The sequence below is a fragment of the Agathobaculum ammoniilyticum genome, assembly GCF_025567315.1.
GTDB lineage: Bacteria > Bacillota > Clostridia > Oscillospirales > Butyricicoccaceae > Agathobaculum > Agathobaculum ammoniilyticum.
This window is the reverse complement of record NZ_JAOQJE010000002.1, coordinates 243221-293597: the sequence shown is the minus strand read 5'-3', so window position 1 is coordinate 293597 and position 50377 is coordinate 243221. Positions and strand designations below refer to the sequence as shown.

At 60.4% G+C, this 50377-nt stretch carries 54 protein-coding genes and 1 other RNA gene; 21 read left to right on the top strand and 34 right to left on the bottom strand.

Annotated elements, in window-relative coordinates; translation table 11 throughout:
* Positions 1–292: 292 nt before the first annotated feature.
* The 4 genes from OCV66_RS03965 (at position 293) to OCV66_RS03950 (ending at position 3584) form a co-directional block, all read left to right on the top strand.
* Positions 293–1003: a helix-turn-helix transcriptional regulator gene (locus OCV66_RS03965; protein WP_054327470.1), complete on the top strand. Its 711-nt coding sequence runs from the start codon at positions 293–295 to the stop codon at positions 1001–1003.
* Between the two features lie 70 nt (positions 1004–1073).
* Positions 1074–1844: a GNAT family N-acetyltransferase gene (locus OCV66_RS03960; RefSeq protein ID WP_054327469.1), complete on the top strand. Its 771-nt coding sequence runs from the start codon at positions 1074–1076 to the stop codon at positions 1842–1844.
* Between the two features lie 47 nt (positions 1845–1891).
* On the top strand, positions 1892–2929 hold the full coding sequence (locus tag OCV66_RS03955; RefSeq protein WP_054327468.1) for a threonine aldolase family protein: 1038 nt from the start codon (positions 1892–1894) through the stop codon (positions 2927–2929).
* Between the two features lies 1 nt (position 2930).
* Positions 2931–3584: a YczE/YyaS/YitT family protein gene (locus tag OCV66_RS03950; protein WP_107631539.1), complete on the top strand. Its 654-nt coding sequence runs from the start codon at positions 2931–2933 to the stop codon at positions 3582–3584.
* Between the two features lie 33 nt (positions 3585–3617).
* Here the strand turns inward: OCV66_RS03950 and OCV66_RS03945 are convergent, their stop codons facing one another.
* From OCV66_RS03945 to OCV66_RS03925, 5 genes are all read right to left on the bottom strand, one after another.
* Positions 3618–4418, bottom strand: a complete 801-nt coding sequence (locus OCV66_RS03945) for a zinc ribbon domain-containing protein (protein ID WP_054327466.1) — start codon at positions 4416–4418, stop codon at positions 3618–3620.
* Between the two features lie 59 nt (positions 4419–4477).
* Positions 4478–5119, bottom strand: coding sequence for a putative ABC transporter permease (locus OCV66_RS03940; protein WP_147573815.1), 642 nt, complete (start codon positions 5117–5119; stop codon positions 4478–4480).
* Between the two features lie 152 nt (positions 5120–5271).
* Entirely contained in the window at positions 5272–6078 is an 807-nt protein-coding gene (locus OCV66_RS03935; protein WP_054327464.1) for a hypothetical protein, read from the bottom strand.
* Entirely contained in the window at positions 6072–6779 is a 708-nt protein-coding gene (locus OCV66_RS03930) for an ABC transporter ATP-binding protein (protein WP_054327463.1), read from the bottom strand. Before OCV66_RS03930 ends, OCV66_RS03935 begins: the two co-directional genes overlap by 7 nt.
* Entirely contained in the window at positions 6763–7149 is a 387-nt protein-coding gene (locus OCV66_RS03925) for a GntR family transcriptional regulator (RefSeq protein WP_054327462.1), read from the bottom strand. Before OCV66_RS03925 ends, OCV66_RS03930 begins: the two co-directional genes overlap by 17 nt.
* Positions 7150–7314: 165 nt before the next feature.
* On the opposite strand from OCV66_RS03925, the gene OCV66_RS03920 reads away from it, so the two are divergent.
* Positions 7315–7887 carry a hypothetical protein gene (locus OCV66_RS03920; RefSeq protein WP_147573814.1) on the top strand — a complete coding sequence of 191 codons (573 nt, stop codon included), beginning with the start codon at positions 7315–7317 and terminating at the stop codon, positions 7885–7887.
* A 50-nt stretch (positions 7888–7937) separates the two neighbouring features.
* Here OCV66_RS03920 and OCV66_RS03915 read toward each other — a convergent pair whose 3' ends face one another.
* The 6 genes from OCV66_RS03915 to OCV66_RS03890 all read right to left on the bottom strand — a co-directional run bounded on the left by OCV66_RS03915 (position 7938) and on the right by OCV66_RS03890 (position 15506).
* A complete protein-coding gene (locus OCV66_RS03915; RefSeq protein ID WP_054327460.1) occupies positions 7938–9533 on the bottom strand; it encodes a peptide chain release factor 3 in 1596 nt (531 codons plus the stop codon).
* Between the two features lie 281 nt (positions 9534–9814).
* On the bottom strand, positions 9815–10414 hold the full coding sequence (recR, locus tag OCV66_RS03910; protein ID WP_054327459.1) for a recombination mediator RecR: 600 nt from the start codon (positions 10412–10414) through the stop codon (positions 9815–9817).
* A complete protein-coding gene (locus OCV66_RS03905; protein ID WP_054327458.1) occupies positions 10414–10764 on the bottom strand; it encodes a YbaB/EbfC family nucleoid-associated protein in 351 nt (116 codons plus the stop codon). Before OCV66_RS03905 ends, recR begins: the two co-directional genes overlap by 1 nt.
* Positions 10765–10778: 14 nt before the next feature.
* Positions 10779–12404, bottom strand: a complete 1626-nt coding sequence (gene dnaX, locus OCV66_RS03900; protein WP_147573813.1) for a DNA polymerase III subunit gamma/tau — start codon at positions 12402–12404, stop codon at positions 10779–10781.
* A 308-nt stretch (positions 12405–12712) separates the two neighbouring features.
* An RNA gene (gene ffs / locus OCV66_RS03895) (signal recognition particle sRNA large type) lies at positions 12713–12978 on the bottom strand.
* Positions 12979–13037: 59 nt separating this feature from the next.
* Positions 13038–15506, bottom strand: coding sequence for a transglycosylase domain-containing protein (locus tag OCV66_RS03890; RefSeq protein ID WP_054327456.1), 2469 nt, complete (start codon positions 15504–15506; stop codon positions 13038–13040).
* Positions 15507–15713: 207 nt separating this feature from the next.
* Between OCV66_RS03890 and OCV66_RS03885 the strand changes: the two genes are divergently transcribed.
* Positions 15714–16046 carry a hypothetical protein gene (locus tag OCV66_RS03885; protein ID WP_147573812.1) on the top strand — a complete coding sequence of 111 codons (333 nt, stop codon included), beginning with the start codon at positions 15714–15716 and terminating at the stop codon, positions 16044–16046.
* Positions 16047–16084: 38 nt separating this feature from the next.
* Here the strand turns inward: OCV66_RS03885 and OCV66_RS03880 are convergent, their stop codons facing one another.
* Positions 16085–17914 (bottom strand): copper amine oxidase N-terminal domain-containing protein, encoded by a 1830-nt coding sequence (locus OCV66_RS03880; RefSeq protein ID WP_186949555.1) that lies wholly within the window; start codon positions 17912–17914, stop codon positions 16085–16087.
* 106 nt (positions 17915–18020) lie between these two features.
* On the opposite strand from OCV66_RS03880, the gene OCV66_RS03875 reads away from it, so the two are divergent.
* From OCV66_RS03875 to OCV66_RS03865, 3 genes are all read left to right on the top strand, one after another.
* On the top strand, positions 18021–18920 hold the full coding sequence (locus tag OCV66_RS03875; protein ID WP_159068154.1) for a DMT family transporter: 900 nt from the start codon (positions 18021–18023) through the stop codon (positions 18918–18920).
* Positions 18921–18964: 44 nt separating this feature from the next.
* A complete protein-coding gene (gene pdaA, locus OCV66_RS03870; protein ID WP_054327452.1) occupies positions 18965–19798 on the top strand; it encodes a delta-lactam-biosynthetic de-N-acetylase in 834 nt (277 codons plus the stop codon).
* A gap of 383 nt (positions 19799–20181) precedes the next feature.
* The gene (locus tag OCV66_RS03865) at positions 20182–21303 is read left to right on the top strand and encodes a DUF362 domain-containing protein (protein ID WP_147573810.1); all 1122 of its coding nucleotides are present in this window, start codon (positions 20182–20184) and stop codon (positions 21301–21303) included.
* Positions 21304–21346: 43 nt separating this feature from the next.
* On the opposite strand, the gene OCV66_RS03860 is transcribed toward OCV66_RS03865, so the two are convergent.
* The 3 genes from OCV66_RS03860 to OCV66_RS03850 all read right to left on the bottom strand — a co-directional run bounded on the left by OCV66_RS03860 (position 21347) and on the right by OCV66_RS03850 (position 23523).
* On the bottom strand, positions 21347–21685 hold the full coding sequence (locus tag OCV66_RS03860; protein WP_054327451.1) for a hypothetical protein: 339 nt from the start codon (positions 21683–21685) through the stop codon (positions 21347–21349).
* Positions 21682–22701, bottom strand: a complete 1020-nt coding sequence (aroF, locus tag OCV66_RS03855) for a 3-deoxy-7-phosphoheptulonate synthase (protein WP_054327450.1) — start codon at positions 22699–22701, stop codon at positions 21682–21684. The genes OCV66_RS03860 and aroF overlap by 4 nt, the downstream gene beginning before the upstream one ends.
* Before the next feature lie 138 nt (positions 22702–22839).
* Positions 22840–23523 carry a peptidoglycan recognition protein family protein gene (locus OCV66_RS03850; protein WP_186949553.1) on the bottom strand — a complete coding sequence of 228 codons (684 nt, stop codon included), beginning with the start codon at positions 23521–23523 and terminating at the stop codon, positions 22840–22842.
* Between the two features lie 526 nt (positions 23524–24049).
* On the opposite strand from OCV66_RS03850, the gene speD reads away from it, so the two are divergent.
* The 5 genes from speD to nspC are packed head-to-tail and all read left to right on the top strand — an operon-like array spanning position 24050 to position 29610.
* Positions 24050–24814, top strand: a complete 765-nt coding sequence (speD, locus tag OCV66_RS03845; RefSeq protein ID WP_054327448.1) for an adenosylmethionine decarboxylase — start codon at positions 24050–24052, stop codon at positions 24812–24814.
* A 47-nt stretch (positions 24815–24861) separates the two neighbouring features.
* Positions 24862–26325 carry an aminotransferase class I/II-fold pyridoxal phosphate-dependent enzyme gene (locus OCV66_RS03840; RefSeq protein ID WP_107631517.1) on the top strand — a complete coding sequence of 488 codons (1464 nt, stop codon included), beginning with the start codon at positions 24862–24864 and terminating at the stop codon, positions 26323–26325.
* Between the two features lie 12 nt (positions 26326–26337).
* The gene (gene speE / locus OCV66_RS03835; RefSeq protein ID WP_147573808.1) at positions 26338–27195 is read left to right on the top strand and encodes a polyamine aminopropyltransferase; all 858 of its coding nucleotides are present in this window, start codon (positions 26338–26340) and stop codon (positions 27193–27195) included.
* A gap of 23 nt (positions 27196–27218) precedes the next feature.
* Positions 27219–28478: a saccharopine dehydrogenase family protein gene (locus OCV66_RS03830; protein ID WP_054327446.1), complete on the top strand. Its 1260-nt coding sequence runs from the start codon at positions 27219–27221 to the stop codon at positions 28476–28478.
* A 1-nt stretch (position 28479) separates the two neighbouring features.
* A complete protein-coding gene (nspC, locus tag OCV66_RS03825) occupies positions 28480–29610 on the top strand; it encodes a carboxynorspermidine decarboxylase (RefSeq protein ID WP_054327445.1) in 1131 nt (376 codons plus the stop codon).
* Here nspC and OCV66_RS03820 read toward each other — a convergent pair.
* A complete protein-coding gene (locus OCV66_RS03820) occupies positions 29605–29799 on the bottom strand; it encodes a hypothetical protein (RefSeq protein WP_054327444.1) in 195 nt (64 codons plus the stop codon). The genes nspC and OCV66_RS03820 overlap by 6 nt on opposite strands.
* A gap of 107 nt (positions 29800–29906) precedes the next feature.
* Here OCV66_RS03820 and OCV66_RS03815 point away from each other — a divergent pair, with 107 nt between their 5' ends.
* On the top strand, positions 29907–30128 hold the full coding sequence (locus tag OCV66_RS03815) for a helix-turn-helix domain-containing protein (RefSeq protein ID WP_082397158.1): 222 nt from the start codon (positions 29907–29909) through the stop codon (positions 30126–30128).
* Positions 30129–30162: 34 nt separating this feature from the next.
* Here the strand turns inward: OCV66_RS03815 and OCV66_RS03810 are convergent, their stop codons facing one another.
* The 14 genes from OCV66_RS03810 to OCV66_RS03745 all read right to left on the bottom strand — a co-directional run bounded on the left by OCV66_RS03810 (position 30163) and on the right by OCV66_RS03745 (position 43385).
* Complete coding sequence (locus OCV66_RS03810; protein ID WP_054327443.1) at positions 30163–31818, bottom strand: sensor histidine kinase; 1656 nt, start codon at positions 31816–31818, stop codon at positions 30163–30165.
* Entirely contained in the window at positions 31815–32501 is a 687-nt protein-coding gene (locus OCV66_RS03805) for a response regulator transcription factor (RefSeq protein WP_054327442.1), read from the bottom strand. The genes OCV66_RS03810 and OCV66_RS03805 overlap by 4 nt, the downstream gene beginning before the upstream one ends.
* Before the next feature lie 64 nt (positions 32502–32565).
* Positions 32566–33213 carry a phosphate signaling complex protein PhoU gene (gene phoU / locus OCV66_RS03800; RefSeq protein ID WP_054327441.1) on the bottom strand — a complete coding sequence of 216 codons (648 nt, stop codon included), beginning with the start codon at positions 33211–33213 and terminating at the stop codon, positions 32566–32568.
* On the bottom strand, positions 33213–33968 hold the full coding sequence (gene pstB, locus OCV66_RS03795) for a phosphate ABC transporter ATP-binding protein PstB (RefSeq protein WP_107631515.1): 756 nt from the start codon (positions 33966–33968) through the stop codon (positions 33213–33215). The genes phoU and pstB overlap by 1 nt, the downstream gene beginning before the upstream one ends.
* A gap of 12 nt (positions 33969–33980) precedes the next feature.
* Complete coding sequence (gene pstA / locus OCV66_RS03790; protein ID WP_054327440.1) at positions 33981–34859, bottom strand: phosphate ABC transporter permease PstA; 879 nt, start codon at positions 34857–34859, stop codon at positions 33981–33983.
* Positions 34856–35755, bottom strand: a complete 900-nt coding sequence (gene pstC, locus OCV66_RS03785) for a phosphate ABC transporter permease subunit PstC (RefSeq protein WP_054327439.1) — start codon at positions 35753–35755, stop codon at positions 34856–34858. Before pstC ends, pstA begins: the two co-directional genes overlap by 4 nt.
* Positions 35756–35825: 70 nt before the next feature.
* Positions 35826–36743, bottom strand: a complete 918-nt coding sequence (locus OCV66_RS03780) for a substrate-binding domain-containing protein (RefSeq protein ID WP_054327438.1) — start codon at positions 36741–36743, stop codon at positions 35826–35828.
* A gap of 266 nt (positions 36744–37009) precedes the next feature.
* Positions 37010–38614, bottom strand: a complete 1605-nt coding sequence (locus tag OCV66_RS03775) for an O-antigen ligase family protein (RefSeq protein WP_054327437.1) — start codon at positions 38612–38614, stop codon at positions 37010–37012.
* Positions 38615–38618: 4 nt separating this feature from the next.
* On the bottom strand, positions 38619–39131 hold the full coding sequence (locus OCV66_RS03770; RefSeq protein WP_054327436.1) for a DUF4330 domain-containing protein: 513 nt from the start codon (positions 39129–39131) through the stop codon (positions 38619–38621).
* Positions 39132–39208: 77 nt separating this feature from the next.
* Positions 39209–39427 carry a hypothetical protein gene (locus tag OCV66_RS03765; protein ID WP_054327435.1) on the bottom strand — a complete coding sequence of 73 codons (219 nt, stop codon included), beginning with the start codon at positions 39425–39427 and terminating at the stop codon, positions 39209–39211.
* A 55-nt stretch (positions 39428–39482) separates the two neighbouring features.
* Positions 39483–40382, bottom strand: a complete 900-nt coding sequence (gene ispE / locus OCV66_RS03760; protein WP_147573807.1) for a 4-(cytidine 5'-diphospho)-2-C-methyl-D-erythritol kinase — start codon at positions 40380–40382, stop codon at positions 39483–39485.
* Between the two features lie 23 nt (positions 40383–40405).
* Positions 40406–41203 (bottom strand): histidinol-phosphatase HisJ family protein, encoded by a 798-nt coding sequence (locus tag OCV66_RS03755; protein ID WP_054327433.1) that lies wholly within the window; start codon positions 41201–41203, stop codon positions 40406–40408.
* 10 nt (positions 41204–41213) lie between these two features.
* Positions 41214–42113, bottom strand: a complete 900-nt coding sequence (locus OCV66_RS03750) for a type II CAAX endopeptidase family protein (RefSeq protein ID WP_147573806.1) — start codon at positions 42111–42113, stop codon at positions 41214–41216.
* Positions 42114–42176: 63 nt separating this feature from the next.
* A complete protein-coding gene (locus OCV66_RS03745) occupies positions 42177–43385 on the bottom strand; it encodes an acetate/propionate family kinase (protein ID WP_054327431.1) in 1209 nt (402 codons plus the stop codon).
* 156 nt (positions 43386–43541) lie between these two features.
* On the opposite strand from OCV66_RS03745, the gene OCV66_RS03740 reads away from it, so the two are divergent.
* From OCV66_RS03740 to OCV66_RS03715, 6 genes are all read left to right on the top strand, one after another.
* The gene (locus OCV66_RS03740; RefSeq protein ID WP_186949541.1) at positions 43542–44738 is read left to right on the top strand and encodes a tRNA(Met) cytidine acetate ligase; all 1197 of its coding nucleotides are present in this window, start codon (positions 43542–43544) and stop codon (positions 44736–44738) included.
* A 57-nt stretch (positions 44739–44795) separates the two neighbouring features.
* Positions 44796–45542: a DUF554 domain-containing protein gene (locus OCV66_RS03735; RefSeq protein WP_054327429.1), complete on the top strand. Its 747-nt coding sequence runs from the start codon at positions 44796–44798 to the stop codon at positions 45540–45542.
* A 104-nt stretch (positions 45543–45646) separates the two neighbouring features.
* Complete coding sequence (locus OCV66_RS03730; RefSeq protein WP_054327428.1) at positions 45647–46135, top strand: sigma-70 family RNA polymerase sigma factor; 489 nt, start codon at positions 45647–45649, stop codon at positions 46133–46135.
* Positions 46119–46505 carry a hypothetical protein gene (locus OCV66_RS03725; protein WP_054327427.1) on the top strand — a complete coding sequence of 129 codons (387 nt, stop codon included), beginning with the start codon at positions 46119–46121 and terminating at the stop codon, positions 46503–46505. Before OCV66_RS03730 ends, OCV66_RS03725 begins: the two co-directional genes overlap by 17 nt.
* Positions 46506–46614: 109 nt before the next feature.
* Positions 46615–47100 (top strand): RNA polymerase sigma factor, encoded by a 486-nt coding sequence (locus OCV66_RS03720; RefSeq protein WP_147573804.1) that lies wholly within the window; start codon positions 46615–46617, stop codon positions 47098–47100.
* A complete protein-coding gene (locus OCV66_RS03715) occupies positions 47097–47678 on the top strand; it encodes a hypothetical protein (protein ID WP_147573803.1) in 582 nt (193 codons plus the stop codon). The genes OCV66_RS03720 and OCV66_RS03715 overlap by 4 nt, the downstream gene beginning before the upstream one ends.
* A 38-nt stretch (positions 47679–47716) precedes the next feature.
* Here the strand turns inward: OCV66_RS03715 and obgE are convergent, their stop codons facing one another.
* The 4 genes from obgE to rplU all read right to left on the bottom strand — a co-directional run bounded on the left by obgE (position 47717) and on the right by rplU (position 50258).
* The gene (gene obgE / locus OCV66_RS03710; protein WP_147573802.1) at positions 47717–48991 is read right to left on the bottom strand and encodes a GTPase ObgE; all 1275 of its coding nucleotides are present in this window, start codon (positions 48989–48991) and stop codon (positions 47717–47719) included.
* A 347-nt stretch (positions 48992–49338) separates the two neighbouring features.
* Positions 49339–49617 carry a 50S ribosomal protein L27 gene (gene rpmA / locus OCV66_RS03705; RefSeq protein ID WP_031476960.1) on the bottom strand — a complete coding sequence of 93 codons (279 nt, stop codon included), beginning with the start codon at positions 49615–49617 and terminating at the stop codon, positions 49339–49341.
* Complete coding sequence (locus OCV66_RS03700) at positions 49604–49942, bottom strand: ribosomal-processing cysteine protease Prp (RefSeq protein ID WP_147573801.1); 339 nt, start codon at positions 49940–49942, stop codon at positions 49604–49606. Before OCV66_RS03700 ends, rpmA begins: the two co-directional genes overlap by 14 nt.
* A 4-nt stretch (positions 49943–49946) precedes the next feature.
* Positions 49947–50258: a 50S ribosomal protein L21 gene (gene rplU, locus OCV66_RS03695; RefSeq protein ID WP_054327423.1), complete on the bottom strand. Its 312-nt coding sequence runs from the start codon at positions 50256–50258 to the stop codon at positions 49947–49949.
* Between the last annotated feature and the right edge of the window lie 119 nt (positions 50259–50377).

The window sequence follows — 50377 nt, the reverse complement described above, 5'->3', positions numbered from 1 at the left end:
TATTTATCTCCTTTTTCATCTTTCACCCTCCTCCTTCGTTTTTTCTGAGATTATTTTATTATGAGGAGAATTATTTGTCAAGGTGTTTTTGTCTATTTTGTATATTTGTATACATTCCTTCCCACTTATTTGTTTCTATTTTACATAATCATTGGCAAACATTTATAATAAATTTTTATTTTTATTGTGATTATTTCTTTAGATCTTCTTTGACAATCCGCGTGAAAATACGGTATAATAAAAATAATAACACTGCATTCCTGTCTTTCATTATCAGAAACGAGGTGAGCGTATGGCGAATCCCTTATTGCAGCATTACATCAAACTGACCGAGTTTCTTGGGCAAGCTCTCGGCCCTGACTATGAGGTTGCACTGCATGACCTGACCGACAAAAACCGTTCGATCATCGCGATTGCCAACAACCATGTGAGCGGTCGGGAGATCGGCGCACCGCTGACCAATGTTGCGCTCAAGATCCTGATGGACAGAAGCTATGAAACGCAGGATTACCGGCTGCATTATCCAGGCGTTTCCGCCGCCGGCAAAACACTGCGCTCCTCCACGCTGTTTATCAAGCAGCACGGCAAGCTGATCGGGATGCTCTGCATCAACTTTGACGACAGCCGCTACCAGTCCGTCAGCGAGGATATTCTGCGACTCTGCCATCCCGACAATTTTATCGAAACCAACTTCCAGACCGAGGAAACGCCGGCGAACGCCGTGCGCAGCATCCCCCCCACCACAGAAAGCTTCCACAACTCGATCGGCGCCGTGGCGGGCGACGCTGTCGGTCGCGAGCTGCTCCGCCTCGGCGTAACGGCTGACCGGCTGACGCCCGACGAGCGCGTGCAGATCATTGGTGCGCTGGAAGCGGGCGGCATTTTCCTGCTCAAGGGCGCGGTCAAGGATGTTGCCGACGCCCTGCACTGCTCGCAGGCAAGCGTTTACCGTTACCTGTCGCAGATCAAAAAAGAGGATCCCACGCAAGAAGTGGAAGAGTAAAAAAAAGCAAGTGAAAAAATGAGCGCGGGGCGCTCATTTTTTCACTATTTGAACGGAGGTTTCTCTTATTATGCTGATCCAATTGACCGCGGCCGACGTGCCTGATTTTACCCTTGCCTGCTCCTATGAGCATGTGTTCGGTTCCCGAGCGCTGACCGCGCTCCGCGCCTACGGGTTAGGCGACGCAAACGCACGGTTTTTCCTGTGCCGGAAGGGGCGGGAGCCTGCGGCCGCCCTGTACTTAGCCAACGGCGTGCTCAGCATCTCGTCCGACGAGCGCGCCGACCCGCTTCCCATCGCCGAGCTGGCAAAACGGGAAAACGTGCGGGAAATCGATACGAACTGGCCCCAGTGCGCGGCGCTGCAAAAGCTGCTCGGCGGCGCGACCGAAAGCTCCTATTATATGGTGTACCGCGGCCTTCCGCTGGAGCAAAGCACGGAGGGTTTTGTCCGCGGGGATTTCCATACCGTGTTCAATATCCTGCAGCGCAGCCACGAATACTACCAGACCCATCTGTCGTTTGATACCTGGTCGGCGGACCTGCAGCGCAGGATCACCTGCGGCCTGGCCGAGCTTTACCAGTTTGAGCTTGACGGAGAGGCGGTCGGCACGGGCTGCATCATATCCGAGGACGACGAATGCGGCGTGCTGGGCGCGATCGCCGTGGTACCCGAACACCGCCACAAGGGGCTGGGCGGCCGCATCAGCCGTTTTCTGGTGCAGCGCATTCAGCAGAAAGGCAAAACGCCGCGCCTGATCGCCGGCTACGACCAGGTCGCGGAGCTGTATTGCGAGATCGGCTTCGCGCCGTGCGGACGGTGGGGCGAGCTTTACCCTTAACCCGACACAGCGCACCTGATAATTCTTTTGAGAAAGGTCTTGATTTTATGCAGTTTATTGATTTGCGCAGCGATACGGTCACACAGCCCACCCAGGCCATGCGGGATGCGATGTGCCGCGCGGTCGTGGGCGACGATGTCTTCGAGGATGACCCGACCGCAAAGGAGCTGGAAGCCTATGCCGCCCAGCGGCTCGGCAAGGAGGCGGCTCTGTTCGTCACTTCCGGCATGCAGGGCAACACCTGCGCGCTGCTCGCGCACACCCGCCGCGGCGACTGCGTCGTAATCGCACCGACCGCGCATATCGCTGCGCATGAGGCCGGCTCTTACGGCCAGCTCGCCGGAGTCTCCCTCCGTTTTCCAGAAAGCGTGAACGGTGTGATGGACCCTGCATCCGTGCGCGCCTGCCTGACGGATGACAGCGATGTGCAGGTCGCACCCGCCGGCCTGGTCGTCATGGAAAACGCCCATTCCACCGGCTCGGTGCTACCGCTCGACAACATGCGCGCCGTGTTCGAGATCGCGCATACGCAGGGCGTCCCCGTCCATCTGGACGGCGCACGCCTGTTCAACGCAGCGGCCGCGCTCGGCATCGCGGACGTTCGGGAGCTGACGCAGTACTGCGATACCGTCATGTGCTGTCTGTCCAAGGGCCTGTGCGCACCAGTCGGCTCGATACTCGCCGGCCCAAAGGATGTGATCTGGCGCGCCCGCCGCGCCCGCCGCATCCTGGGCGGCGGCCTGCGCCAGGTCGGTTTCCTTGCGGCGGCCGGCATGGTCGCCCTGCGCGATATGACCGGACGCCTGTCAGAGGACCACGAAAACGCCAAATATCTGGGCGAATTGCTGAGCGCGGTGGACGGCGTCCATGTGTTCGCTGAGCGCACCCAGATCGATATGGTCTTTTTCACCACGGACTGGGACGCGGAAAAGGCCTCGCGGTATCCTGCCTGGATGCTCGGCCGCGGCATCAAGGTGACCGGCTGCATGGACGGCGAATACCGTATGGTCTGCCACCATGACATTACGCGCGCCGCCTGCCAGACCGCCGCCGAAGCCATACGCGCTTTTGCCGCGGAGGGATGATATGATCCGGAATTACGTCCGCCGCCTGCTCTGGCTTGCGCTCGGCATGCTGGTCAGCGCAATCGGCATCGTGATGATGCTGCAGGCAAACATCGGTCTCGAGCCATGGAGCGTGCTGCAGCAGGGCATGGCGCAGAGCTTTGGCATCACCTACGGCACAGCTTCGGTCATCGTGGGCGCGGCCGCAATCGGCGTTGCCATCCTGTTCGGCGAGAGCTTCGGGTTCGGCACGGTCATCAATATTGTTTTGTGCGCCGTGTTTATCGACGCGCTGCTGTGGCTCGGCTGGGTCCCGCAGATGTCCGGCACGCTCTCCGGCGTCCTGATGCTGCTCGCCGGCCTGGAGCTGCTGGTGCTCGGCACCTGGATGTACATGAAAAGCGCGCTCGGCGCCGGCCCGCGCGATGCCCTGATGGTCGCGCTGGCGCGCCGGACCGGCCGCTCGGTCGGCCTGTGCCGCATATCCGTCGAGATCCTCGTCATCCTGACTGGTTATTTCCTCGGCGGACAGGTGGGCATCGGCACGGTCATTTCCGCGCTCGGCCTTGGCTCGCTGTTCAACCTGAATTTCCACCTGCTCGGCTTCCGCGCCGCGGAGCTGCATCAGGAAAACATCGCGGAGACCCTCCGATTCATCCGGCAGCAAAAAAAATAAAAAGGAAGCCGTAGGGCTTCCTTTTTTCACTCTTCATGCAGTCTCCACCGCTTTGACCGGCAGGAACTGCTCCTCGCCGAACAGGAACGCGGCGTCGCCGAACCAGTCGTCCAGCACGATCTCGCTCCCATCGCGGCTAATATGCGCCAGCAGCCACATATCGCCCATCTCCTGATGGTAGGAAATATCCACCGCCGGCTCCTCCCACTCCAGCGAATCGTACGTCAGGCAGATGGTAAAGCTGTCGTATTCCTCCGGCGGGTATTGCGCAATGTCGGGATACAGCTCGTCGTCCGGCGCATTGTACATGATCCATACGTCGCCGCTTTCCGAATACCGCCCCTCGATATACAGCGAATAGTGTTCGTCACCCTCCGCGTACAGCTCCAGTAGACTGCCGTCCGGCAACTCCACGACCGACCGCAGACCCAGCAGATCCGCAAGGGATATGACGTTGTACGCGCCCCCGTCGTCCTCATACCAGTCGTCCGCCTCCGAATACGGGGGTTCCGGCTCCACATACGGCTCCCCGAAGCGGATATCACCCACAAAATCACCGATCAGGCCGAATACGGCCGGCACCAACTGCAAAAGCACCACCGCCGCGGAAACCAGCGCGATGACGCGCCCTTTCTTTTTCTGGGCCGCGCGGTCCTTTTTCACCTTGCCGTTCAGGATGGTCGGCTCCGTTGTTTTGGGCGCGGCGCTTCCGTGCGGCCGGAACGACGCGCCGCGCCGCACCGACAGCCGCCCCCGGCTGCCCGCCCTGGCGCCGCAGATCGGACACTCTCGGTCGCCGTCGTCAAAATTGATCCCACAATGCTGGCATTTCATAAAAACGCCTCCCCTCTCTCCTGCTTTTATCATACCAGAGCGAGGGGGCACGCGCAAGATTATTTTGCCATGCTGCACAAAAGCAAATGAACCTGGGCGGGATCGATCACGGTCAGCCCTTCCGCCGCCTGGGCGGACGGCAGGCTGGTGGTGACGCCCGCGCCGGTATTGGGATGCAACGCAGACCATCCAAAGTCCAGCAGGAACACCACCGCCAGCAACGCGCAGCACTGCCGCGCCTGCGGCCTAGGCAACCGCCGCATCCATCCCGCGGCCTTGGGACCCGCCCAATATACCGCAGCGCAGCAGCCTGCGCCGAACACCAGCGAGGTCAGCGGGCTGACCAATCCGTCGATATTGAGCGGGAGCATGGAATAGTCCCACCAGCGCAGGCCGTACAGGCTATCCAGATACCTGCCCGTGACGTATTCGATCACCGTGCAGAGCGCGACACCCAACGCAAACACCCGCAGCGGTTTGTCCGCGAAGCGGCGCAGCAGCAAAACAGCCAACACGCCGCCCGCGCCGTAGATCGGCAGCCACGGCCCCAACATCGTGCCGCGCTTGACCAGCTCACCGTTGAATACGAGGTGGAGCGCAACCTCCCATAGCCAGCCCGCCGCGGAAAAAGCGAAGAACAGCCCTGCCAGCTCAGCCGGCGCATACTGCCGGCCGATGGACTGCCGTATTTTTCCCGTCATGACGTCCGCCTCCTTTGCATAATTCCATTGTAGCCGAAATTTCTTTTCATTTTATACGCAAACTTCTTAAGGCTTTGCAATTTTCCCGTCTTTGGGGTGCAAAAAGGGACGCGCGGCGCCGCGCGTCCCCCGTGGTGAAAAACAGATGTGGTTTATTCCAGATTGAGCCGGTTCTTCAGAATATGGCGGACCGCCAGGAAGAACGCCGCGCCCGGCACCGCCGTTGCAACGCACAGCGTTATCATGCCAATATGGATGGTCGCAGTCGGCCCGATGCCGCGGAAGAAGTTTGCCAGTGCCATCCATACGCTGTCAAAGGGCAGGTTACCCACACCCATGATAAAGAACATGAAAAGGAACTGGAACACAGTGGACAATACAAAGTACCAAACCACCGCCATCAGCACGCGGTGCTTTTTCGCCAGATGTCCCAGCGCGATACACAGGTAGATGAACAGCATACCGACAACCGCACAGAGCAGCAGCCAAGCGAACGTCTCCAGAGTATAGAACAGCGTATTAGGGTCGCTCGTAAAAGATTTCCATATGGCGGCCAGCACATCGCCCAGCCCCACAAGCAGGCCCGAACCTGAACCGATGATGCCTATGCTCAGCACTGCCGCAACTGTAGCAATAATACTCATAACGGTCGCAACAATGACCTTACTCCAGATATGCTGAGAAACCGTCACCGGCAGAGTGAACATCAGGTACCCCTCGTCCCCCAGCAGGTTTTTGTAAAACCGTTGGATCAGGATAACCGCGGTTACAACGAACACCGCTACCATCACAGCGAAATACAACATTGCCATTAGCACCGTAGGGATGCCGTACAGCAGGTTCTGCACCTGGTCAGTCATGGTCAGGCGGTTGACCACGGCCAACAGCAGCACCGCCGCGTACATCGGAAGGCAGATGCGCGCGCACGCCTTCCACTCATATTTCAGCAGCTTCAGCATGCAAACACCTCCCTGAACAGCATATCGACCGATTTCCCATGCTCCTCGCGGATGGTATCCACGCTCTCGTGCAGGGTCATCACGCCGTTTTTCAAAAAGATGACCTCGTCCAGCACGCGCTCAATATCCGCGATCAGGTGGGTGGAGAGCAGCACGGTGGCGTCCTCGCTGTAATTGGACAGGATGGTGTTGAGGATGTAGTCGCGCGCCGCGGGATCCACGCCGCCGATCGGCTCGTCAAGCAGGAAGAGCTGGGCCTTGCGGCTCATGGTCAGGATGAGCTGCACCTTTTCTTTCGTCCCCTTGGACAGCGTTTTGAGACGCGCCAACGGGCTGATATCCAGCGTTTTCAGCATATCGTTCGCCTTGATCTTGTCAAAATCCGCATAGAAGTCCGCGAAAAAGTCAAACAGGTCGCACACGCGCATCCAGTCGTTCAGGTAAGCACGGTCGGGCAGATAGCTGACCACGCTGTGCGTATGCACGCCCGGCTTTTCCCCGTCGATCAGCACCGTGCCGCTGGTCGGCTGCAGCAGGCCGTTAAGCAGCTTGATCGCTGTCGTTTTGCCCGATCCGTTCGGCCCCAGCAGGCCAATAAAGCGGCCGCGCTCGAGCGTTAGGCTCAGGCTGTCAAGCGCCCTGATACTGCCGTAAATCTTGGTCAGCCCTTCGCATACAACCAGATCATTCCTCTGTTCCATTCTTCTTCTCCTCCCCCCTGCGCTTTTCCAAAAGCGCCACGATCTCCTTCTCGGTAAAGCCAAGCTGACTCATGCCGGCTAAAAATTCTGAAATACGGTCGCTTGCGATCTGCTCCCGAATTTTTGCTATCATCTCTTTATCCTCCGTAACATATCGTCCACTGGTGCGGTTGGTGTACATCAGCCCTTCGCGCTCCAAATCCGCCAGCGCGCGCTGCATTGTGTTCGGGTTCACGCCCGCCTCCGCCGCCAGCTCCCGCACGGGCGGCACCTTATCGCCCGCGCCGAGCTGCCCGCTTACGATCTGCTCGGTCAGCTGCTCCATGAGCTGCTGGTAGATCGGGCGGTCGCCCCGCAGTTGCCATTGCATAGGCTCGCTCCTCTCCGTTTCTTTGTACTATGATAATAGTACAGTAATGCATAATTGTCAATACCTTTTTCAAAAATTTTTTATCCAGCCCCGCGACCGCTAAATTATTGCTGAAAAATCCCGCGTGATATGCTATAATTACAGGTACACTGGAGGGTAATTTTTATGAAGATCTATCCCAGCCTGCGTCTGCTCTGGGCCGCGCTTGTGGTATCCGCGGTCACGGGCCTCGGCAGCCTCTTTCCTGAAAACGGAGTTAGCCTGGCCGCCAGCATCCTTAACCTTGCGGCATACGGCGTGGTGCTGTATATTCTGCACCGTCTTTCGGAGGAATCGGCAAGGTTCGGCCGCGCCTTTTCCTGCCAACTCATCTCGCTGGTCCTCTCCATCCTGGCTCTGGCCTGCACGTTTATGGGTACGTCGGATATGATGGTGCATTTCATGGTGCTGCTGATGGTGACCGGCTCGCTGTTCAGCCTGATCAGCCAGTATCATATGTACTGGGCGCTGGATGAGCGTGTCATCCCCTGCGGCTACGCCTACCCCGCCCGCCGCATCCGCTGGTGCTTTTACACGCCGCTGATCGGCGCGGTGGCCGCCTCTTTCATACAAACCCTGTTTTATCAAAACCCGGCCGCGCTGGTCGTGCAGCTCGTCTGCCAGCTTGCACCGCTTGTTCTGCTCTGGCAATACCTGCGGGCAGTCAAAAACCGCGAGGACGATCCGCTTCATATGTAGTGGCACACCAAAAAACGCGCGCCGGAACGCTTTGTTCCGACGCGCGTTTTTTATGCGTTTTCCGAAAACTCCGCCAGGCGGAGGTCTTCGTTATGGTCGAGCGCATAGGTGATATTCCACGGCGAGGTGAAAAGCAGCAGGCTGTTGCCCTTGAGATCCTCGACGATTTTGGTGTCGCTCGTAAGCTGTAGGCGCTTGATGTCGAAATCCTCCTCGTCGTTCTCCACCCAGCGCACATGCTCATAGGGCAGGTTCTCGCGGATGATCTCCACGTTATACTCGTTTTTCAAGCGGTATTCGAGCACCTCGAACTGTAGCACGCCAACCACGCCCACAATGACCGCCTCCATGCCCGAGCCCGGCTCGCGGAATATTTGAATCGCACCCTCCTGCGCAATCTGCTCCACGCCCTTGACGAACTGCTTGCGCTTTAAGGTATCCTTCTGCCGCACCGTTGCGAACAGCTCGGGCGCAAAGGTCGGTATGCCGGAAAAGACGCATTTGCGCTTGGGGTCGCATACCGTGTCCCCAATCGCGAACACGCCCGGGTCAAAGATGCCGATGATATCGCCCGCATAGGCCTCGTCCACGATCGAACGGTCCTGCGCCATGAGTTGCTGCGGCGCGGCGAGCGCCATCTTTTTGCCGGTCCGCACATGCAGCACCTCCTGCCCGCGCTCAAACTTGCCCGAGCAGATGCGCATGAATGCCACGCGGTCGCGGTGCGCCTTGTTCATGTTCGCCTGAATCTTGAACACGAACGCGGAAAAATGATCCTCAAATGGGTCGATCACGCCGATATCCGCAGTGCGCGCAGTCGGCGGCGGGGTCATCTGCAAAAACTTCTTGAGGAAAGGCTCCACGCCGAAGTTGGTCAGCGCCGAGCCAAAGAACACCGGCGACAGCTTTCCCTCATGCACGGCTTTCAGGTCGAATTCATCCCCCGCGCCGGAGAGCAGCTCCACGTCGTCGATCAGGGTCTGGTACTGGTCCTCGGGCAGCATTCCCTCCAGGATCGGGTCGTCGATCGACAGGCGCTGCGCCTTGACCTCGTGGCGGAAGTCCGCACCCTCGAACGCGATGACCTGGTCGTCCATGCGGTCGTACACGCCTTTGAAGCGCTTGCCCGAGCCGATTGGCCAGTTGACCGCGTAGGTGCCGATGCCCAGCTCGTTTTCAATATCCTCAAGCAGCTCGTAGGGGTCGCGCGCCTCACGGTCCATCTTGTTGATGAACGTGAAGATCGGCACGCCGCGCATGGCGCACACCTTGAACAGCTTGCGCGTCTGCGCCTCCACGCCTTTGGACGCGTCGATAACCATGACCGCCGAATCCGCCGCCATCAGCGTGCGGTAGGTATCCTCGGAAAAGTCCTGGTGGCCCGGGGTATCCAGGATGTTGATGCACTTGCCCTCGTACCGGAACTGTAGCACCGACGAGGTGACCGAAATACCGCGCTGCTTTTCGATCTCCATCCAGTCGGAAACCGCGTGGCGGCTGTTTTTCTTGCCCTTGACCATGCCGGCCTCCTGAATGGCGCCGCCGTAGAGCAAAAATTTCTCGGTTATGGTGGTTTTGCCAGCGTCAGGGTGCGATATGATCGCAAATGTGCGCCGGTTTTCGATTTCTTTCTTCAGGTCTGCCACAGGCTTATTTCCTCCCGATCATGCAAAACTTATAAATTTTTGCGAAATGTACACAGAATCTTCACAATTGCCGGATATAGTATAAATGTGGAAAGCGTAAGATCCCCCCACATGTTCTTGCTTTCTACTCTCTATCCTACCTTTTATTGCGGGAACGGCCGGACGAAAGTCCGGCCGTTCCTGTTTTTTCGCGCTGTGCGCATCACAGGACGCGCCTATACCCCTTTTCACGCGGGCAGGCAGGAACACAGTGTAGAACAGCGGCCGCGTCAGGCGGCGGGTTACAGCTCCCGCCTACCCTCCAGCGCGCGGAGCAGCGTAACCTCGTCCACCATTTCCAGATGGCCGCCGACCGGCATCCCGTAGCCCAGGCGGGTGATTTTGATACCGAACGGCTGCAGCAGGCGGGAAATGTACATTGCGGTCGCTTCCCCCTCGGTATCCGGATTGGTGGCGAGGATGACCTCCTCGGTTTCCTCGTCCGCCACACGCTGCACCAGTTCGCGAATGCGAATATCGTCCGGCCCGATGTGGTTCATCGGCGACAGCGTGCCGTGCAGCACATGGTACAGCCCTTTATATTCCCTGGTCCGTTCAAACGCGATCACATCGCGCGGGTCGGTCACCACGCAGATGGTCTTCTGGTCTCGCGCCTGGTCGGCGCAGATCGGGCAGGTTTCGGTGTCCGTCAGGTTCTGGCAGCGTTTGCAGGTGAACGTTTTTGCCTTGGCATCCCGTATCGCATCCGCGAAGCGCTCCGCATCCTCTTTGGGCAGGTCGAGCACATAGAACGCCAGGCGCTGCGCGGTCTTTTGTCCAATGCCGGGGAGCCGCGCGAATTCCTCGATCAGCTTTTCGACCGGCGGCGCGAAAAAGTCCATCAGAACAGGCCGCCGCCCAGACCGCCCATGCCGCCCGTCACTGCGGACATCTGGCTCTGGGATTTTTCGGTTGCCGCCTTGAGCGCTTCGTTCACCGCCGCCACCACCAGGTCCTGTAGCATTTCGATATCGTCCGGATCAACCACGTCGGGCTTGATCTCAATGCTTTTCAGCGCCGACGTGCCGGTCACGGTCACGGTCACCATGCCGCCGCCCGCCGTGCCGATGGTCTCCATCTGGGCGATTTCCTCTTGCGCCTTAAGCATGTTTTCCTGCATTTTCTGCGCCTGCTTCATCATGGCCTGCATATTCATGCCGCCGCCAAAACCGCCAAATTTACCCTTTGCCATCTGTTATGTCCTCCTTAAAGCTCTTTCACTTGTATATCAAACGCTTTCGCGCGGCCAATCAGCTCATCGACCGCAGTATTTTTTTTGTGGACCGGCTCGTCCCCTGCCTCCCGCACCTTAACCTTAACTGGCGCGCCGGCAAGCGCCGCCGCCTGCGCGCGGATGACCTTCATGGTCGGCTCCGCCTTGGCGAGCATGGCCGTAATCCCATCCTCGCAGAGGATAACGAGCGCGCCGTCCTCCTCGATGCCGCGCGCGGACAGCTTGAGATTGGTATGCGCGCCCGTGTTGATCTTGCCGGTCAACGCTTCGAGCAGCGCGGGCCAGTGCGGCCAGTCAGCTGCTGCCGGAGCCGCCGCCTCGTTTTTTCCCGGCGCGCGGATATCCTCCTGCCCGCCGGCCCAATCCGGCGCGTCGCTGTCGTCCGGCGGGGGCGGCTCATCGCCGATGCCTGCGGCCGTTCCGGACGCAGGCATCGGCTGCGCGGCCTGTACCGGCACGCCGTTTTTCAGCTTTTCCTCCAGCGCTTCCACGCGGCCGCCCAAGGTATCATAGCTGTCCGCGTCCAGGCTGCACAGCCGCACCGCGCACAGCTCGGCCTCCACACGGCGGTTTGCCGCGCTGCGCATCCGGTCGAGCGCGTCGCCGATCACACGGCTCCACGCGATCAGGGTCGAAGCCGCCAGTCCGTCGCACAGCTTCTGCAGGGTCTGCACGCTGTAGGCGGGGGAAATCAGCGCGGAAACATCAGTTTTGCTGGTTTTCACCAGAAGCGCGTCCCGTATCAGGCCGAGCATTTGGTCGTAAACCGAGGCCAAATCGCGGCCCGCGTTATAATATTCATCCAACAGGCCGACTGCCGCGGCCAGATCGCCCGCTTTCAGGCTGCCGGCCAGCCGCAGGCTGTCATCCTGCCCCATCACGCCCAGTGCTGCGGTGACCGTTTGTTCATCCACCGCGCCCGCCGCGGCCGCGCGGTCCAGCATGGACAGCGCATCGCGCATCGCACCGTCGGCCAGGCGCGCAATCAGGCGCGCGGCCCCCTCGGTCAGCCCGATGCCCTCGCCCCCCGCCACATCGAGCAGGCGGCGCGCAATATCCTCCGCACCGATGCGTCGGAAATCAAACCGCTGGCAGCGCGACAGGATGGTTGCGGGTACCTTATGCAGCTCTGTGGTCGCCAGAATGAACAGCACATGCTCGGGCGGTTCCTCCAGGGTTTTGAGCAGCGCGTTGAACGCGCCGATCGAGAGCATATGCACCTCGTCGATGATGAACACCCGCTTTTTTACCTGCGCGGGCGTGTAGCGCGTCTCGTCACGCAGGTCGCGGATATTGTCCACGCCGTTGTTGGAGGCCGCGTCGATCTCGGTCACATCCAGTACGGACCCGTCCAATATCCCCCGGCAGGCCGCGCATTCGTTGCACGGGTCGCCGTTGACCGGATTTTCGCAGTTGACCGCCCGGGCAAGGATTTTTGCGCAGGTCGTCTTGCCCGTGCCTCGCGTACCGGTAAACAGGTAGGCATGGCTCAGCCGTCCGGACTGGAGCTGCGCGCGGAGCGTATCCGTGATATGCTGCTGCCCAATTACGTCCGCGAATGTCTGCGGCCGCCACTTGCGGTATAATGCCTGATACACGTCCTATCGCAACCCCTTTCCTCAATTTCTGCTGCGCCTGTGGGCAAACGCCCCGCACACACACCACAAAGAGGCGGGCGCAAGCCCGCCTCCAAGCGTCTCTCCTGCGCGCCATGCGCGCCATTTGCACAGAAAACCGCCACGCGGTTTTCATCAAAAGTCAGGACATGCGCCTGACTTTTGATACCCCGACTCAGCCGCCTTGGGCGGCGTCGTTCGGGTATCGAAAGCAGGTTTCTGCTGGAACCTGCTTTCGTATATAGGGGACTTTTGAAGTCCCATACACTCTCGTTCAGCGCCCCACAAGACCGCACGCGGACAATTCGAAAGCGAACGCCCGGCCGTTCTTCGCACTTTAAGCTCAAGATCGGCAGCTCTGCGGCACACGATGGTTTCTGCTTAATGCTGCTCGGTTCCCCGCCTGACATGGTTCACAGTCCTCCGTTGCGCAGTACCGGTCTCTCATCGCTCTGTGGGCGACCACCTTGCCGAAAGCCCGTCCCTCCTTGCCCGCATCATCCCCGCTGTAGCGGATTGCGGGTACAGAGCACCGCTAACGCCCCGATGTGTGCGGCCTTGTGCGGCGCTGAACAAAAGGTATTCGATTGTTAGTTTACACCGGCCGGCCGCGTTTTATGCCTCCGGATCGTCCGGCGGCGGCGTTTCCGGATCGGTTGATGTGTCCGGATCGGTCGTGCCGCCCGGGTCCGTCGTACCGCCGGGGTCGGTTGTCCCGCCCGGGTCGGTCGTACCATCGGGATCGGTTGTGCCGCCCGGGTTCGTGCTGCCGCCCGGATCGGTCGTGCCGCCCGAATTCGTACCGCCGCCCTCCGGGTCGGTCGGCGTTACCGGCAGTCCGGTTTCCGGATCAACCGACGGATTGGTCGGCTGGTCCTCCGGCTTTTGCTCCTCCGGCTTTTCTTCCTCTTCCTCCTCAACCTCGATGCCGGTCGTCTTGCCGTAATCGTAGGTCTTGAAGCCCTGGTGCGGGCAAAGCTCGGTTGGCGTCTGTCCTTTCCAGAAGCGTCCGGTCGCCACACGGCCCGCCGCGCGGCACGCGCCGGACGGGGCAAGCCCGCTGTCCATGCAGTAGGAGGCGGTCTCGAAATCCTGCGGGTGCGAATCAAAGACCAAGCCGGAATCGCCCTCATGCACACGGGTCATGACCGTTTTCCAGATGCCCGCCGCCGTGCGGCCGTACAGCCCGTCAAGCGTGTAGTTATGCTCGTAGCCAACCCAGACCGCGGCGGAATATTCAGGCGTCACACCGCAGAACCAGATATCCGTATTCGAGGTCGTGGTACCCGTTTTGCCCGCGGTCTCCACGCCCGAAATCGTCGTACCCGAGGCGGTGCCGTATGAGGTAACCGCCTGCATGCAGTCCAGCATATAATACGCGGTGCGCACGTTCTCAAAGCCAAGCTCGGTGCCTGGGTTGTTCTCCAGCACCACGTTGCCTTCGGAATCGAGCACCTTGGTATAGGTCCGCGTGCCGGCGAACACACCGTCGTTGATAAAGGTCGAGAAGCCGCCCGCCATTTCGCGCACGGTCACGCCGTCGGTCAGGCCGCCGAGCGCCAGCGGCGCAAGGTCGATATCGGACTGCACGGTGCCATCCGCATTGGTGCGGGTGCCGACCAGGGAATCTTCAAAGCCCAAGCGCTGCGTCAGGAAATCATAGGACGCCTGCGGCGTGAGCATGTTCATCACCTGCACGGCAATCGTATTGACCGAGCTGGTGATACCGCTTTTGATAGACATCGCCTTGCCGGTCGGCATTTTGCCGTCGTTCATCGGCCAAGGGCGCCCGTCGTCGCCCATGCGGAGCGCCTTGTCATACACGGTGGAGGTGGGTACGATGATGCCCTTGTCCATGGCCGGGCCATAGGTGGACAGCGGCTTGAAAGACGAGCCGGGCTGGCGGTGCGCGTCGGTCGCGTAGGAGAAATCCAACTTGCCATTCTTTTCCCCGCGGCCGCCTGCAATGCCCTTGATATTGCCCTGCTTGTCCGTAATGACCATAGCGCTCTGCGGCCGTTCACCATACTTCTCCGTATTGGGGAACACCGAATCGTCCGCCCAGACCGTATCCAGGATATTCTGGACATTGGTGTCGATCGTAGCGTAGATCTTGAGGCCGCCGGAGTTGATCATATTGCTTGCGACCTGCTCGGAGTAGCCTTTCTGCTCCATCAGGTCCTTTTTAACGTCCTGGATGACCGCGTCGGTAAAGTAGGTGTACGGGTCGCCGATCTCCTCCTGGTATTTCTCATAGGGGCGGTACACCAGTTCTTTCGCAACGGCCGCGTCATGCTCCTCCTGGGTAATCATGCCCAGCTCCAGCATCTTGCCGAGCGTCGCCTCCTGGCGCTCCTTCACACGATCCGGATGGTTATAGGGATCGTAAATGGAGGGGTTGTTCGTCAGGCCGACCAGAGCCGCGCATTCCGCGAGGTCGAGCTGCGAGACATCCTTGCCGAAATAGGTCGTGGCCGCGGTTTTTACGCCATAGCAGGTGTGGCCGAGGTAGATCGTGTTCAGGTACATAGTCAGGATGCGGTCCTTGTCGTCGATCTCCTTTTCCAGCGCCAGCGCACGGAATATCTCGTTGACCTTACGTTTGACCGAGTAATCCTTGTCCTCCGTCACGTTCTTTATGAGCTGCTGGGTGATGGTCGAGCCGCCGTACTGGTCGCCGCCGAGCAGCCAGCCCCTGACCGCGCCCAGCGTACGCCTCCAGTCTACGCCGTGGTGCTTGTAAAAGCGCTCGTCCTCGATCGCGACCGCAGCGTTTTTCAGGTCCTCCGGAATCTCCTCGCTGTCAACCCAGATGCGGTTTTCCGTACCCTTGATTGTTTCGTAAAGCTGTTCCGCGCCGGTTTCCGGATCATAGTTGTAAATGAAAGAATTCAGGTCAAGGCCCAGGCCCTGGCTGATTCCCTTTGCCGTTTCCTGCGCGGAGGGGTTGATATAAGCGTGCACATAATATGCGAACGCAATGCCGCAGAAGCTGGCGCAGAGCACGCCGATCAGCAGCAGCGTCAGCAGCACGCGGGATATGAAATACCCAACGCCGTATCCTTTTCTTTTGCCAGTCGACAATTCGGTTTCCTCCTTACCCGGCGGCGACGGGCGCCGCAGGGTCTTTTCCAGTCGGACGCTGGCGGCGTCCGATTTGTTCCCAGCATACGGTGGTATTATACCACACCGCGCGCCAAATTCCAAACAAATTTTACATTCGTTCCCGAATATTTTACAAATTTACGGGAATACTCAAAGCAAATCCCTTTTTCAAAGGATGTTTTTTCTATGATGCAAGGCTTTTACATGCTCGCCCTGCAGCGGGCGCGCCGCCAAAGGCGCATCGCCCTGGCGGCCTGTATCCTCGCGCTGGCCTGCGCTTTTTTTGCCGCGCGCGCCTATTTTGCCCCGTCTGCGGTTGCGGCAAACGCGCCGCTCGAGCCTTATGTCGCCTACGATGCGGGCGGGACGCTCGCCGTGTCCCGCGGCGGCGAAACGGTCCTCTATACGGAGATCGACACCCGTTCGCTGCCGCAGGCCGACCGTGAGGCGCTCGGGGCCGGCGTCGTCCTGCCGGATGCCGAAGCGCTCGCCAAACTGCTGGAGGACTACAGCTCGTAAAAAAGCGGACGCATACGCGCCCGCTTTTCCCGTTTTCTTCAGTCCCACAGACCCTCGACCCACTGTTCGAAGTCGACGACCTCCTCTTCCTGCGGCGGCTGCGCCGCAGGCGAACTGTCATGGGGCTGCTGCTCCATCTCGACCGCCATCGTGAGAATGCCCTGGTTCTTGATGTGGATTGTTTGTTCCACCCGTGCGGACGAGGCCTCCGCCTGATAGCTGTAGGTTATCAGCATGTCGCTGAACCAGTCTCTTTCGCGGCGCTCACCCTCGCCCGTGATCCCGCCGGTCTGCACGTCCAGCGTGAACCAGCCCTTGAAGTAGCTGCCGTCCTCCCACACCTCTTCGCTTCCGACCGGCGCGGTGTAGCGCGACCCGCTGCGGGCGAACAGGCTGTCGCCGGCCTTGAGCGCACAGTTCTGCGCCATGCTGTGTGTGCGGTACCACAGCTCGCTGTAGTTGCCCCATGTTTCGCAATTCTGCTCGGTCCGGCTGACGATATACTCGCCGGCGGTTTCCGCATCCGCAGCCAGGGGCAGGAAGCTGCCGGTGACCAGTACCACGGGGTTCATATCCATCATACCAACGCCGCCGGATTCGGCCAGGCCACTCACGCTGAACCATTTATCCGTGTCCGCGGCGGCAGCAGCGCCCTCCGGCGCATCCTCCGCGAGCAGCCCGAACAACAGCGGACAGCGCAGGTACAGCATATCGGTATCCGCGTTATAGATCATTTCAAAGCGGGCGTTTTCCAGCTCCGTCCGGTATTTCTCCGCCAAATCCTCCATACCCATGCCGAGCAGCCAGCCGCTTTCCTGCGCATACAGCGCCGCCAGCGCGTACAGGTCGAGCCGCAGGTCAAGCTGCACGCTCCCGCCCTGGCTGATGACCTCCAGCGTACCCTCCATGGGGTAATGCTCGTCCCCATCGATCGAGTTGAACGCCGTATAGGCCACCTCGATGGCCGCCGCCGTGCGCAGCGCCTGCTCCGGATCGATTTCCGGCTGGGCCGCGATCCACTGGTTGACAATGGAGAAATCCGCGTTCAGCTCGTCGAGCAACGCGTCCCTGTCGTACAGCACCGCGACCTGCTCATACTCGTCCCACCGGACGGTCAGGCCGAACGCCTCTGCGAAAAAGCGCACCGGAACGTAGGTACGGCCCTCCTTCTCGTACGGCACGGCATCGAGCGCGACCGTCTCCAGCACCGCGCCGCTCTCCGCATCCGAAATCGCCAGCGTATCTCTGCCGGCCGCGAAAGCATACGTCCGCCCCGCCAGCTCGGCTGTTACGGCGCCGTCCGCATAGCCGACCGCCGCGCCCAATGTCTCCGCAATCGCGCGGAACGGCACCATGGTCCGGTCGTTCCGGCTCTCGGGCTGCGCATCTGGGAACACGATCGCTTTCCCGTTCAACTGCACGCTCACCGCCGGTGGCGTGCGCGGCACCAGGCCGAACGCAACCAGTGCGTCCAGCCCGTCCGGATCCCAGACGCCGTCCGTCTCCATGGCGGACACGTCCTCGATCGCCAGGTACGCCGCCAACTCCGCGATCAGCGCTTCCCGCGTCGTCCCCCACTCTTCCGCCGCTTCCCCGACCGAATCCGTGCCGTAATAATTGCAGACCAGGCTTTCGTCCGCTTCGAGCGCCTGGATATAAAGCGCATATTTGCTGCTGACCATATCATAGGTCAGCCCCTCATCCACGCCCAAAAACAGCTCCATGAATTCCTCGGGCGACGCATAGCTGTAAACCTCATACAGCGGCGGCTCCCCGTCCGCCGCCAGCGCCGCGGGCAGCGCGCCGCACAGCACCGCCGCCAAGCCCGCGGCAAGCAGCCGCCTCAGCAAATGCCTGATCCGTTTCAAAAGAAAGCCCCCTTGCGTTTTTATTATTTTTATTGTACCCCCAAACCGATGCAGCGTCCATTTCCGTTTTATCCATTTTTCACGATCGAAAGTAGGCGATATGCCCATGCACTCCACACAGGCCAAAGCAAAATCCGCGCTGCTGCTCACCGCGTTCATCTGGGGCAGCACGTTTTTCGTTATGAAGGAAGCCGCCGCCGTCTTCCCGCCCGCCCTGCTCATGGCCGTGCGGTTCACGGTAGGCGCGGCGGCGCTCGCGCTACTGTTCCGCGGGCGGCTGGGCGTGCTGCGCGGCCGCAGATATCTGGCCGCCTCCCTTATCACCGGCGCGACGCAGACCGCTGCCTATCTGCTGCAGACCCTTGGCCTGCACTGGGACACCTCGCCCGGCAAGTCCGCTTTCCTGACCGCGGCTTACTGCGTGCTGGTGCCGTTCCTCGGCTGGGCCGCGCTGCGCCGCCGGCCGACCGGCTGGCAGTTCGCCGCCGCCGGCCTGTGCATCCTCGGCATCGGACTGCTTTCGGTCACCGAGGCCATGACCATCTCGCCCGGGGACTTCGCCACCCTGCTCAGCGCGGCGGCGTTCGCGCTCAACATCCTTTCCGTCGGCTATATGGTGGAGCAGGGCTGCGAGCCTGTGCCGCTGACCATCGGCCAGCTCGGCGCGGCGGCGCTGATGTGCTGGGGCGTGTGCGCACTGACCGGCGCCGCCCCCTATGCGCCGCCGACCGCAGGCGCGTGGGCGAGCCTGGTCGTCCTCGGCCTGACCGCTTCGGCGCTCTGCCTGTCCCTGCAGGCCTATGGCCAGCAGCATGTCGATCCCCCGCAGGCCTCCCTGCTGCTTTCGCTCGAATCCGTGTTCGGTGTGGCCTGCTCGGTTGTCTTTTACGGCGAAACGGTCACTGGCCGCATGCTAACGGGCTTCCTGCTCATTTTTACCGGCATTCTCGCGGGCGAAACGCAGTTCGCCTTTGTGCGCCGCCTCCGGCCGCAGAATTCGGAATAAGCCGCGTCCCCCCGGCATACTTTACACCGAGGGGGCGTTTATTTATGTTCATTACCATTACCCGCGACACGCTTTGCCGCATCGGCGCGGCGGCCGGCGTATGCGTTACGCTTGCCGTGCTGTTCTTCCTGCTGCCACAGGCCGATGCGCCCGCCGCGCAGGCAAACGCTGAAACCGAGGCCGCGGTTCCCGCGTCGGTCAGCGACTGGGGTCTGTCGTTCCAAACCGAGGGGCAGCCGCCCGTCGGTAACGTATCCGCGGATACGCTCCGCCAGTGGGACGCCTACTATGTGGGCGACACCTCCCAAAAGACGATCTACCTGACCTTTGACGCGGGCTACGAAAACGGCAACACGCCCGCCATTCTGGACGCGCTGAAGAAGCACAACGCGCCGGCGTGCTTTTTCGTGGTGGGCAATTTTATCGACACCGCGCCCGATCTGGTAAAGCGCATGGTGGACGAGGGGCATATCGTGGGCAACCACACGCTGCACCATCCCGATATGTCAAAGATTGCAGATATGGATTCATTCCAGGCGGAGATCACCGGCCTTGAGGAAAAGTTCACCGCCCTGACCGGCCAGCCGATGCAGCGGTTCTACCGTCCCCCGCAGGGCAAATTCAGCGAGGAGAACCTCAGGCAGGCGCAGGAGCTGGGCTATACGACTGTGTTCTGGTCGCTGGCCTATGTTGACTGGTATACCGACAACCAGCCGACCGACGAACAGGCGTTCTCTAAGCTGCTGCCGCGCATCCACAACGGCGCGATCGTCCTGCTGCACTCGACGAGCGAGACGAATGCGCGCATCCTTGACGAGCTGCTCACCAAATGGGAGGGCGAGGGGTACACGTTCGGGAGCCTGGCCGACTTAACCTGATTTTTGGTGTCATTTTGACACAAAAAGCACTTCTCCAACAATTTTGCGTTATACTTGACTGAGGTGAGTGCTTTGAAAGTTATTATCCCTCCTTTACCGTCCCGCCCAGAATCAATTTATAAAACCATTTACATCGAAAAATCCCTTGCGAACCAGATTGAACAAATCGCCATTCAAAATAATACGAGCTGGAACCATGTTGTCACAGCCCTGCTCAAAAGCTGTCTGGAGCATTCGGGCGGGCGGTAGGCAGAAAAAGGCGCGCGCCGCGCGCCTTTTTCTGCCATATTCTCCCCTCTATGCGCCCCATCCGCTTGTTTTGCCCCCCTTTTTGTGCTATACTATCATCATGGGCAAGTAAGACAAGAAAGGATGATTCCATCATGGAAAAGGCCAAGGTCTATTTCGCGGACTTCCGCGCCACGCTGACCGAAAACCTTCAGCAAAAGCTGACCCGCCTGCTCAAAACCGCGGGCATGGGAACCATTGATTTCGACAAGAAATTCACCGCCATCAAGATCCATTTCGGCGAGCCGGGCAACCTCGCCTATCTCCGGCCGAACTGGGCCAAAACCGTCGCGGATTTTGTCCGTGAGCGCGGCGGCAAGCCGTTCCTGACCGACTGCAACACCCTGTACGTCGGCGGGCGCAAGAACGCGCTCGACCATCTGGACTCCGCTTACCTCAACGGCTTCAGCCCGTTCACGACCGGCTGCCACGTCATCATTGCGGACGGGCTGAAAGGCACGGACGAGGCGTATGTGCCGGTCGAGGGCGGAGAATACGTCAAGGAAGCCAAGATCGGACAGGCTATTATGGACGCGGACGTATTTATTTCGCTGACCCACTTCAAGGGCCACGAGTCTTCGGGCTTCGGCGGCTGTCTGAAGAACATCGGCATGGGCTGCGGCTCACGCGCGGGCAAAATGGAGCAGCACAACGCGGGCAAGCCGCAGGTCGATCCGTCCCCCTGCGTGGGCTGCGGCATGTGTACGCGCATCTGCGCGCACGACGCTATTACCATCACGGATAAAAAGGCGCATATCGATCATGACAAATGCGTGGGCTGCGGCCGCTGCATCGGCGTCTGCCCGACCGACGCGATCGGCTGCGGCTATGATGAATCCAACATCGTCCTGAACCGCAAGATCGCGGAGTACACCAAGGCGGTCGTGGACGGGCGCCCCTGCTTCCATATCTCGCTTGTTATCGACGTGTCGCCCAACTGCGACTGCCACGCGGAGAACGACGTGCCGATCGTGCCGAATGTCGGCATGTTTGCGTCCTTTGACCCGATCGCGCTCGACCAGGCCTGCGTGGACGCGGTCAACGCCGCGCCGGTCAATCCGGACAGCCTGCTCCGCGACGCGCACGAGCGGCACCATATTGACGACGCGCACGACCACTTCCACGCCGCCCATCCGGATACGAACTGGCAGTCCGCGCTCGAGCATGGCGAGAAGCTCGGCCTCGGCACGCGGGAATACGAACTCATCAAAATCTAAACGCAAACATCAAGCAAAAAGCGAGGCATCCGCCTCGCTTTTTTCATATTTGATTCAATCCGACGGGCAGCGCGAGCTTTACCGCCAGCATGGCAGCGTATATCGCGGCGTATACGCCTTTGGCTTTGCGCTCACCCAGATGCGCACGCAGCTTATCTGCCGTACCCCACACTTTTTCCTCGCTTTCGTCCAGGCGGCCGAGTAGCCAGCGCGCCGCAAACCCGAGCACCCCAATGGTCTGTAAAAACGTCCAGCCGAGCAGCAGTACGAAGCCGACGGCCGACCGCTCCCGCGGGTCGCGGAGCAACGCCAGGCACAGCACCCAGCCCGTCATGCTTGCCATTCGGTTTAAAATGACACCGAACCGCACAAAGTCCTTCACTGCGGCATCATCTCCCGCCCTTCGAACGCGGCGCGGCGTCTGATGTCCTGCATGACCGCGTCGAACTGCGGCAGGTCGAGCGACTGCGCCCCGTCGCACAGCGCGTTTTTGGGGTCGTTATGCGCCTCGATAATCAGGCCATCCGCGCCGGCGGCGATTGCGGCGCGCGAGAGCGGCTGTACCATATCGCGGCGGCCCGCGGCGTGCGACGGGTCGACGATCACCGGCAGGTGGCTGAATATCTTGACCAGCGGCACCGCGGAGATGTCCAGATTGTTGCGGATCATCTTTTCAAACGTGCGGATGCCGCGCTCGCACAGGATGACGTTGGTGTTGCCGCCCGCGAAGATGTACTCCGCCGCCATCAGGAATTCCTCCATCGTCGCGGACAGGCCGCGCTTGAGCAGGATAGGCTTATCCGACCGGCCCAGCTCCTTGAGCAACATGAAATTCTGCATATTGCGTGCGCCGAGCTGGATGATGTCCACATCCGCGAACAGGTCGAGGTGCTTTTCGCTCATGATCTCGGTTACAACCGGCAGGCCGGTCTGGCGCTTGGCCTCCAAAAGGAGCTTCAGGCCCTCGTCCTCAAGCCCCTGGAAGGAGTACGGCGAGGTGCGCGGCTTGAACGCGCCGCCACGCAGGAAGGACGCGCCCGCCCGCTTGACCGCTTCGGCCACCTCCACGATCTGCGCCTCGCTCTCGACCGAGCAGGGTCCCGCCATCACGTTGAAGTATCCCGCGCCGATCCTGCGCCCCGCAACCTCAATGACCGTATCCTCATGGTGGAATTTGCGGTTGACGGCCTTGAATGGCTCGGTCACACGCTGCACGCGCTCGACCACGTCATAGGCCATGATGTCCCCTTCGTCCAGTTTGGTGGTGTCGCCGACCAGGCCAAAGATCGTGGTGTTCTCGCCCTGAGAATAGTGGATCGTAAGCCCCATATCCTTAAAATGCTGCATCAAACGGTCTACACGTTCCTTATCGCTATTCTGCTTGAGTATAACGATCATTTTGGTTCACTCCTTTATCAGTTAAAATTATAAGCCTTTGCAGTATACCACCAAAATGCCCAAAAAGAAAGGGCGATTTACTACAAATCGCCCTGTTTCTTTGGTCGGGTTTTGCACGAGGTTGTAAAATGCTAACCTTTACCGCGCGGCTTTCAGCTCCACATAGCGCTGTTCCACCGCCGTGCAGAATTCCTCCCAGCGTCCGTCTCCAATCAAACGGGCCGGACAGACTTTTCCGGAAAAGTCCTCATGCTTGCGCAGCGCCTTCGGACCCAGACCGTATTCGAGCAGCAGGCGCGCGCACAGTTTTTCGGTGTTGATTAACGTCTGCTCATAGTTGCCGTCCTCGTTGACGCACATTTCGATCCCGACGCCGTTTTTGTTGCCGCCGTTCCTTTTCATCTGGTCGCCCGCATGGTACGCGGTTTCGTCGTCCGGCAGGTGATGGTATATTTCGTGGTCGTCCACGGTGTAATGCCAGGAAACGATATTTTCCTGCGCGTCGGCGTTCTGGTGGATGAATGAGTTATGCGCGGCAGCGGTCGCGCCCGCGGAAAAATTATCCGTTTCGTGGATGACGAGGTATTTGATCTCGCGTTTTTCCCCGGGCCGCGCGCGGCTCCCCTCCGGCAGGAAGTCCGTATAGACCGGTATGTCCTCAATATAGCTGAGCCCCGCGTCCGGCTGCGGCGGCCGGCTGATCGCCCGATGCGTCAGCATACCGGCGGCAAACGACGCCAGCAGCAGCACCGCCAGCAGCAGCGGCCGGCGGTTCGGCCGCTTTTTCCCTTTTTTCCCACTGTAAAACCCTGCAATCTTCAATCCGTCCGCTCTCCCTATCCCTCGTTCCAGTGGTTCTATTGTACTACGTTTCGACAGCTTTTTCAAAGGCATGGATGTAAACTTTTTATTCCCATAAAAAACCTCGCTTTCCCCCGCGGAATTCCTGTAAGAAAAACTTGCATTCCGGCGTTTCGTGCGATATAATTATATTTACTCGGAGAGGCAAAGCCTTTACCAGCAGAATTCTTTGACCGCCCCCTTTGTCCCAAAGGGGAGCCAAGGCCATACGGACAGCCGGGTCAAATGCCGAACATGGCAACTTTGTTGCCTTATTGAATTTTATAAGTTGGCTGCTTAAAAGCCGTGTGCCGTGGGCGCATCACACTTGTGAAACAATCAATAAGAGTAGTAAAAGTAAATTCTTGCTATATAGACTCTTTCCTCTTCCACAGACAGAGCCGTTGCGGGCATTTGCCCGAACGGAAGAGAGATTGCATTCCTCAAGCTGAGATGGCCGCGCGCGGACACCTCGCTTGAGGATTTTTTAATTGTGAGGATTACCGGTATGCAAAACAAGCTGAAACTGTACGGGTTCAACAACCTGACCAAGGCGCTGTCGTTCAACATTTACGACGTATGCTATGCCAAAACCGAGCGCGAGCAGCGCGACTATATCGCCTACATCGACCAGCAGTACAACTCCGAGCGGCTGACCGGCATTCTGGAGCGCGTGACCGAGATGATCGGCGCGCATGTGCTGCATATCTCCAAACAGGATTACGACCCGCAGGGCGCCTCCGTCACCTTCCTGATCGCGGAGGAGCATATGAAGCCCGCGCCCGAGCCGGATACCATCGTGGCGCATCTGGACAAAAGCCATGTCACCGTGCATACCTATCCGGAATACCATCCGGACACCTGCCTTGCCACGTTCCGCGTGGATATCGACGTGGCGACCTGCGGCGAGATCACGCCGTTGTCCACGCTCGATTACCTGATCGACTCGTTCGATTCGGATATCATCACCATGGACTACCGCGTACGTGGCTTTACCCGCGATATCGAGGGGAAAAAGCTGTTCATGGACCACCAGATGACCTCGATCCAGGATTTCATCGACCCGCACACACTCGACCTGTACGACGCTTACGATGTGAACGTGTACCAGGCCAACCTGTTCCACACCCGCATGCTGCTCAAGGAGGTTGACCTGCAGAACTACCTGTTCAACACCGATATCTACGAGCTGCCGCCCAAGACGCGGCTCAAAATCCATTCCGACCTGCGCCGCGAGATGATCGAGATCTTCAGCGGCAAAAACATCTACTGACGTACCGGAGGCTTTCCGCGCTTCCGTATGTGAAAGAAGGCAAAGCTATGGACCAGTCCCGCGCGCCCATCAAGGAGGCGCTCGAACATTTTAAGGATATGCGTATCGTCCCGTTTGATGTCCCCGGGCATAAACGCGGACGCGGCAATCCCGAGCTGACAAAATTCCTCGGGGAACAGTGCATGACCGTGGACGTCAACTCCATGAAGCCGCTGGACAACCTGTGCCATCCGGTCAGCGTCATCCGTGAGGCGGAGGAGCTGGCCGCCGAGGCTTTCGGCGCGGCCCATGCGTTCCTGATGGTCGGCGGCACGACCTCGAGCGTGCAGTCGATGATCCTTTCGGTCGTGGGGCGCGGGGACGAGATCATCCTGCCCCGCAACGTCCACCGTTCGGTCATCAACGCGCTCGTGCTTACCGGCGCGGTACCGGTGTACGTCAACCCGCAGACCAACGAGCGGCTGGGCATCTCGCTGGGCATGTCGGTCGCGGACGTCGCGGCCGCGATCGAAAAGCACCCCTCCGCCAAGGCGGTGCTGGTCAACAACCCCACCTACTACGGTATCTGCTCGGATATCCGTGAGATCGTCCGTCTGGCGCACGCCAGGGGCATGAAGGTGCTCGCGGATGAGGCGCACGGCACGCATTTCTACTTTGGCGAGGACATGCCCGTCTCCGCGATGGCCGCGGGCGCGGACCTCGCCTCGGTTTCCATGCACAAGTCGGGCGGCTCGCTGACACAGTCGAGCTTCCTGCTGTGCGGCCCGTCGGTGAACGCGGAATATGTGCGCCAGATCATCAACCTGACGCAGACCACCTCGGGTTCCTACCTGCTGATGGTCAGCCTGGATATCTCGCGCAAGAACCTGGCGCTGTACGGAAAGGATATCTTCCGCAAGGTCACCCGCCTGACCGAGTACGCCCGCGATGAGATCAATCAGATCGGCGACTACTACGCCTACGGCCGCGAGCTGATCAACGGCGACACGGTTTTCGATTTCGATGTGACCAAGCTCGCGGTCAACACGCTGGACGTGGGGCTTGCCGGCATTGAAGTATATGATATCCTGCGCGACTTTTACGACATCCAGACCGAATTCGGCGACCTTGGCAACCTGCTGGCCTATGTTTCGGTCGGCGACCGCGAGCGCGACCTCGAGCGCTTTGTGGCCGCTCTGTCCGACATCCGCCGCCGCTACAAGCGCGACAAGGCCACGCTCATGCGGCAGGAGTACATCTCCCCGCAGGTGGTGGCCGCGCCGCAGGAGGCTTTCTATGCGGAAAAGCAGGGCGTCCCGCTGGCGGAAAGCGTCGGCCGCATCTGCGCGGAGTTCGTCATGTGCTACCCGCCGGGCATTCCCATCCTCGCCCCGGGCGAGCGCATCACCCGCGAGATCCTCGACTACATCCGCTACGCCAAGGAGAAAAACTGTATGCTGCTCGGCACCGAGGACCCGAATGTGGACAGCCTACAGGTCATCCGCGGTATTATCAGCCCCGCAGCCAATTAAGGAGTCTGTGTTATGCAATTGACCTTTACCGAAATGCACGCGCCGACCGTCGGTCTGGCAATCCAGGTCGACCGGCAGCTTTACACCGAGCAGAGCGACTTCCAGCGCATCGACGTGTTCGAATGCGAGGAGTTCGGCCGTTTTTTGACGCTCGACGGCTATATGATGCTGACCGAGCGCGACGAATTCATCTACCACGAGATGATGGTGCATGTCCCGCTTGCCGTGCTGGGCGAGACGGTCAGAAAGGTGCTCGTCATCGGCGGGGGCGACGGCGGCTGCGTGCGTGAGCTGTGCCGATATCCACACATCGAGCATATCGACCTGGTCGAGATCGACGAGCGCGTGGTCGCGGTGTGCAGGGAATACCTGCCGACCGTGGCGTGCAGTCTGGACGATCCGCGCGTACACATCCTCTATCAGGACGGGCTGAAGTACATCCGCCGCATCGAGGACGAGTACGACCTCATCATCATCGACTCGACCGACCCTTTCGGCCCGGGCGAGGGCCTGTTTACGATGGAGTTCTACGGCAACTGCTACAAGGCGCTCAGGGCGCACGGCGTGCTGGTCAACCAGCACGAAAGCCCGTTCTACAAGGGCGACGCGCTCGCCTGCCAGCGCGCGCACCGCAACATTGTGCATTCGTTCGAGCTGTCGCGCCTGTTCCAGGCGCACATCCCCACCTACCCCTCCGGCCACTGGCTGTTTGGGTTTTCCTCGCGCGGGGTTCATCCGGTGCGCGACCTCAAGGCGGACGACTGGAACGCCCGCGGCATCGAAACCCGCTATTACAACACCAACCTGCACAATGGCGCGTTCTACCTGCCCAATTATGTGCAACGGCTTTTGGAAAAAGTAGAAGAATAACGACTCACAAGGAGGACAACACCATGGGAAAAGCCCTTATCATCGGCTGCGGCGGCGTGGCCGGCGTGGTCATCCACAAATGCTGCCAGAACAGCGACGTTTTTGAGGAAATCATGATCGCCTCGCGCACCAAATCCAAGTGCGACGCGATCAAGGAACAGCTTGAGGGGCGCACCCCCACCAAAATCCGCACCGCCAAGGTGGACGCGGACAACGTGGACGAGCTGTGCGCGCTGATCGACGAATACAAGCCGGACATCGTGATGAACATTGCCCTGCCCTATCAGGATTTGACCATCATGGACGCGTGCCTCAAGTGCGGCGTCAACTATATGGACACCGCCAACTACGAGCCGGAGGACACCGACGATCCCGCGTGGCGCGCGATCTACGAGAAGCGCTGCAGAGAGGCGGGCTTCACCGCCTATTTCGACTACTCCTGGCAGTGGGCGTACAAGGAGAAGTTCGAAAAGGCCGGCCTGACCGCGCTGTTAGGCTCGGGCTTCGACCCGGGCGTGACGCAGGCCTACTGCGCCTATGCTCAGAAGCACCTGTTCGACCAGATCGACACCATTGACATTCTGGACTGCAACGGCGGCGACCACGGCTACCCGTTCGCCACCAACTTCAATCCCGAGATCAACCTGCGCGAGGTTTCCGCGCCCGGCTCCTACTGGGAGGACGGCCACTGGGTCGAAATCCCCGCCATGTCCATCAAGCGCGAGTACGACTTCGACCAGGTCGGCCGCAAGGACATGTACCTGCTCCACCATGAGGAAATCGAGTCGCTGGCCAAAAACATCCCGAATGTCAAGCGCATCCGCTTTTTCATGACCTTCGGCCAGTCCTACCTGACCCACATGAAGTGCCTGGAGAACGTCGGCATGCTGTCCACCACACCGATCGAGTTCGAGGGGCATCAGATCGTGCCGATCCAGTTCCTCAAGGCGCTGCTGCCCGACCCTGCGACCCTCGGCCCGCGCACCAAGGGCAAGACCAACATCGGCTGCATCTTCACCGGCAAGAAGGACGGCAAGGAAAAGACCGCCTATATCTATAACGTGTGCGACCACGAGGCCTGCTACCGCGAGGTCGGCTCGCAGGCCATCAGCTACACCACCGGCGTGCCGGCCATGATCGGCGCGGCCATGCTGATGACCGGCAAGTGGTCCAAGCCCGGCGTATACACGGTCGAGGAGTTTGACCCCGACCCGTATATGGAGGCCCTGAACAAGTGGGGCCTGCCGTGGCAGGTAAACGGCAACCCCGTTTTGGTGGACTGACATGAGATTTACCGAACTGCCCACGCCCTGCTTCCTTGTGGATGAAAACCGGCTCGTGCAGAACCTTGCCGTGCTGCGCGACGTGGCCGACCGCACGGGCGCGAAGATCCTGCTCGCGCAGAAGGCATTTTCCATGTTTTCGGCGTACCCGCTGCTGCGCGAGTATCTCGCGGGTACGACCGCCTCCGGCCTGTTTGAAGCCCGCCTCGGCAGGGAGGAATTCGGCGGCGAAACGCACGTCTACTCCCCCGCCTACGCGGAGGGCGAATTTCAGGAGCTTTTGCAGTACGCCGACCATATTGTGTTCAACTCCTTCCACCAGTGGAAGGCTTACGGCAATTTAGCGCGCGCGGCGGGCAAAAGCTGCGGCCTGCGGCTCAACCCCGAATGCTCGACCCAGCCCGCGGCGCACGCGATGTACGACCCCTGCGGCCCGACCTCGCGGCTCGGCGTCACGCTGGAAAACTTCCAGCCCGAGCTGCTGGACGGCATCGAGGGCTTCCACTTCCACACCCTGTGTGAGCAGAACGCGGACGACCTCGTCCGCACGGTTGATGCGTTCGAGGAACGCTTCGGGAAATACATGGAGGGCATGAAGTGGCTCAACCTCGGTGGCGGCCACCATATTACGCGCGACGATTACGACGTGGAAACGCTCGTCCAGTGCGTCAACCGCCTGCGCGAAAAATACGGCGTGCAGATTTATCTGGAGCCGGGCGAAGCGGTGGTGCTGAATGCGGGCTGGCTGATCTCAACCGTGCTTGAGGTCATGCACAACCATGCCGAAATCGCAATACTGGATACCTCCGCGGCCTGCCACATGCCGGATGTGCTGGAAATGCCCTACCGCCCGCCGGTATGGCGTTCGGGCGAGCCGGGCAAAAAGGCGTTCACCTATCTGCTCACCGGCCGTTCCTGTCTGGCGGGCGATGTGATCGGCGAATACTCGTTCGATAACACGCTGCGCCCGGGCGACCAAGTGGTATTTGAGGATATGGCGCTGTACACGATGGTCAAAACCAACACTTTCAACGGTGTGCCGCTGCCGCTGATCGCCATGCGCCGCGCGGACGGCACGGACGAGGTAATACGGATGTTTGATTATGAGGATTTCAAGGGGCGCCTGTCATAAGGCTATACCGTCCAGATAGCTTTGCAGGATCAGGACGGCGGCGCGGTTCCAGCTAATGCCGTGCCGTACCGCGAGCTTTTCAATTTGGGCGGCATATTCTTTTCTGATATAGATGGTCCGGTATATGGATTCCTGCCGCTGCTTTTCCGAATAGGACGAAAAGATATCGGGTGTCCGTGGAGCTTCCAAATTGCGGCACCCCCTCTTGTTTTGGAATCTGATATAATTTTATCTCATATTGAGATAAATGTCAATATCTCATCACGAGATAAATTACATATGAAAGAAGTTTCTAAATGTATTTTTACCGAATTAAAGAATTGCGAAAAATCCGTAGCCTCACGCAAGACGAAATTGCAACATATTTAAATATATCGCAAAACACTTACAGCAATTATGAAAATGATGTAAGAAAAATTCCGCTTCCTATCCTAATCAAATTATCGCGGTTTTACCATGTCAATCTGGAATACCTGCTCGGTTTAACTGATTATTCCGAGCCGCTCCCTCCTGAATAACCAAAAAAAGAGCTGCCGCATGGCAGCTCTTTTTTTATGCTTTCGGGAAACGCAGGGTGATGGTTGTCCCCACACCCAGCGCGCTCTGCAGTTCAATTTTCGCATGGTGCAGCGCCGCGCCGTGCTTGACGATCGACAGCCCCAGGCCGGTGCCGCCGGTCATCTTGCTGTGGCTCTTGTCCACGCGGTAAAACCGCTCAAACACCCGCGCCTGGTCCGCGGGCGCAATGCCAATGCCGGTATCCGACACCCGAATAAAGGGCGCGCCGCCCTCCGCTCCGGCTTCTATCGTCACGCTGCCGCCCGCCCTGTTATACGCAACCGCGTTGTCCGCAAGGTTGAATACCATCTGTTCGAGCGTGCGGCGCTGCGCCTGCGCCGTGACCGGCTTCCCCGTCACGGCCAGCGTAACCTTGTGCGCCGCCGCCTTGTGCTGCAGCCGGTCGCGCACCGTGCCGCAGAGCGCCAGCAGCTCCACCGGCTCAAACGGGGCCGGCGCGCCGCCCTCGTCAAGCTGGGACAGGCGGATAATATCCTCGATCAGCGTCAGCAGGCGCACCGCCTCGGCGCGTATCTTGCCCGCAAAGGGCGCGACATCCTCCGGCTTGACGATGCCGTTCTCCATGATCTCCGCATAGCCCATGATGCTGGTCAGCGGGGTTTTCAGCTCATGCGACACGTTGGCGGTGAATTCCTGCCGCTGGCGCTCAGCCTGGTCGCGCTCGGTGCTGTCCACCACGAACAGCACCGCCGCATGGCTCTGCCCCTCCCCTGCGACCGAGCTGGCGGTCAGCGAGTACACGCGGCCGTCCTTTTCCATCCGCCCGTGCGCGCTCTCGCCGCCGAGCGCTTCCTCAACCACACGGACGTATTCCGGATCGCGGCACAGTGTCAGATAGCCGCCGGAGGCGCTGTCCTTGGGAAACAGGGCGCGCACCGCGCGGTTTGCGAACAGGATGTCGCCCATCGCGGAAAACAGCACCAGCCCCTCGTCCATGCGCGCCGTAACGTCGTCAAATTCGGCCTGCCGGCGCTTGAGTTCGGACATCTGCGCTTCTATCCTGCGGTTCTGCTTGGCCATGCGCTGCAGCAGGGGGGAAAGTTCGTCGTATGCGTCGTTCTTGAGCGGGTCGTGCAGGTCGAGCGCCACGATCGGCGCGAGGAACACATGAGTCAGCCAGCTTGCGAGCAACGCCGCCACCAGCAGCGCCAGCAGCACGATCAGCACGATCCACGGCGACGCCGCGGACAGCGCGCCGAACGCGCTGTCCGCAGTCGAGGCCACGCGCAGCACCGTGCCGTCCTGCAGGCGCTGCGCGTAATAATAGGTCTGTTGGGAGAGCGTGTCCGACAGGCGGCTGGACGCCCCGACGCCGTCCCGCAGGGCCTGTTCGATCTCCGGCCGCTCCCGATGGTTCTCCATGCTGTCCTCGTCGCCCTGGTTATCATAAAGCACCGCGCCGTCCGCGCTGACCAGCGTGATGCGGTCGGTATAGCTTTGGCCGATCTCCTCCAGCGCGGCGCGGTCCCCGCGCTCGGCAATGCGCGCGATGTAGCCGCACTCGCCCGCGAGCCGCTCGCGCGCGTTACCCGACAGGCCGGAATGCACCGCCGCCAGCAGCAGCGACGCGGTCAGCAGCAGCGTGACCAGCGCGGTCAGAAAAATGCTTCCAAAGACGCGCTTTCTCATCGGGTTTCCCCCATCCGGTAGCCCACGCCGCGCACGGTTTCGATCAGCGCGCCGCCCGCGCCCAGCTTCTGCCGCAGCGTCCGGATATGCACGTCTACCGTGCGCGTCTCGCTCTCATTCCCGTATCCCCAGATGTTTTCCAGCAGCACGTCGCGCGTCAGCACCGCGCCCTGGTTTTTCATCAGCAGGCAGAGGAGCTGGTATTCCTTCAGCGTAAGCTGCACCTCGTCCGCGCCTACATGGACGCTGTGCGCCCGCTCGTCCACGCAAATGCTCCCCGCCACCAGCGGACGGCCGCCGCCCTCGCCGGGCGGGCTGTCCTGGGTGCGGCGCAGCACCGCGCGGATGCGCGCGACCAGCTCCATCATGCCGAAGGGCTTGGCGACGTAGTCGTCCGCGCCGCTGTCCAGGCCAACCACCTTATCGTATTCGGTATTTTTCGCCGTAAGCAGGATTACGGGAAGCTTTGCGGTTTCCCGCACCGCCCGCAGGCGGCGCAGGATGGAGATGCCGTCCTCGCCGGGCAGCATGATGTCGAGCAGCAGCAGGTCGGGCTTCTGCTCCCGCAAAGCGGCGAACAGGGCTTCGCCATCGGCGAAGCCCCGCGCCTCCAGCCCCGTATTCTGCAGCGTATAGACGACCAGCTCCCGTATGCCGGCGTCGTCCTCCACGCAGTAAATCATGCGTTTCCTCCTTGTCGGCCGCGCCCGCGGCCGCATTTCCAACAGATTCTTGCGCCGGCAGACCTCAGTCGTGCGCGGACTTGTGCGCGCCGGTGATGGAGAATTCCACCCACTCGGCGATATTGGTCGCGTGGTCGCCGATACGCTCCAGATACTTGGCGATCATCAGGATATCGAGCACGCGCTCGCCCTCCTCCGGATTTTTGGCAATATCCGCGATCAGGTCCTGCTTGCACTGTGCGAACAGGTCGTCAACCACGTCGTCGTATTCTATCACGCTCCACGCCAGCGTCAGGTCGCGGCGCACGAACGCATCCAGGCTGTCCGTCACCATTTTGATGGTGGCCTGCGCCATCTGCTCGATATGCTCGTTATGGCTGCACGCACCGGACAGGTAGGTGACGATTTCGGCGATATCGCTCGCCTGGTCGCCGATGCGCTCGATATCCGTGATCATTTTCAGTACCGCGGAGATCAGGCGCAGGTCGCTTGCCACCGGCTGCTGCTGCAGCAGGAGCTTGAGGCACATGGATTCAATCTCGCGCTCCTTGCGGTCGATCTCCTGGTCAATGCGGATGGCGGAGGCGGCGAGCTTGGCGTCGCCCGTCAGCAGCGACTTGACCGCGCTGGCAATCGTGTTCTCGCACAGTGCCCCCATGGCGATCAGCTCGTTGTTCAGTTCGACGAGCTGTGTGTCGAAACGGTTTCTCATCAGCCGAACCTCCCCGTAATGTAGTCCTCGGTGCGCTTGTCCTTAGGCATGGAGAAAAGCTGCTCCGTGTCTCCGACCTCGACGATCTCGCCGAGCAGGAAAAACGCGGTCGTATCCGATACGCGGGTGGCCTGCTGCATATTATGCGTCACCATAACGATAGTATAATCCTTTTTCAGTTCCAATACAAGGTCCTCGATCTTGGAGGTGGAGATCGGATCGAGAGCGGAGGTCGGCTCGTCCATGAGCAGCACCTCCGGCTCCGCCGCGAGCGCGCGTGCAATACAGATGCGCTGTTGCTGGCCACCCGACATGGACAGCGCGGATTTCTTCAGGCAGTCCTTTGTCTCCTCCCAGATCGCGGCGCCGCGCAGCGAGCGCTCCACGATCTCGTCCAGCTGCACGCGGCTTTTGACGCCATGCGTGCGCGGGCCGTAGGCGATGTTGTCGTAAATGGACATGGGGAACGGGTTGGGTTTCTGGAACACCATGCCCACGCGCTTACGCAGCAGGTTCACATCGCAGTCGTGATAAATGTCCTCCCCGTCCAGGCGGATATCGCCTGTGATCCTGCAGCCCTCGACCAGATCGTTCATCCGGTTAAGCGAGCGGAGCAGCGTCGATTTGCCGCAGCCGGACGGGCCGATAAACGCCGTGATCTCATTGGACTTGATGTCTAGGTCAATATCATGCAGCGCATGGAAATCGCCGTAATGCAGATTCATGCCGCGTATTTCAATTTTATTTTCGCTCATGCTATCCTCCGATTACTTCTTGGTCAGCTTTTTTGCCACCAGCGCGGACAGGCTGTTCATCAGCAGCACAACCACCAGCAGCACGACCGCGGTCGCATAGGCCTCGTTCATGTGCAGTCCCTCGCCCGATAGGACGTACATATGGATTGCAAGCGTGCGTCCGGACTGCAGCAGGCCGGGGATCTGCGCCATCGTACCCGCGGTGAAAATGAGCGCCGCCGTTTCGCCCACGATGCGGCCGATCCCCAGGATAACGCCCGACAGGATGCCGGGCATGGCGCTCGGCAGCACGATGCGGAACACTGTGCGCAGCCGTCCGGCGCCCAGGCCGAACGAACCTTCGCGGAAGGAATCCGGTACGGCCATCAGCGCTTCCTCCGCGGTGCGCATAATGAGCGGCAGGATCATGATGGCCAGCGTCATCGCGCCCGCGAGCAGCGAGTAGCCCCAGTGCAGGTAAGTGACGAAAAACAGCATGCCAAACAGGCCGTACACGATGGACGGGATGCCGGAAAGCGTTTCGGTCGTGATGCGGATGACGTTTACCAGTTTGTTGCCGCGCTTTGCGTATTCGTTTAGGTAAATCGCCGTAAACAGGCCGAACGGCACTGCGATCAGCAGCGCGAGCAGCGTGATCTCCACCGTTGTAATCATGGCCGGCACCATGGAAACGTTGTCCGAATTATAGGTCCATGCGAACAGGGAGGGCTTGAGGTTCGGGATGCCCCTCCACAGGATATAGGCGATCAGGAACAGCAGCATGGCGAACGTAATCACCGCCGCGCCGTATACCAGCCCTTTCTGCACCGCTGCCCTGCCCCTGCCATACACACGCTCCGGCTGCGGCTTGCTCTTTACGGCCGGCTTGGCGGCCGTTTTCACGGTAGTCATGTGTCCTTCCTCCTTTTCAGTACAGAGAACGCCAGATTAATCAGCAGGATAAACACGAACAGCACAACGCCGGTCGCAATCAGCGCCTCGCGGTGCAGGCCGCTCGCGTAGCCCATTTCCATGACGATATTCGCGGTCATCGTGCGGATGCCCTTGAGGAAATCGCCGGTCAGACGCGGCTGATTGCCCGCCACCATGATAACCGCCATGGTTTCGCCGATCGCGCGGCCGACGCCCAGCACAATACCGGCCAGCACGCCGGATTTTGCTGCTGGCAGCATGACCGAGAATACCGCCCGCTCATGCCGCGCGCCCATGGCGACCGCGCCCTCGTAATACGAGCTGGGTACCGCGCGCAGCGCGGCCTCGGACACGCCGATGATGGTGGGCAGGATCATGATGCCGAGCAGGATGGACGCCGACAGGATGGTCGAGCCGGAGGAGATCTTCGAGCCGAACAGCTTCGCCACCTCCAGCACAGTCGGCACGATGACCACCATGCCGAAAAAGCCATATACGATGGAGGGGATGCCGGCCAGCAGCTCGGTGCAGGGCTTGAGGATACCGTAGATGCGCTTCGGGCAGTAGAACGCCATGAAAATAGCGGTCAGCAGGCCGATCGGCACGCCAATGATGATCGCGCCCGCCGTGATGTAAATGCTGCCGACAATCATCGGCAGGATTCCGTAAATATCGTTGCCCGGCTTCCAAGTCGTCCCTGTCAGGAAGTCCAGCAGGCCAATCTCCTTGATGGCCGGAATGCCGTTGGCAAACAGGAATATACAGATCAGGGCGACTGCCAGGATGGAGGCCAGCGCGCAGAGGAAGAACACGCCGTGCATCACTGTTTCGCGCAGGTTCGCGCCGCCCTTCCGGCGGATTGCAGATTCGTTCATGTTTTCACCCCATAGACAGTGGGAAAGGGCGAAACGGATTTCGCCCTGTTTTCCCTTGTTTGGTTATCTTTTACGCCGCGACTTCGGACCAGTCGGTGATCTCGCCGGTGTAAATGCCCTTGATCTGATCCATGGTCAGGTCTTCCACCGTATTCGCCGGATTTACCACCACGGCGATACCGTCCAGCGCGATTGCCGTGCCAGTCAGTTCCGCAGTCTCCTCGTCCTTCAGCTCGCGGGACGCCATGCCGATGGCAAACGTGCCGTCAATCGCGCCGGTCATGCCGGAGGTGGAGTCCGAGGTCTGCAGCTCGATCTGCGCGTTCGGGTTGAGCGCCTTATACGCTTCGATCAGCTTTTCCATGACCGGAGAAACCGAGGACGAGCCGCCGACCGCGATCTGGCCGGAGGAACCGTCCGAAGTGAACGCCGCGGCCGCGTCGTCGATCTTAATGTAGCCCTCTTCCTCAACGATGGCCTGGCCCTCCGCACTCATGATGAAGTTGATAAAATCCTTGGCAACGCCGGTCGGCTCGCCCTTGGTTGCGATGTTGAACGGACGGGACAGGGTGTAATCGCCGCTCTTGACGTTTTCCACCGTGGCTTCCACGCCGTCCACCTGAACCGCCTTAACGGTTTCGTTCAGCGCACCGAGCGAAACATAGCCGATCGCACTCTCGTTGCCGGCAACGCTCGTCAGTACAACGTCGGTCTTGTTGGCGATCTCCGCCTCGGCGGTTGTGTTATCGACCTTCTCGCCGGCATCATTCTTTTCCTCCACGCCGGTCAGCTCAACGAACGCGCCGCGCGTGCCAGAGCCATCCTCGCGGGAAATCACGGTGATCGCGCCGGATACGCCGGACGCCTCGCCGCCGTTGTCCGCCTGGGCCGCGCCGTCCGCGCCGTAGGAATCGTTGCTGCCACCGCAGCCTGCCAGAGCGCCGCACAGCATCAGGCCGACGAGCAACAGGGATATACTCTTTTTCATAACTGCTATTTCTCCTTTTGTTTTTGTTCTGGTTTTTGGTACAAGACCATATTAAAAAAGTTATGTTAAATCCAAAAGACAAGGTTTGTAAAATCCGCGTAAAGTGAAAATCCTTGTGTAAAGTGTGCAAAAAAGGACGGTGAAACGCCTGTTTCGCCGTCCTTTTCACTTGTTTCCACCCGCACGCCGCTATATTTTGCACTGTGGATATATTTTCCCTTTTCCTCAATAAAACAGCGGACCGCCGAAAAGCGGTCCGCTGTTTGTCACGTCCCGACCCGTTTCCTCCGGAAATATCCCAGGTACAGGATCGCCGCCGCCAGCGACCAGAAATAGGCCATCATGTACGGCACCTCAAAAATATTTTCAAAATAACAGTGCGTCAGAACCCCGCACATGCCTGCGAACATGGATACCACCAGCACCCGCGTCCGGTCGGTTTCATTGAACTTTGTGCGGCCGATCGCGCGCAGGCTCCACAGAATCATACCGATCAGCAGGATAATAAAGAAGATCAGCCCCAGATACCCCATTTCAACCAGCGTTTTGAGGTAATAGTTGTCCATATAGAAGTAAGAGAACGTGTCCGATTCCTCAATGATCTTGTTCTGCATCGCAACCGCGCCGCCAAACCGTCCCAGGCCAAAGCCCAGCAGCGGGTTGGATTCCTGCAGCAGGTCGAGTCCGGTCTCCCAGCGCACCATACGACCCGCGCGCTGGCTGGCCTCCATATAATCCGCAGTAAACAGATAGGTGATGCGGCTGGCAATAGAGGGGATCGCAAGCAGCGCACCTGCACCCGCTACGCCCATCAGCGCGATCAGGCGGCGGTCCAGAAATACCGCGAATACGAGCACCGCCACCGCAAGGCCGCCCCACGCGCCCTTGGAAAAGGTGAAGATGATGGACAGGCACATCATGCCGGTCGTGCCGATTGCCAGCGCCTTGACCCATGGCTTTTTGCTGTAATAGGCGATGCCCGCCACCAGCGGCGCGAACAGCACCAACAGACTGCCCATGATGTTCGGGCTGCCCGTGATCGAATAGACGCGCGTGCGCACACCCTCTTCGGTCTGCGACACCCAGGACGCCGGTATCGGTGCGGCAACGATATACTGGTAGATGCCGTGCAGCGCGATCACGACCGCCATCGCCACCAGCGCGCCGTAAAAAAGCGCGAAGTCGCGGTCGTCTTCAATCAGGCGCGTAACCAGAAAGAACCAGAACAGGTATTGCACGACCGCACGGTATCCGTCCAGCGCGATCGAGGGATAGGGCGACACCGCGCACATCAGGAAAAAGCCCACGCCGATAAACAGCAGCAGGTAGGCGTCCACTGGCGTGGCGCGCGAGGCAAGCGGCGCGCGGCGCATCGCCGTGTGCCACAGCAGATAGCCTGCCGCCGCGAGCATCAGACATTCGTCCCAAATCGAAGCGAGCAGCGGGATATTGATATAGCCCGGCAGCACCGACCGCAGGAAATAGTCGATTGGCAGATACAGCGCCAGGCAAATCAGCAGCAGGCCGCGCATGCCGACAAAGCGAAACGCTTTTCCCACAACGCCGCCCGAAGCCGCCCGCGCGATCGGATTCCAGACCGCAAGGCACAGCCGGTAGACCAGGCTTTGCGCGGCCGCGTCGCCCAGACGCTCGACCACGCGCCGCAGCGCCGCGAGCAGACGCGCATAGCCGCTGTTCGCCGCCGTACAGCTTGGCGCGCTGCAAAAGCCTTCCCACATCCGCCGGAAGCGCGAATTCGGGTACGCCGCGCGGATCTTCCCGAAAAAGCCCGCGATCGCACCCTCATGGTACCATTCGCGCAGGCGGAGCAGCGCCCGCGCCAGCAGACTGTTTTGTAAAATCGCTTTCATAGGCTTATTCCGCGTCCGCCGCGATATCGACCGAGTCGATGTTGCCGGTCGTCTCAAAATCGTTGGTCTTTACGATAAAGGTGCGGCCCGCGCGCACCTCCTGCGTGCCAATCGACGGGGAGGCGGTCCCCTCGGGTACGGTCGTCTCGATCGTGAACACCAGGTCGCGCTTATCCGGATCGCGCGTGGTGACAATGCGGCCGTCTGCCGTGGTCACCTGCTGGTCGTACGGCTCGATCTGCATATCCGTGATGACCGCGCTGGTGTACGAATTACCGCTGACAATCTGCTTGCCGACCTGGCTGTTACGCTCAACCTCCTCAACAAGGAACGGCGTCGCGCCGCGCACACGCACGATCATGGTCATATCGACCTGCTTCGCCGCCGCTTCCGCAATCTGCGGTGCAAACAGCTTGTAGCCCACGCCCGCTGCCACGGCGATCACTGCCAGCAGAACCAGCAGGTCAACGACGTTGATCACGCCAAACAGCTTCCCTTTTTCGTTAATCAGCTTCATATGTTTCCTCCGTTGGTATGTTTTCGATACAATTTACTGCATCATTATACCACAGCGGCACGGGGCGGACAAGCACTTTATCCCAGCAGCGCCCGCAGCCAGTCCACGACCCCCCAGCGGAATTCGAGCGCGCCGTCGTCCCCGTCCTCCTGCCGGGCGACGGTTTCGCTGCCCGCGATCGAAAACGCCGTACACCACCAGGCCCCGCGCGGCGCATCCGGCCAGAATGCGCCGGAAAACAGCACGCAGGCCGCGGCCAGCAGCGCCGCCAGCGTTTCCCTGCCCTGTTTTTTCATAATAAAACCGCCTCCCGTCATCTGGTGTTCCCAGTATGTCCGGCAGGCGGCGTGGTTATACCGTCTCGGTCAAAAATGTATCCGCAAAGCGCCGGCCGAGCATCTTCGCAGCGGTTTTTGCGCGCCCCTCGTCGGAAAACAGCCCGTAAACCGTCGGACCGGAGCCGCTCATCAGCGTCCCGTTCGCCCCATTTTCCGCAAGGAACTCCTTGATTTCACCGATCTGGCGGCGTTTTGCCGCTGTGACCAGTTCCATCACGTTGGACAGCCGCCTGCACACGCCGGCAAAGTCGCCCCTGTCCAGCGCCTTGAGCATGCCCGCCGTATCCGGCCGCTGCCGGATATCAACCGCATCGATCGCCTGATACACCTCTTTGGTAGAAACCGCGAACGGCGGCTTGCACAGCACAACCCAGCAATGGGGCATGTCCGGAAGCGCGCTCAGCTCCTCCCCAATGCCCTCGGCCAGCATAGTGCCGCCGCGCAGGCAGAACGGCACGTCCGCGCCCAGCTTCAGCCCCATCGCGCACAGCTCTTCGTCGGTCAGCCCCGCCGCGTGCAGCGAAGCGAGCGCGCGCAGCACAGCCGCCGCGTCGGCCGAGCCGCCGGCCAGCCCCGCCGCCACCGGAATGCGCTTTTCAATGTGGATTTCGCAGGTCTCCAGCAGGATACCGGTCGATTCGTAGAACAACTCCGCCGCCCGATACGCCAGGTTGCGCTCGTCCACCGGCAGGTAGGGCAGGTTGCAGCGCACCACGATGCCGCGCGGCTTTTTTTCCCCGTGCGTCACCGTGACCCGCACCTCGTCGTGCAGGGCGACCGACTGCATCACCATTTTGACCGTATGGTAGCCGTCCTCCCGTTTACCGGTCACGTCCAGCGTCAGGTTGATCTTGGCCCGCGCGTATACCGTGGTTTCCGTGTTTGTGATCTCTTGTTTTTTTCCAAAAAGCATGTTTTCTCCCAGCTTATGTCATATTATAGTTGCACCTGTTCGGGCCTGCGCCCCCGAAACACGGTCACGGAGGTAAAGCCTGCGTCACGCGCGTTCCGCACGCAGTCGGCAACGCCGCGCCCGACCGTGTCCAGCGTATGCGAGTCCGAGCCGATCGAGATGCGTTCGCCGCCCAGCCGCCGGTATTCATACAGGATGTTCTGCGGCGGGCCGACCTTTTTCTGCCAGCTCCCCAGCCCCGCCGCGTTCAGCTCGAACGCATAGCCATGCGAGATGCAGGAGCGCAGAACATCCTCCACCCGATCCATGTACTGATCGAACGAGGGGATATACTCCCCATGGCGCATGACGCGCAGCGGATAATCGATATGCGCCAGCACATCAAACCCGCCATGCTCGGACACCCTGAGCAGCTCGCTGAAATAATCCTTGAGGAACGCATCGCAGTCCATGCGCGCAAAATCATGGAAATAAATATCCAGATCGTTCGGCATGACGTGCAGCGAGCCGATCACCATGTCGAGCGCGTGCGATCGGAGGAACGCGTCCGCCGAGGGATCCGCATAGATCTGCCCGACTTCGATGCCGACCAGCACCTCGAGCTTGCCTGCAAATGTCTGCTTTGCCGCCCGAATGTCGCGCAGGCAGGCCTCCACATCGCGGTTTTCCGACGGGCCGCGGCGGTGGTAATATTCCAGGTGGTCCGTGATGCCGATGATCTCCAGCCCCGCGTCCAGACAGGCCTGCGCCTTCTGCAGCGGCGTTTGTGCCTGCGCCGCGTCCACCGAGTACTCCGTGTGCATATGCAAATCTACACGCATGGTTTTCCTCCTATACCAAGACAAAATTCAGCGCGAGCTGGACAAAGCACGCGACGATTGCCAGCGTCATGCCGGCGTTCCCAAACACCGCGCGCATCGAGGGCGCGCAGGGGCCGTGCGCCCATGCCTGCCGTTTCCAGCCGCGCGCCAGCAGAATGACGCCGGCGATTGTCAGCACCAGCCAGCTCAGGCCGTACAGCACCAGCAGTCCCAGGCTGTCCGGTAGCAGCAACGGGACGCCCGAACCATACAGGTTGAACAGCATGTGCAGCGCAACCGGTACCCTCAGCCGTCCGGACCGGAAATACGCATAAGCGAGCAGCAGGCCAAGCGCAAACGCATAAAAGAACTGCCCCAGATTGGCATGGTACAGCCCGAACAGCAGCGCGGACACAAATGCGGCCGGCTTCTCGCCGTACCGCGCGAGCCGCCCCGCCAGCAGACCGCGGAACAGCAGCTCCTCGCACACTGGGCCGATCAGACACGCCCCCACCAGCACGACCGTGGTCGGGTACAGGCTGAATGCCTCGCTCACCAGATCGACCGGCGCGCGGCCGGACAGCCGGTAGGCCAGGTCGTTGAGCGACGAACCCAGCAGCGAGCAGAGCCACATCAGCGCCGCGCCGATCACGAACCACCGTCCCATCCGGCGCGCGCCGACGGGCACGGGTGCCAGCGGCGTGCGGGGTACGCTGCGGCAAAGCGCGAACGCCGCGGGCAGGGACACGAGATAATGCCCCACCAGCGCGAGCAGGTAGTACAGCCCGTAAGGCATCACGACACCAAGCCCCCAGGCGAGCGCCTGGTCGGCAAACGCCAGCGCGAACTGCCACACGGCCGCCCAGACCACGACCGCCAGCAGCGCCCAGCCGAGCCGCGCACAGTACTTTTTTTCCTGATTTTGCTCCATATGCCCTCCCTCATGGCAAAAAAACAGGGCAAAGCCATCGCCCCGCCCTGTTTTATGCCGATCTTAGTGGTTCGCTTCGTTTACCAGCCGCTCGGTGTCCTTTGCGATCATGAGTTCCTCGTTGGTGGGGATGACCAGCACGCGCACGCGCGCCCAGTCGATGGAAATATCCATCTGGCGGCCGCGGTATTTGTTCTTCTCCGGATCGATCTTGATGCCGAGGTACTCCATGTGCTCGCACACGTCCCAGCGGACCGAGCGGTCGTTTTCGCCCACGCCCGCGGTGAAGATGATCGCGTCCACGCCGCCCATTTCCGCAATATAGGAGCCGATGATCTTCTTGACCGAAAGGTTGAACATATCCTTGGCCAGCGCCGCGCGGGAATTGCCCTCCTCTACCGCCGCGTCCAGATCGCGGAAGTCGGACGATACGCCCGAAATGCCCAGCATACCGGACTTTTTGTTCAGGATGTTGATGACCTCATGCGCGGACAGCTTTTCATGCTCGGACAGAAACTCGATGATTGCGGGGTCGATGTTGCCTGCACGGGTACCCATCGGCAGGCCGTCCAGCGGCGTGAAGCCCATCGAGGTATCGTAGCTCTTGCCGCGGTTGATCGCGCAGATCGACGAACCGTTGCCCAAGTGGCAGGTGATCAGGCGCAGCTCCTCCATCGGGCGTCCGAGCATTTCCGCAGCCTGCTGGGAAACGTACTTGTGGCTCGTGCCGTGGAAGCCGTAGCGGCGGATCTTATACTTCTCATAATATTCATAGGGGATCGCATACATGTAATGCGACTGCGGCATGGTCTGATGGAACGCGGTGTCGAACACGGCGACCATCGGCACATCCGGCCCCATGACCTCGCGGCATGCCTGAATGCCGATCAGGTTGGGCGGGTTGTGGAGCGGCGCGAGCGGCACGCAGTCCTCAATCGCCTTGAGTACCTTTTCCGTGATAATCACGCTGTCCGAGAAGAACTCGCCGCCATGCACCACGCGGTGACCGACCGCGTCGATCTCGCTCATCGAGGCGATCACGCCCTTTTCCGAATCGAGCAGAATATCGATGACCGCCTTGATCGCCTCGGAATGGGTCGCCATCGGCGTTTCGATGCGGTATTTCTCCTCGGATTTATTTCCCGTATGCGTCAGCACACCGTCGATACCGATGCGCTCGCAAAGGCCCTTTGCCATGACCGCGTTCTGCGCAGTGTCGAGCAACTGATACTTCAGCGAGGAACTGCCGGCGTTGATGACCAGAACTTTCATTTGCCATTACTCCCTTAAGTTTTTTAGCGGCTTGCACAAACCCGCATTAATCGATATAATGATTCTACAAGCCTATTCTACACGATTTCTTACAATTGTACAAGCCATAATTTGCACAGGATGTACCAAACTTTGTATTATTTTCAGGAGATTTCTATGACTGTTTGCGGCATCGTCGCGGAATACAACCCGTTCCACACCGGCCACGCGCACCATATCGCCCAAACGCAACGCGCGCTCGGCGGGGAGGCGGCCATCGTGTGCGCGATGAGCGGCAACTTCGTCCAGCGTGGGGACTTCGCCGTGCTGGACAAATACGCGCGTGCCGAGATGGCGGTGCGCGGCGGAGCGGACCTGGTGGTTGAGCTTCCCCTCGCAGCGGCGCTCTCCTCGGCAGAGGGCTTTGCGCGCGGCGCCATCGGCGTACTGCGGGCGCTTGGCTGCAACGTGGTGTCGTTCGGCGCGGAAACGCCGGATACCGCACTGATCGAGCGGGCGGCGCGGGCACTCGACGCGCTCCCTCCCACGGGCGGCGGCGCTTCCCCGCTGTCTTACGCGGCGCGGCGGCAGGACGAGCTGCGCCGGCTGGATGAGCGGGCCGCTGCCCTGCTGGATACGCCCAACAATACGCTCGCGATCGAATACTGCCGTGCCATGCTTCCCTATGGCATGAGCCCGCTCGCGGTGGCGCGGCGCGGCGCGGCGCACGATGCGGACGCGCCCTGCGCGGGCTTCGCTTCCGCCAGCCTGCTGCGTGCGCAGCTCCGCGCGGGCGAAACCGCCCGCTGCGCGCCCTATCTGCCGTTGGACACGCTGGCGATATGGCAGCGTGCGGTACGGGCCGGCGCTGCGCCGGTCAATCTGCCGGAGGATATGCTACTCGCCCTGCTGCGCGCGGCGCTGTTCTCAGGGCGGCTGTCCACTGGGGCGGACGACGGCTTTGATGAGCGCCTGCAAAGGGCGGTCTATGCGGCGGTTTCGTTCACCGACGCGGTCGAACAGGCCCGCACGCGCCGCTTCCCCGCCGCCAGGGTGCGGCGCGCCCTGCTGCGCACGGCGATCGGGCTGCCCGCGGACGCGCCCGTCCGGCCGCAGTACCTGCGCGTCCTCGCCCTCGGACCGAAGGGCCGCGGGCTGCTCCGCGGCCTGCCTGACCGCCCGCCGGTCATCATCCGGCCGGTTTCGGAAAAGCGCCTGCCCGCGGCGCTGCAGCCCGCGCTGACGCTCGACTGCTTCGCGGACGACCTGTACGCCCTCGCCTGCCCTTCCCCCGCCCTGCGCGCGGGCGGCTCCCATTACCGCAGGACGCCGTTTATCCTCAGCCCGCCGCCATCGCACGACAGCGGGCATTGACTTTATCCCGCGTATGCTTTACAATTTAGTTTAGTAAAGCAAAAGAGGTTTTAGGTTATGATCGGGCTGGGTACCATTATCAACTGTATCGCTATCGCCGCCGGCTCCTCCCTCGGCGTTTTCCTCAAGGGCGGCCTGCCACGCCGGTTTGAAACCACTATCATGCAGGCGCTCGGCCTGTGTACGTTTTTCATCGGCATCGGCGGCGCGGTGAGCGGCCTGCTGACCATTGCGGACGGTTCGATCGCTACCCAGCACACCATGCTGCTGGTGCTGAGCATGGTGCTGGGCGCACTGATCGGCGAGGCGCTCGATATCGAAACGCGGCTCAACGGCTTTGGCGCCTGGTGCCAGGCCCGCTTCGCGGGCGGCGGCGAGGACGGAAAGTTCGTCGAGGGCTTTGTCGCCTCCTCCCTGCTGTTCTGCGTGGGCGCAATGGCGATTGTCGGCGCGCTGGAGGACGGGCTGAACGGCGACCCCTCCATCCTAATCGCCAAGGCCGTGCTGGACGGCGTGGCCGCCATCGTATTCGCGGCCTCGCTTGGCAAAGGCGTTTACCTGTCCGTGCTGCCGCTGCTGGTATACGAGGGCGGCATCACCCTGCTCGCCCGTTTCATCCGCCCCTGGCTGACCGACGCGCTCATCAGCCAGATGTCCTGCATCGGTTCGGTGCTTATCTTTGCCATTGGCTTCAACCTGATGTTCGATAAAAAGGTCAAGGTCGGCAACCTGCTGCCCGCCATCTTCCTGCCGGCCGTGTTTTTCCTGCTTTCCCGTTTCTTCCCCGCGCTGGGTACGCTGTAGACATGCGCCCAGCCCGCGCGGGAAAAATTTTTGTGATATCCGCCCCCGTCCAAGGGTATTATCTATGAAAGGCCTTTCAAATCTTGCAGCAGGGAGGTTGCAGCTTGGACGAGGCACAGTTTGAGGACATCGCAAAGCGGTACAGGGACCGTCTGTTCGCAATTGCATTCCAGTATACCAAAAGCGCGGCTGACGCGGACGACATGGCGCAGATCGCGCTGATCAAATGCTACCACGCGGAAAAGCCCTTTGAAAATGAGCAGCACATCCGCAACTGGCTGATCCGCGTGACCGTGAACGAGTGCAAGCGCTACCTGGTATCCCCCTGGCGGCGGTATACCGCGCCGATCGAGGACTACGCGGAGACGCTCGGCTTTGAAACGCCGGAGCAGTCCTCGCTTTTCCTGGCGGTCATGGCGCTGCCGCAGAAATACCGCGTCCCCATCCACCTGTATTACTACGAGGATTATTCGGTGCGCGAGGTCGCGCAGATCCTCGGCCTGCGGGAAAGCGCCGTGCAGACCCGCCTGCTGCGGGCGAGACAGAAGCTCAAACAAACGCTGGAGGGTTTTCGTGATGAAGGAACTTTATAAGCAGACATTTTCCCATCTGCATGCCTCCGGCAACGCTTTTCAGGAGGCTGGACAGATGAAAACAGGACGTATCCGCAAAAGTCTGGTGATCGGCGCGGCGGCAGCGGCGCTTATGGCAACGGCGGCCAGCGCGGCCAACGCCGCGACAGACGGCGCTTTTTTCGCGCACATTCTCAGCTTTACCATCCCTGGTGGAGTGGATAATGTAAGCTACAACGACGATGGCACGATCACATTTCAGGTCGAGGACGGCGCCTACTATACTGTGACGGGAAACAAAGATACCGATCACGCAGAGCTGTATTTCGAGGACGCAACAGAGGATGAAATCGCCGCGGCAGAAAAAAACAGAAGCAGATCTGCAGAATAGTCTGAAAAGGAAGCTGGGAAACCGGCTTCCTTTTTGTTACTGCCGCAGCATGATTTTGTCACAAAGCCGCCTGCCAGTGTGTATTCCGTATGAAAGGAGTTGACAGACCATGTACGATTGGAACGATGAAGCGGACGCGGAGCGCTTTGTCCGCACCTATGCCGACCTGATTCTCCGCCTGTGCCTGTCGCACGGTCTCAGCAGGGCGGACGCACAGGACATCTGCCAGGAGCTGTTCCTCAAGCTGCTTGCCGCACAGCGCACCTTCACCAGCGAGGAGCACGAAAAGGCCTGGGTGATCCGCGCGGCGGGCAACGCCTGCAAAAACCTGCTGCGCGCCCCGTACCACAGCCGGCGGGCCTTGCTGGAACAGGCGCATACGGTCGCTGCACCGGAAGCCTCGGACCATGCCATACTGGAAGCCATACGCGCCCTGCCGCACCGGTACCGAGACGCCGTCGCCCTCTGCTGCTGGGAGGGCTACTCGGCCGAGGAAGCCGCCCGTCTGCTCGGTATCTCCCCCGACGCAGTGCGCAAACGCCTGGAGCGGGCGCGCGGCATGCTGAAAAACGACCTGAAAGGAGCTTTCATATGAGCGAGAACCCCATGATGTTTACCGAAACCGAAAAGCAGGCGTTGGCCGTCCGGCTGCGGCAGGCGGCCCGCATGAAACGCCGCGCGGGAAAGCGCCATCTCCCCCGCCGCCTGATTGCCGTATGCGCCGCGGCCGTGCTGATGGTTGCGGCTGCGGGAGCGGCCAGCGGCCGGCTGTTCCGCACGCCGCTGTACGATCAGGCCGGCGCGTCCCTAGCCATCAGCGGCCAGCCGCTCCCCAGCGAGGCGCGCATGGTGCTGCATGCGGACGGTTCCGCGACCATTACGGTCAGCGGCGCGGAGGGCGAAGCCCCCACCGTGATCACCGCCCCGCCCGCGACCACCGAGGCCCTGCTGAGCGGCGAAACGGACGCGGGCTTCACTGTCACTCGTCTGGACGGCATGCCCTACGCGCTGTCTGTGGAGGAGGGACGGCTATGGCTGTTCGTCAACGAGCGTATCCCGCTGGACGTGACCGACCGGATCGGCGCTGGCTACACCTTCCGTTACACGGATGAGAACGGTTTGCAGCAAAGCGCGACCATCTCCGGCACGGTCGAGGACTATACGGTGGAATAAAAAAACGGTGCAGGCACGGATGCCTGCACCGTTTTTCCTCAATAGACGTACTCGAACTCCAGGTCCCCGATGACGACAAAATCGCCCTCCTGCACGCCCATTTCCTCCAGCTTTTCGTATACGCCCGCGCTTTTGAGCATGCGGTCCATATACTGGCGGGATTCGTAGTCGTCTACATTGACCGAGCCCATTATCTTATCTACCCATGCGCCCGAAACAACATAGTAGTCCTCCACCTTTTCCACCGTCCAGTCGCGCGTTCCTCCTGTATCCTCCACAGCCTCGACGAATTCCGGCTCGTAGATGAACACCGGCGGCAGCTCCTGCAGCGCGTTCCACGTCATGCGCATCAGCTCGGCTACGCCCTGATTTGTCGCCGCGGACAGCTCGGCAAACTGAAAGCCGTGCTCGTCCGCATAGGCTTTAAGCGCTTCGACCGGCGCGCGGTCTTCGCCCAGCAGGTCCACCTTGTTGGCGACAATGATCTGCGGCCGCGCGGCGAGGAATTCGCTGTATCCGGCCAGCTCAGCGTTGATCTTCTCGATATCCTCCAGCGGATCGCGCCCCTCGCTGCCCGCCGCGTCCACCAGATGCAGCAGCAGGCGGCAGCGGTCGATATGGCGCAGGAAATCATGCCCCAGTCCCGCGCCCTCGCTCGCGCCCTCGATAATGCCCGGGATATCCGCCATAACAAACGACTGCTCCTCCCCCACCGAGACCACGCCCAGGTTGGGAACCAGCGTCGTAAAATGGTAATTGGCGATCTTGGGCCGCGCCGCCGAAACCATGCTCAGCAGCGTGGATTTGCCCACGTTCGGGAAGCCGACCAGCCCCACGTCGGCCAGCAGCTTAAGCTCCAGGATGATGTCCCGCTCCACGCCCGGTTGCCCGGGCTTGGCAAAGCGCGGCGCCTGTCGGGTCGGGGTTGCGAAATGCGTGTTGCCCCAGCCGCCGTTGCCGCCCTTGGCCGCCACGAACGGCTCGTCGTCCGACAGGTCGCGGATCACCTGTCCGGTCTTCTGGTCGCGGATGATGGTGCCGCGCGGCACGCGGATGACAAGATCCGCCCCGTCCTTGCCCTTGCAGCGCTTGCTGCCGCCGTTTTCCCCCGCCGCGGCAACGTATTTCTTTTTATAGCGGAAATCCAGCAGGGTGGAGAGGTTGTCGTCCACCTGGAAAATGACCGAACCGCCGCGTCCACCGTCTCCGCCGTCCGGTCCGCCGGAGGCGACGTACTTTTCCCGATGGAATCCCACCTTGCCGTCCCCGCCCTTGCCGGACACAATTTTGATCTTTGCAATATCAATAAACATGGGAAGCTCCTCCTTTCTTCTTTGTTTACAGGAACGGCGCCCATTTCTCCGCTAGCCCCGAAGCATTGTCCCGCCAATACAGCAACCGTTCCATATATTCCTGTTTCCGCGCCCCACCGGCCCGCGGCAATGTGCCGGCCCGTGCTCCAGCACGATCGCGGTCAGCTCATACACAGGAAGGCCGGCCGCAGGTCCTGCAAGAGCAGACTTTCCCGCGTAAACAATATCCGGTTCCCATGCCGGAGCTTGCGCTCCGCCTCTGTCAGCCAGTCCATGCGTCCTCCGTCCGCTTCATGGGGCATTATAACAAAATCCCAGACGAACGTCTGGGATTTCATCGTTTTTTCTTACTGCGGGTAAACGGAAACCTGCTTGCGGTCCTTACCCAAGCGCTCGAAACGAACAACGCCCTCAACCTTGGCGAACAGGGTGTCGTCCTTGCCGCGGCCGACGTTCAGGCCCGGATGGATCTTCGTGCCGCGCTGACGGACAAGGATGTTGCCCGCCGGAACGGTCTGACCGTCCGCACGCTTGACGCCCAAGCGCTTGGCCTCGGAATCACGGCCGTTCTTGGTCGAACCTACGCCCTTTTTATGCGCGAAAAACTGTAAGCTAATCTTCAGCATTTGCGTACACCTCCATTACGTTCAAAAAATCGGAATAATTCTGCTCCAGCTCGGTAAAATGCAGCTTGAGCGCCTTGAGCGCGTCCTGTCCCCGCAGCAGGCCGCCGCCCTGCGGCAGCGTGATGCGGATATGGGCGCCGTCATCCTCGACCAGTGTGTCGATCGGGATACCCTGCACGTCAAGCAGCAGCGCATGGGTCAGCATGACCGCGCTGGATACCGCCGCACAAACGATGTCCTCCCCTTCCTCCGCGTAGCCCGCGTGGCCGAGGATGTCCACCGAAAGGAGCTTGCCCCCCTGCGACGAAAACGTGACCTTTGTCACCGCCTTACGCCTTGATGGACGCGATAGTCACCTTGGTGTACGGCTGGCGATGGCCCTGACGCTTGCGGTAACCCTTCTTGGGCTTCATCTTGAAGATGTTGATCTTCTTGCCCTTGCCGGTCTTTTCGACCGTGCCGGTCACGGCTGCGCCGGAAACGTAAGGAGCGCCGACGGTGATGGAATCGCCCTCGCCTACGGCCAGAACCTCGTCAAAAGTAACGGTCGCGCCGTCCTCTACGCCGAGCTTCTCGACGTAGATCACGTCGCCCTCAGATACCTTGTACTGCTTGCCGCCAGTTTTCAGAATGGCATACATGTGGTTTTCCCTCTCTTTCGTTGTAGAGTCACGCTTGGCACGGCGGCGGCCCGTTTTGGGACGCGCTTAACAGAAGCCAATGCACAATGCGGCTTTTAGTAGCATAACACAAGCGGGGG

Excerpts from the sequence above, each read along its gene's own strand:
- OCV66_RS03965 (WP_054327470.1), top strand. The coding sequence starts at position 293 with ATGGCGAATCCCTTATTGCAGCATTACATCAAACTGACCGAGTTTCTT.
- OCV66_RS03960 (WP_054327469.1), top strand. The coding sequence starts at position 1,074 with ATGCTGATCCAATTGACCGCGGCCGACGTGCCTGATTTTACCCTTGCC.
- OCV66_RS03955 (WP_054327468.1), top strand. The coding sequence starts at position 1,892 with ATGCAGTTTATTGATTTGCGCAGCGATACGGTCACACAGCCCACCCAG.
- OCV66_RS03950 (WP_107631539.1), top strand. The coding sequence starts at position 2,931 with ATGATCCGGAATTACGTCCGCCGCCTGCTCTGGCTTGCGCTCGGCATG.
- OCV66_RS03945 (WP_054327466.1), bottom strand. The coding sequence starts at position 4,418 with ATGAAATGCCAGCATTGTGGGATCAATTTTGACGACGGCGACCGAGAG.
- OCV66_RS03940 (WP_147573815.1), bottom strand. The coding sequence starts at position 5,119 with ATGACGGGAAAAATACGGCAGTCCATCGGCCGGCAGTATGCGCCGGCT.
- OCV66_RS03935 (WP_054327464.1), bottom strand. The coding sequence starts at position 6,078 with ATGCTGAAGCTGCTGAAATATGAGTGGAAGGCGTGCGCGCGCATCTGC.
- OCV66_RS03930 (WP_054327463.1), bottom strand. The coding sequence starts at position 6,779 with ATGGAACAGAGGAATGATCTGGTTGTATGCGAAGGGCTGACCAAGATT.
- OCV66_RS03925 (WP_054327462.1), bottom strand. The coding sequence starts at position 7,149 with ATGCAATGGCAACTGCGGGGCGACCGCCCGATCTACCAGCAGCTCATG.
- OCV66_RS03920 (WP_147573814.1), top strand. The coding sequence starts at position 7,315 with ATGAAGATCTATCCCAGCCTGCGTCTGCTCTGGGCCGCGCTTGTGGTA.
- recR (WP_054327459.1), bottom strand. The coding sequence starts at position 10,414 with ATGGACTTTTTCGCGCCGCCGGTCGAAAAGCTGATCGAGGAATTCGCG.
- OCV66_RS03905 (WP_054327458.1), bottom strand. The coding sequence starts at position 10,764 with ATGGCAAAGGGTAAATTTGGCGGTTTTGGCGGCGGCATGAATATGCAG.
- OCV66_RS03885 (WP_147573812.1), top strand. The coding sequence starts at position 15,714 with ATGATGCAAGGCTTTTACATGCTCGCCCTGCAGCGGGCGCGCCGCCAA.
- OCV66_RS03875 (WP_159068154.1), top strand. The coding sequence starts at position 18,021 with ATGCACTCCACACAGGCCAAAGCAAAATCCGCGCTGCTGCTCACCGCG.
- pdaA (WP_054327452.1), top strand. The coding sequence starts at position 18,965 with ATGTTCATTACCATTACCCGCGACACGCTTTGCCGCATCGGCGCGGCG.
- OCV66_RS03865 (WP_147573810.1), top strand. The coding sequence starts at position 20,182 with ATGGAAAAGGCCAAGGTCTATTTCGCGGACTTCCGCGCCACGCTGACC.
- aroF (WP_054327450.1), bottom strand. The coding sequence starts at position 22,701 with ATGATCGTTATACTCAAGCAGAATAGCGATAAGGAACGTGTAGACCGT.
- speD (WP_054327448.1), top strand. The coding sequence starts at position 24,050 with ATGCAAAACAAGCTGAAACTGTACGGGTTCAACAACCTGACCAAGGCG.
- OCV66_RS03840 (WP_107631517.1), top strand. The coding sequence starts at position 24,862 with ATGGACCAGTCCCGCGCGCCCATCAAGGAGGCGCTCGAACATTTTAAG.
- speE (WP_147573808.1), top strand. The coding sequence starts at position 26,338 with ATGCAATTGACCTTTACCGAAATGCACGCGCCGACCGTCGGTCTGGCA.
- OCV66_RS03830 (WP_054327446.1), top strand. The coding sequence starts at position 27,219 with ATGGGAAAAGCCCTTATCATCGGCTGCGGCGGCGTGGCCGGCGTGGTC.
- nspC (WP_054327445.1), top strand. The coding sequence starts at position 28,480 with ATGAGATTTACCGAACTGCCCACGCCCTGCTTCCTTGTGGATGAAAAC.
- OCV66_RS03815 (WP_082397158.1), top strand. The coding sequence starts at position 29,907 with ATGTATTTTTACCGAATTAAAGAATTGCGAAAAATCCGTAGCCTCACG.
- OCV66_RS03810 (WP_054327443.1), bottom strand. The coding sequence starts at position 31,818 with ATGAGAAAGCGCGTCTTTGGAAGCATTTTTCTGACCGCGCTGGTCACG.
- OCV66_RS03805 (WP_054327442.1), bottom strand. The coding sequence starts at position 32,501 with ATGATTTACTGCGTGGAGGACGACGCCGGCATACGGGAGCTGGTCGTC.
- phoU (WP_054327441.1), bottom strand. The coding sequence starts at position 33,213 with ATGAGAAACCGTTTCGACACACAGCTCGTCGAACTGAACAACGAGCTG.
- pstB (WP_107631515.1), bottom strand. The coding sequence starts at position 33,968 with ATGAGCGAAAATAAAATTGAAATACGCGGCATGAATCTGCATTACGGC.
- pstA (WP_054327440.1), bottom strand. The coding sequence starts at position 34,859 with ATGACTACCGTGAAAACGGCCGCCAAGCCGGCCGTAAAGAGCAAGCCG.
- pstC (WP_054327439.1), bottom strand. The coding sequence starts at position 35,755 with ATGAACGAATCTGCAATCCGCCGGAAGGGCGGCGCGAACCTGCGCGAA.
- OCV66_RS03780 (WP_054327438.1), bottom strand. The coding sequence starts at position 36,743 with ATGAAAAAGAGTATATCCCTGTTGCTCGTCGGCCTGATGCTGTGCGGC.
- OCV66_RS03775 (WP_054327437.1), bottom strand. The coding sequence starts at position 38,614 with ATGAAAGCGATTTTACAAAACAGTCTGCTGGCGCGGGCGCTGCTCCGC.
- OCV66_RS03770 (WP_054327436.1), bottom strand. The coding sequence starts at position 39,131 with ATGAAGCTGATTAACGAAAAAGGGAAGCTGTTTGGCGTGATCAACGTC.
- OCV66_RS03765 (WP_054327435.1), bottom strand. The coding sequence starts at position 39,427 with ATGAAAAAACAGGGCAGGGAAACGCTGGCGGCGCTGCTGGCCGCGGCC.
- ispE (WP_147573807.1), bottom strand. The coding sequence starts at position 40,382 with ATGCTTTTTGGAAAAAAACAAGAGATCACAAACACGGAAACCACGGTA.
- OCV66_RS03755 (WP_054327433.1), bottom strand. The coding sequence starts at position 41,203 with ATGCGTGTAGATTTGCATATGCACACGGAGTACTCGGTGGACGCGGCG.
- OCV66_RS03750 (WP_147573806.1), bottom strand. The coding sequence starts at position 42,113 with ATGGAGCAAAATCAGGAAAAAAAGTACTGTGCGCGGCTCGGCTGGGCG.
- OCV66_RS03745 (WP_054327431.1), bottom strand. The coding sequence starts at position 43,385 with ATGAAAGTTCTGGTCATCAACGCCGGCAGTTCCTCGCTGAAGTATCAG.
- OCV66_RS03740 (WP_186949541.1), top strand. The coding sequence starts at position 43,542 with ATGACTGTTTGCGGCATCGTCGCGGAATACAACCCGTTCCACACCGGC.
- OCV66_RS03735 (WP_054327429.1), top strand. The coding sequence starts at position 44,796 with ATGATCGGGCTGGGTACCATTATCAACTGTATCGCTATCGCCGCCGGC.
- OCV66_RS03725 (WP_054327427.1), top strand. The coding sequence starts at position 46,119 with ATGAAGGAACTTTATAAGCAGACATTTTCCCATCTGCATGCCTCCGGC.
- OCV66_RS03720 (WP_147573804.1), top strand. The coding sequence starts at position 46,615 with ATGTACGATTGGAACGATGAAGCGGACGCGGAGCGCTTTGTCCGCACC.
- OCV66_RS03715 (WP_147573803.1), top strand. The coding sequence starts at position 47,097 with ATGAGCGAGAACCCCATGATGTTTACCGAAACCGAAAAGCAGGCGTTG.
- obgE (WP_147573802.1), bottom strand. The coding sequence starts at position 48,991 with ATGTTTATTGATATTGCAAAGATCAAAATTGTGTCCGGCAAGGGCGGG.
- rpmA (WP_031476960.1), bottom strand. The coding sequence starts at position 49,617 with ATGCTGAAGATTAGCTTACAGTTTTTCGCGCATAAAAAGGGCGTAGGT.
- rplU (WP_054327423.1), bottom strand. The coding sequence starts at position 50,258 with ATGTATGCCATTCTGAAAACTGGCGGCAAGCAGTACAAGGTATCTGAG.